General features: G+C 55.5%; 57 protein-coding genes (2 of these 57 running past the window's edge). 15 read left to right on the forward strand and 42 right to left on the reverse strand.

The genetic code is table 11. The annotated features are described in order from the left end of the window. The 12 genes from nuoL to J5069_RS08290 form a co-directional block, all read right to left on the reverse strand. Positions 1–810, reverse strand: partial view of an NADH-quinone oxidoreductase subunit L gene (nuoL, locus tag J5069_RS08235; RefSeq protein ID WP_264643354.1) — the start only. It extends 1,041 nt beyond the left edge of the window; the window shows 810 of its 1,851 coding nt (coding positions 1–810); the start codon lies at positions 808–810; its stop codon lies beyond the left edge, outside the window. Then, positions 807–1,109: an NADH-quinone oxidoreductase subunit NuoK gene (gene nuoK, locus J5069_RS08240; RefSeq protein WP_264643355.1), complete on the reverse strand. Its 303-nt coding sequence runs from the start codon at positions 1,107–1,109 to the stop codon at positions 807–809. Before nuoK ends, nuoL begins: the two co-directional genes overlap by 4 nt. Beyond that, entirely contained in the window at positions 1,106–1,651 is a 546-nt protein-coding gene (gene nuoJ, locus J5069_RS08245; protein WP_264643356.1) for an NADH-quinone oxidoreductase subunit J, read from the reverse strand. Before nuoJ ends, nuoK begins: the two co-directional genes overlap by 4 nt. Positions 1,652–1,661: 10 nt before the next feature. Then, a complete protein-coding gene (gene nuoI, locus J5069_RS08250; RefSeq protein WP_222157554.1) occupies positions 1,662–2,204 on the reverse strand; it encodes an NADH-quinone oxidoreductase subunit NuoI in 543 nt (180 codons plus the stop codon). 13 nt (positions 2,205–2,217) lie between these two features. Then, entirely contained in the window at positions 2,218–3,195 is a 978-nt protein-coding gene (gene nuoH, locus J5069_RS08255) for an NADH-quinone oxidoreductase subunit NuoH (protein WP_264643357.1), read from the reverse strand. Continuing rightward, positions 3,192–5,918: an NADH-quinone oxidoreductase subunit NuoG gene (gene nuoG, locus J5069_RS08260; RefSeq protein WP_264643358.1), complete on the reverse strand. Its 2,727-nt coding sequence runs from the start codon at positions 5,916–5,918 to the stop codon at positions 3,192–3,194. The genes nuoH and nuoG overlap by 4 nt, the downstream gene beginning before the upstream one ends. 117 nt (positions 5,919–6,035) lie before the next feature. Beyond that, positions 6,036–7,385 carry an NADH-quinone oxidoreductase subunit NuoF gene (nuoF, locus tag J5069_RS08265; RefSeq protein WP_264643359.1) on the reverse strand — a complete coding sequence of 450 codons (1,350 nt, stop codon included), beginning with the start codon at positions 7,383–7,385 and terminating at the stop codon, positions 6,036–6,038. Continuing rightward, positions 7,382–7,915, reverse strand: a complete 534-nt coding sequence (gene nuoE, locus J5069_RS08270) for an NADH-quinone oxidoreductase subunit NuoE (protein ID WP_222157558.1) — start codon at positions 7,913–7,915, stop codon at positions 7,382–7,384. Before nuoE ends, nuoF begins: the two co-directional genes overlap by 4 nt. 2 nt (positions 7,916–7,917) lie before the next feature. Then, complete coding sequence (gene nuoC / locus J5069_RS08275) at positions 7,918–9,717, reverse strand: NADH-quinone oxidoreductase subunit C/D (protein WP_264643360.1); 1,800 nt, start codon at positions 9,715–9,717, stop codon at positions 7,918–7,920. Between the two features lie 112 nt (positions 9,718–9,829). Further along, positions 9,830–10,504 (reverse strand): NuoB/complex I 20 kDa subunit family protein, encoded by a 675-nt coding sequence (locus J5069_RS08280; protein WP_222157560.1) that lies wholly within the window; start codon positions 10,502–10,504, stop codon positions 9,830–9,832. A 17-nt stretch (positions 10,505–10,521) separates the two neighbouring features. Continuing rightward, positions 10,522–10,965, reverse strand: a complete 444-nt coding sequence (locus tag J5069_RS08285) for an NADH-quinone oxidoreductase subunit A (RefSeq protein ID WP_222157561.1) — start codon at positions 10,963–10,965, stop codon at positions 10,522–10,524. 653 nt (positions 10,966–11,618) lie between these two features. Then, positions 11,619–12,578, reverse strand: coding sequence for a LysR family transcriptional regulator (locus J5069_RS08290; protein ID WP_264643361.1), 960 nt, complete (start codon positions 12,576–12,578; stop codon positions 11,619–11,621). 490 nt (positions 12,579–13,068) lie between these two features. On the opposite strand from J5069_RS08290, the gene J5069_RS08295 reads away from it, so the two are divergent. Both J5069_RS08295 and yfbR read left to right on the forward strand, forming a co-directional pair. Then, positions 13,069–14,283, forward strand: a complete 1,215-nt coding sequence (locus tag J5069_RS08295; protein ID WP_264643771.1) for a pyridoxal phosphate-dependent aminotransferase — start codon at positions 13,069–13,071, stop codon at positions 14,281–14,283. Between the two features lie 124 nt (positions 14,284–14,407). Beyond that, positions 14,408–15,007: a 5'-deoxynucleotidase gene (gene yfbR / locus J5069_RS08300; RefSeq protein ID WP_264643362.1), complete on the forward strand. Its 600-nt coding sequence runs from the start codon at positions 14,408–14,410 to the stop codon at positions 15,005–15,007. 332 nt (positions 15,008–15,339) lie between these two features. On the opposite strand, the gene J5069_RS08305 is transcribed toward yfbR, so the two are convergent. From J5069_RS08305 to yfbV, 4 genes are all read right to left on the reverse strand, one after another. Then, a complete protein-coding gene (locus tag J5069_RS08305) occupies positions 15,340–17,175 on the reverse strand; it encodes an SLC13 family permease (RefSeq protein ID WP_264643363.1) in 1,836 nt (611 codons plus the stop codon). Between the two features lie 290 nt (positions 17,176–17,465). Beyond that, entirely contained in the window at positions 17,466–18,125 is a 660-nt protein-coding gene (locus J5069_RS08310) for a sugar phosphatase (protein WP_264643364.1), read from the reverse strand. Positions 18,126–18,153: 28 nt separating this feature from the next. After that, a complete protein-coding gene (locus tag J5069_RS08315) occupies positions 18,154–18,648 on the reverse strand; it encodes a YfbU family protein (RefSeq protein ID WP_264643365.1) in 495 nt (164 codons plus the stop codon). A gap of 169 nt (positions 18,649–18,817) precedes the next feature. Next, complete coding sequence (yfbV, locus tag J5069_RS08320) at positions 18,818–19,273, reverse strand: terminus macrodomain insulation protein YfbV (protein ID WP_264643366.1); 456 nt, start codon at positions 19,271–19,273, stop codon at positions 18,818–18,820. Positions 19,274–19,821: 548 nt separating this feature from the next. On the opposite strand from yfbV, the gene ackA reads away from it, so the two are divergent. The 3 genes from ackA to J5069_RS08335 all read left to right on the forward strand — a co-directional run bounded on the left by ackA (position 19,822) and on the right by J5069_RS08335 (position 24,214). Further along, positions 19,822–21,024, forward strand: coding sequence for an acetate kinase (ackA, locus tag J5069_RS08325; RefSeq protein WP_264643367.1), 1,203 nt, complete (start codon positions 19,822–19,824; stop codon positions 21,022–21,024). Positions 21,025–21,117: 93 nt separating this feature from the next. Beyond that, positions 21,118–23,256, forward strand: coding sequence for a phosphate acetyltransferase (gene pta, locus J5069_RS08330; protein WP_264643368.1), 2,139 nt, complete (start codon positions 21,118–21,120; stop codon positions 23,254–23,256). A 133-nt stretch (positions 23,257–23,389) separates the two neighbouring features. After that, the gene (locus tag J5069_RS08335) at positions 23,390–24,214 is read left to right on the forward strand and encodes a hypothetical protein (RefSeq protein ID WP_264643369.1); all 825 of its coding nucleotides are present in this window, start codon (positions 23,390–23,392) and stop codon (positions 24,212–24,214) included. 52 nt (positions 24,215–24,266) lie between these two features. On the opposite strand, the gene yfcD is transcribed toward J5069_RS08335, so the two are convergent. Continuing rightward, the gene (gene yfcD, locus J5069_RS08340; protein ID WP_264643370.1) at positions 24,267–24,860 is read right to left on the reverse strand and encodes an NUDIX hydrolase YfcD; all 594 of its coding nucleotides are present in this window, start codon (positions 24,858–24,860) and stop codon (positions 24,267–24,269) included. Positions 24,861–24,945: 85 nt separating this feature from the next. Next, complete coding sequence (yfcE, locus tag J5069_RS08345) at positions 24,946–25,497, reverse strand: phosphodiesterase (RefSeq protein WP_264643772.1); 552 nt, start codon at positions 25,495–25,497, stop codon at positions 24,946–24,948. 309 nt (positions 25,498–25,806) lie between these two features. Between yfcE and J5069_RS08350 the strand changes: the two genes are divergently transcribed. Next, positions 25,807–25,962: a hypothetical protein gene (locus J5069_RS08350; protein ID WP_264643371.1), complete on the forward strand. Its 156-nt coding sequence runs from the start codon at positions 25,807–25,809 to the stop codon at positions 25,960–25,962. Between the two features lie 144 nt (positions 25,963–26,106). Next, on the forward strand, positions 26,107–27,009 hold the full coding sequence (locus J5069_RS08355) for a TIGR01777 family oxidoreductase (RefSeq protein WP_264643372.1): 903 nt from the start codon (positions 26,107–26,109) through the stop codon (positions 27,007–27,009). Positions 27,010–27,064: 55 nt separating this feature from the next. On the opposite strand, the gene hisP is transcribed toward J5069_RS08355, so the two are convergent. The 16 genes from hisP to J5069_RS08435 all read right to left on the reverse strand — a co-directional run bounded on the left by hisP (position 27,065) and on the right by J5069_RS08435 (position 41,397). Beyond that, positions 27,065–27,838, reverse strand: coding sequence for a histidine ABC transporter ATP-binding protein HisP (hisP, locus tag J5069_RS08360; protein WP_264643373.1), 774 nt, complete (start codon positions 27,836–27,838; stop codon positions 27,065–27,067). A 16-nt stretch (positions 27,839–27,854) separates the two neighbouring features. Further along, positions 27,855–28,571: an ABC transporter permease gene (locus J5069_RS08365; RefSeq protein WP_264643374.1), complete on the reverse strand. Its 717-nt coding sequence runs from the start codon at positions 28,569–28,571 to the stop codon at positions 27,855–27,857. Further along, the gene (locus J5069_RS08370) at positions 28,564–29,253 is read right to left on the reverse strand and encodes a histidine ABC transporter permease HisQ (RefSeq protein ID WP_264643375.1); all 690 of its coding nucleotides are present in this window, start codon (positions 29,251–29,253) and stop codon (positions 28,564–28,566) included. The genes J5069_RS08365 and J5069_RS08370 overlap by 8 nt, the downstream gene beginning before the upstream one ends. 66 nt (positions 29,254–29,319) lie before the next feature. Next, on the reverse strand, positions 29,320–30,099 hold the full coding sequence (locus tag J5069_RS08375) for a lysine/arginine/ornithine ABC transporter substrate-binding protein (protein ID WP_264643376.1): 780 nt from the start codon (positions 30,097–30,099) through the stop codon (positions 29,320–29,322). Positions 30,100–30,129: 30 nt separating this feature from the next. Beyond that, positions 30,130–30,402 (reverse strand): hypothetical protein, encoded by a 273-nt coding sequence (locus J5069_RS08380; protein ID WP_264643377.1) that lies wholly within the window; start codon positions 30,400–30,402, stop codon positions 30,130–30,132. Positions 30,403–30,527: 125 nt separating this feature from the next. After that, positions 30,528–31,097, reverse strand: coding sequence for a UbiX family flavin prenyltransferase (locus tag J5069_RS08385; protein ID WP_264643378.1), 570 nt, complete (start codon positions 31,095–31,097; stop codon positions 30,528–30,530). A 135-nt stretch (positions 31,098–31,232) separates the two neighbouring features. Beyond that, the gene (gene purF, locus J5069_RS08390; protein WP_264643379.1) at positions 31,233–32,750 is read right to left on the reverse strand and encodes an amidophosphoribosyltransferase; all 1,518 of its coding nucleotides are present in this window, start codon (positions 32,748–32,750) and stop codon (positions 31,233–31,235) included. A 21-nt stretch (positions 32,751–32,771) separates the two neighbouring features. Beyond that, a complete protein-coding gene (gene cvpA, locus J5069_RS08395) occupies positions 32,772–33,272 on the reverse strand; it encodes a colicin V production protein (protein WP_264643380.1) in 501 nt (166 codons plus the stop codon). A gap of 183 nt (positions 33,273–33,455) precedes the next feature. Then, complete coding sequence (gene dedD / locus J5069_RS08400; protein ID WP_264643381.1) at positions 33,456–34,226, reverse strand: cell division protein DedD; 771 nt, start codon at positions 34,224–34,226, stop codon at positions 33,456–33,458. Further along, a complete protein-coding gene (gene folC / locus J5069_RS08405) occupies positions 34,216–35,484 on the reverse strand; it encodes a bifunctional tetrahydrofolate synthase/dihydrofolate synthase (RefSeq protein WP_264643382.1) in 1,269 nt (422 codons plus the stop codon). Before folC ends, dedD begins: the two co-directional genes overlap by 11 nt. 88 nt (positions 35,485–35,572) lie before the next feature. Next, positions 35,573–36,490, reverse strand: a complete 918-nt coding sequence (gene accD, locus J5069_RS08410) for an acetyl-CoA carboxylase, carboxyltransferase subunit beta (protein ID WP_264643383.1) — start codon at positions 36,488–36,490, stop codon at positions 35,573–35,575. A gap of 213 nt (positions 36,491–36,703) precedes the next feature. Then, complete coding sequence (locus J5069_RS08415; protein WP_264643773.1) at positions 36,704–37,390, reverse strand: DedA family protein; 687 nt, start codon at positions 37,388–37,390, stop codon at positions 36,704–36,706. 78 nt (positions 37,391–37,468) lie between these two features. Beyond that, positions 37,469–38,290: a tRNA pseudouridine(38-40) synthase TruA gene (gene truA, locus J5069_RS08420; protein ID WP_264643384.1), complete on the reverse strand. Its 822-nt coding sequence runs from the start codon at positions 38,288–38,290 to the stop codon at positions 37,469–37,471. Continuing rightward, positions 38,290–39,300, reverse strand: coding sequence for an aspartate-semialdehyde dehydrogenase (locus J5069_RS08425; protein WP_264643774.1), 1,011 nt, complete (start codon positions 39,298–39,300; stop codon positions 38,290–38,292). Before J5069_RS08425 ends, truA begins: the two co-directional genes overlap by 1 nt. 102 nt (positions 39,301–39,402) lie before the next feature. Further along, positions 39,403–40,530: a 4-phosphoerythronate dehydrogenase PdxB gene (pdxB, locus tag J5069_RS08430; RefSeq protein WP_264643385.1), complete on the reverse strand. Its 1,128-nt coding sequence runs from the start codon at positions 40,528–40,530 to the stop codon at positions 39,403–39,405. Positions 40,531–40,620: 90 nt separating this feature from the next. After that, positions 40,621–41,397 (reverse strand): AraC family transcriptional regulator, encoded by a 777-nt coding sequence (locus J5069_RS08435; protein ID WP_264643386.1) that lies wholly within the window; start codon positions 41,395–41,397, stop codon positions 40,621–40,623. A gap of 96 nt (positions 41,398–41,493) precedes the next feature. On the opposite strand from J5069_RS08435, the gene J5069_RS08440 reads away from it, so the two are divergent. Together J5069_RS08440 and J5069_RS08445 are read left to right on the forward strand one after the other, a co-directional pair. Beyond that, positions 41,494–42,438, forward strand: a complete 945-nt coding sequence (locus J5069_RS08440) for a DMT family transporter (RefSeq protein ID WP_264643387.1) — start codon at positions 41,494–41,496, stop codon at positions 42,436–42,438. Positions 42,439–42,557: 119 nt separating this feature from the next. After that, positions 42,558–43,799 carry a flagella biosynthesis regulator Flk gene (locus J5069_RS08445; protein WP_264643388.1) on the forward strand — a complete coding sequence of 414 codons (1,242 nt, stop codon included), beginning with the start codon at positions 42,558–42,560 and terminating at the stop codon, positions 43,797–43,799. A gap of 164 nt (positions 43,800–43,963) precedes the next feature. Here J5069_RS08445 and fabB read toward each other — a convergent pair whose 3' ends face one another. After that, complete coding sequence (fabB, locus tag J5069_RS08450; protein WP_264643389.1) at positions 43,964–45,178, reverse strand: beta-ketoacyl-ACP synthase I; 1,215 nt, start codon at positions 45,176–45,178, stop codon at positions 43,964–43,966. A 162-nt stretch (positions 45,179–45,340) separates the two neighbouring features. Between fabB and mnmC the strand changes: the two genes are divergently transcribed. Continuing rightward, positions 45,341–47,359 carry a bifunctional tRNA (5-methylaminomethyl-2-thiouridine)(34)-methyltransferase MnmD/FAD-dependent 5-carboxymethylaminomethyl-2-thiouridine(34) oxidoreductase MnmC gene (mnmC, locus tag J5069_RS08455; RefSeq protein WP_264643390.1) on the forward strand — a complete coding sequence of 673 codons (2,019 nt, stop codon included), beginning with the start codon at positions 45,341–45,343 and terminating at the stop codon, positions 47,357–47,359. 53 nt (positions 47,360–47,412) lie between these two features. On the opposite strand, the gene J5069_RS08460 is transcribed toward mnmC, so the two are convergent. From J5069_RS08460 to prmB, 6 genes are all read right to left on the reverse strand, one after another. Continuing rightward, positions 47,413–47,694, reverse strand: a complete 282-nt coding sequence (locus J5069_RS08460; RefSeq protein ID WP_264643391.1) for a YfcL family protein — start codon at positions 47,692–47,694, stop codon at positions 47,413–47,415. Positions 47,695–47,725: 31 nt separating this feature from the next. Then, positions 47,726–48,289: an elongation factor P hydroxylase gene (locus tag J5069_RS08465; protein ID WP_264643392.1), complete on the reverse strand. Its 564-nt coding sequence runs from the start codon at positions 48,287–48,289 to the stop codon at positions 47,726–47,728. Continuing rightward, positions 48,286–49,089 carry a sulfite exporter TauE/SafE family protein gene (locus J5069_RS08470; protein ID WP_264643393.1) on the reverse strand — a complete coding sequence of 268 codons (804 nt, stop codon included), beginning with the start codon at positions 49,087–49,089 and terminating at the stop codon, positions 48,286–48,288. The genes J5069_RS08465 and J5069_RS08470 overlap by 4 nt, the downstream gene beginning before the upstream one ends. A 3-nt stretch (positions 49,090–49,092) precedes the next feature. Then, positions 49,093–49,920, reverse strand: a complete 828-nt coding sequence (mepA, locus tag J5069_RS08475) for a penicillin-insensitive murein endopeptidase (protein WP_264643394.1) — start codon at positions 49,918–49,920, stop codon at positions 49,093–49,095. 7 nt (positions 49,921–49,927) lie between these two features. Further along, positions 49,928–51,013 carry a chorismate synthase gene (aroC, locus tag J5069_RS08480; RefSeq protein ID WP_264643395.1) on the reverse strand — a complete coding sequence of 362 codons (1,086 nt, stop codon included), beginning with the start codon at positions 51,011–51,013 and terminating at the stop codon, positions 49,928–49,930. Between the two features lie 84 nt (positions 51,014–51,097). Next, entirely contained in the window at positions 51,098–52,030 is a 933-nt protein-coding gene (gene prmB / locus J5069_RS08485; protein ID WP_264643396.1) for a 50S ribosomal protein L3 N(5)-glutamine methyltransferase, read from the reverse strand. Positions 52,031–52,343: 313 nt separating this feature from the next. On the opposite strand from prmB, the gene smrB reads away from it, so the two are divergent. Continuing rightward, entirely contained in the window at positions 52,344–52,916 is a 573-nt protein-coding gene (smrB, locus tag J5069_RS08490) for an endonuclease SmrB (RefSeq protein ID WP_264643397.1), read from the forward strand. Between the two features lie 52 nt (positions 52,917–52,968). Here the strand turns inward: smrB and sixA are convergent, their stop codons facing one another. Next, a complete protein-coding gene (gene sixA / locus J5069_RS08495) occupies positions 52,969–53,451 on the reverse strand; it encodes a phosphohistidine phosphatase SixA (RefSeq protein ID WP_264643398.1) in 483 nt (160 codons plus the stop codon). Positions 53,452–54,362: 911 nt separating this feature from the next. Here sixA and J5069_RS08500 point away from each other — a divergent pair. From J5069_RS08500 to J5069_RS08515, 4 genes are all read left to right on the forward strand, one after another. Further along, positions 54,363–54,896: a spore coat U domain-containing protein gene (locus J5069_RS08500; RefSeq protein ID WP_264628116.1), complete on the forward strand. Its 534-nt coding sequence runs from the start codon at positions 54,363–54,365 to the stop codon at positions 54,894–54,896. 22 nt (positions 54,897–54,918) lie between these two features. Then, the gene (locus J5069_RS08505) at positions 54,919–55,488 is read left to right on the forward strand and encodes a spore coat U domain-containing protein (RefSeq protein WP_264643399.1); all 570 of its coding nucleotides are present in this window, start codon (positions 54,919–54,921) and stop codon (positions 55,486–55,488) included. Between the two features lie 87 nt (positions 55,489–55,575). Further along, positions 55,576–56,343 (forward strand): molecular chaperone, encoded by a 768-nt coding sequence (locus J5069_RS08510; protein ID WP_264643400.1) that lies wholly within the window; start codon positions 55,576–55,578, stop codon positions 56,341–56,343. Between the two features lie 74 nt (positions 56,344–56,417). After that, positions 56,418–56,947: the beginning of a fimbria/pilus outer membrane usher protein gene (locus tag J5069_RS08515; protein ID WP_264643401.1), read on the forward strand. 1,789 nt of this gene lie beyond the right edge of the window; only the first 530 of its 2,319 coding nucleotides appear in the window; the start codon lies at positions 56,418–56,420; the stop codon falls past the right edge of the window.

The following is a 56,947-nucleotide window of genomic DNA, read 5'->3' on the forward strand; positions in this document are numbered from 1 at the left end:
AATCAGGTAAACCCCCGCGGTCACCATGGTGGCCGCGTGAATCAGCGCAGAAACCGGTGTCGGGCCCGCCATCGCATCCGCCAGCCAGGTTTGCAGCGGCAACTGGGCAGATTTACCCACCGCGCCGCCCAGCAACATCAGCGTTGCCCAGGTAATCGCCGGAGACCCTTCTGCCAGTTTCTGCGGTGCCAACACCATCAGCTCGCGGAAATTGAGCGTGCCCAACTCTTTGAACAGGATAAACAGCGCAAAGGCCAGGAACACGTCACCGACGCGCGTCACCACGAAGGCTTTCATCGCCGCCGCACCGTTCTTCGGATTGGTGTAGTAGAAACCGATCAGCAGATAGCTGCACAGCCCTACCCCTTCCCAGCCGAGGTACATCAGCAGCAGGTTATCCGCCAACACCAGAATCACCATGCTGGCAATAAACAGGTTGGTGTAAGCGAAGAAACGGGAGTAGCCCTCTTCACCGCGCATATACCAGGAGGCAAACAGATGGATAAAGAAGCCAACGCCCGTCACCACCGACAACATGGTGAGAGACAGACCATCCAGCGCCAAGCGGAAGGCAATGTCAAAGTTGCCTACTGCCATCCAGGTCCACAGATGTTGATTGAAAAAGGTCACGCCGCCTTCATGGTGCTGCGCAAAGAAATCAATCGCGACCCAGCAGGTGGTCAATGCGGCCAACCCGATAGACCCCACGCCCACGGTAGCGGCGGTGTTTTCCGACCAGCGACCGCGTGAAAATGCCAACAGCAAAAAGCCGAGCAGCGGGAATAGTATGGTTAAGTAGAGTAAGTTCATCCGCGCATCTCACTGACAGTATCGATATTCAGGGTATGACGACGGCGATACATCTGGAGCAACAGCGCCAGACCGATACTGGCTTCCGCTGCCGCCAGCGTGATCGCCAGAACATACATCACCTGCCCATCCGCTTGCCCCCAATAGCTGCCGGCAACCACAAACGCCAGCGCGGCGGCATTGATCATTACTTCCAGACTAATCAGCATAAACAACAAGTTACGCCGAATAATCAGGCCCGTCAGGCCGAGAAAAAATAAAATGGCAGCCAAAGCTAACCCATGTTGTAACGGGATCATGCACGCTCCTCCGCCAGTTTCTTCTCGGTCTCTTCTTTAGCCTGGCTATCGACCATCTTGTCCTCACGTCCCACGTGGAACGCTACCACCAGCCCGGCCAGCAGCAGCATAGAGGCCAACTCCACCGCCAACACATAAGGTCCAAACAGCGTGATGCCAACGGCTTTGGCATCAATCATGTTCCCTGCAATTTCCGCGCTGCTGATACTGAAAATGGCGCGCACCACGACAAGCAGCAGAACCAAAGCCAGCAACGCCGGGCCAATCCACACGCTCGGTTTCAACCAGGCACTTTCCTGTTGGTCTACGCTATTCAAGTTCAGCATCATCACCACGAACACGAACAGCACCATGATGGCACCGGCATAAACGATGATTTCCACCGCACCGGCGAAATAGGCCCCCAGCGAGAAAAATACGCCGGAGATAGCCAGCAGTGAGACGATTAAATACAACAATGCATGTACGGGGTTAGTGTGGGTAATCACACGTATGGTCGCCAGAATGGCGATTAACCCCGATACATAAAACGCGAATTCCATGCTCGGCTCCTTAGGGCAACAGGCCTTTGACATCAATGGGTTTGGCTTCGTTTTCGGCGTCGCCCTTCTCTTTCCCATCGATAGCCATGCCCGCCATCCGGTAGAAGTTGTATTCCGGGTATTTACCGGGCCCAGAGATCAACAGATCTTGTTTCTCGTACACCAGATCCTGGCGCTTGTACTCGCCCATTTCAAAATCCGGCGTCAGCTGAATCGCGGTGGTCGGGCACGCTTCTTCGCAGAACCCGCAGAAAATGCAGCGCGAGAAGTTAATGCGGAAAAACTCGGGATACCAACGGCCATCCTTCATTTCCGCTTTCTGCAACGAGATACAGCCGACCGGACAGGCCACGGCGCACAGGTTACAAGCCACACAGCGCTCCTCACCATCCGGATCGCGCGTCAGCACAATACGGCCACGGTAGCGTGGTGGTGGGTTAACCGGCTCTTCCGGATACATTTTGGTTTCACGCTTTTTAAAGGCGTTGGACCCGACCATACAGATACTGCGTACCTGGGTACCGAAACCAACCACAATGTCTTTTATCTTCATGGTTCAGTTCCCTTTAGTGTGCGTTGTACAAAATCACGGCCGCCGTCGCCAGCAGATTGAGCAGCGTTAACGGCAAACAGACGGTCCACCCGAAGGTCATCACCTGGTCATAGCGCGGACGCGGCAACGAAGCACGGATCAGGATGAACATCATCATGAAGAAACCGGTTTTCAGCGCAAACCAGACGAAAGGCGGTAACAGCGGGCCATGCCAGCCACCGAAGAACAGCGTTACCATCAGCGCCGATACGGTCACGATACCGATATATTCACCGACGAAGAACAGACCGAACTTCATACCGGAATATTCGATGTGGTAACCATCCGCCAGTTCCTGTTCCGCTTCCGGTTGGTCGAAAGGATGACGGTGACACACCGCCACACCGGCGATGGCAAAGGTCAGAAAGCCGAAGAACTGCGGGATCACGTTCCACAAATGCGCCTGAGATTCGACGATATCGCGCATGTTGAACGAGCCCGCCTGTGCCACCACGCCCATCAGCGACAAACCGAGAAACACTTCGTAGCTCAGCGTTTGTGCGGATGCACGCACCGCCCCCAGCAGGGAGTATTTGTTACCGCTCGCCCAACCGGCGAACAGCACGGCGTATACCGCCAGCCCCGCCATCATCAGGAAGAACAGCAGGCCGATGTTTAAATCGGCCACGCCCCAGGTCGGGGTGACCGGCACGATGGCAAAAGAGAGCAGCAGCGAGGTAAAGGCAATTACCGGTGCCAACGTGAAAATCACGCGGTCGGTAAAGCGCGGCACCCAGTCCTCTTTGAAGAACATCTTGATCATGTCCGCGACCAGCTGCAACGAGCCGCCCCAGCCCACACGGTTGGGTCCGTAACGCCCCTGGAACAGCCCAAGAAGACGACGTTCGCCCATACTCATGAATGCGCCGCAGGTGACCACCACCAGCAGGATCACCACGGCTTTGCCGACGGCGATCAAGGTATCCATAACCTCCGGTGTTAACCAGCTCATTGTGCAGCCTCCCGCAGACTTTCAATGGTTGCCCCTGCCAGCGACGGCGCAATACCTGGGAACCCTAACGGCAATCCGACCTGTCCCTGACGCAGAGCGTCGCTCAGGCGCAGCGGCAGACGCAGGGTCTGCCCCTGACAGCGCAGCTCAAGTAGCGCGCCTGCGTTAACGCCCAGCAGCGCCGCATCAGCAAGACTGACCATCACGTAAGCTTCATCCATACGTTGTTGAATAACCGTAGAGCGCTGTGTCATCTCTTCACTGCCGAACAGGTGGTAGTAAGGTGCGACGCGCCATTGCCCCGGCTGTGCGTTAAACGCTGCCGGAATGGCGTCGAAGTAACCTAGCTTGCCTTCGCCCGCTTCGATCAAACGCACACCCGGATCGCCGTGGCGCAGATGACCGCCCACTTCGTCCTGGAATTTGTTCCACGCCTGCGGGGAGTTCCAACCGGGAGACCAGGCAAACGGAATCTGCTGGCGCGCGGCCGTCGGGCTGTTGTTCCCTTCCATCGAGAAGGCGAACATGGTGTCTTTGTCTTGTGGCTGACGTGGTTCATGCACGCTGATGTTGGCGCGCATGGACGTACGACCACTGGAGCGGTTTGGCGAACGCGCCAGTTTCTGCCCGTTGATGCGGAAATTGGCATCCGGCGCAGCGTCTTTGACGCCTGCCAACTGCGGCAACGCGGCCACACAGGCATCGATAACGTGGTCCAGTTGCGTCCAATCGATCTTACGGCTCTGGTAGGTGGTCGCCAGCGAATGCAACCAGCGCCAGCTTTCCAGCATCACCACGCTGTTATCGTAGTAGGCCGGATCGTACACCTGGAAGAAGCGCTGAGCGCGGCCTTCCTGATTGACCAGCGTACCGTCACTTTCAGCAAAGCTGGCAGCCGGGAGGATCAACGACGCGTTGTCCATGATCGCGGTGCGCTGATGATCCAGCACGATCAGGTTGGTGGCTTTAGCCAGCGCCGCATCCACACGTGCCTGCGGAGCGTGGCGATAAAGATCGTTTTCCAGCACCACCACGCTATCGGCGGCACCGCTCTCCAACTGCGCCAGCGCATCGTCCAACGAACCGCCGCCGATCATTGACAGGCCAATGCTGTTCGCGGCGGAGGCAACAAAAGTCACACCGACATCAGAACCGCGTTGTTTGAGCGCTTTCGCCACGTTGGCGGCCGCTTCGATAATCGCTTCGCTGCCAGAATGGGTGCCGGAGATAATCAGCGGCTTTTTCGCCCCTGCCAGCGCCTGCACGATAACATCGATTTTCGGTGCCAGCGAGGCATCCAAATCGGTGACTGCCGGGGCATTTTCATCCAATGCATGGGCAATGGCGAAGCCAAGGCGTGCCTGATCCTCTACCGGTGCACGGTAGTTCCAGGCCGCAATGTCATCCAGACGGGTTTTATCCACCGACGTCATAAACAGCGGGTGCTTGGCGTGCTGGCCGATGTTGAGAATGGCCGCAATCTGCCAGTCGGCCACTTTTTGCGCCGCTGCCATTTCACGTGCTTTACCCTTCACCGCCTGACGTACTGCCAGCGCGATGCGCGCGCCGGTTTGGGTCAAATCTTCACCCAGCACCAACACGGCGTCATAGCTTTCGATATCACGCAGCATCGGCGTACGTACACCGCTGTCGCGCAACACGTTGAGGATCAGTTGTAGACGCGCCTGCTCAGCGTGGGCAATACCGGTGTAGAAGCTTTCCGCCCCCACCAGCTCACGCAGCGCAAAGTTGCTTTCCACGCTGGCGCGCGGAGAACCGATGCCGATGACGCGTTTTGACTGACGCAGCACATCCGCCGCCCCTTGCAGCGCCTGTTCGGCGTTGAGGGCAATCCAGTCATCGCCACGACGCTGCATCGGCTGACGCGGACGATCTTTCGCGTTGACATAGCCGTAGCCAAAGCGGCCGCGGTCACACAGGAAATAGTGATTCACACTGCCGTTATAACGGTTTTCGATACGACGCAGCTCGCCGTAACGCTCGCCCGGACTGGTGTTACATCCGACGCTGCACTGCTGGCAAACGCTGGGCGCAAACTGCATATCCCATTTGCGGTTGTAGCGCGCAGAGTGGGTTTTATCGGTGAACACCCCGGTCGGACACACTTCGACCAGGTTGCCGGAAAACTCGCTTTCCAACACGCCATCTTCAGGACGGCCAAAGTAGACGTTGTCATGGGCACCATACACGCCCAGATCGGTGCCACCGGCATAGTCCTTGTAGTAACGCACACAGCGATAGCAGGCGATGCAGCGGTTCATCTCATGCGAGATAAACGGCCCCAAATCCTGATTGCGGTGAGTACGTTTGGTAAAGCGATAGCGACGGAAGTTGTGTCCCGTCATCACCGTCATATCCTGCAAATGACAGTTGCCACCCTCTTCGCAGACCGGGCAGTCGTGCGGGTGGTTGGTCATCAGGAATTCGACGATGGTTTTACGGAACAGTTTGGCTTCCTCATCGTCGATGGCGATAAATGCGCCATCGGTTGCGGGGGTCATACAGGACATGACCAGACGGCCACGCGTGTCCTCCGCATTCTGGTACTGCTTCACCGCGCAGAGGCGGCAGGAACCGACGCTACCCAGCGCGGGATGCCAGCAAAAGTAAGGAATATCAAGCCCCAGCGTCAGACAAGCCTCTAGCAGGTTGTCCGAGCCGTTCACCTCATACTCTTTGCCGTCTACATGAATCGTAGCCATAGTCAGCATGCTTCCATAATGGCCCGTGTTGCCACAGGCGCTAATCAAAAATTCTGTAATAAGAGCAGGCTATCCGCCAGCGGAGACGTGCTTCGTCTCCTGTTATTGTCGGCTTGATTACCAACGCTCTTTCAGCAGGTTCGGCTGAATACCGCCAATCGCTTTGGTATTTCCCAGATATTGCGGCGCAATGCCCGCTTCAAATTCGTCACGGAAATACTTGATAGCACTTTGCAGCGGCTCAACGGCACCTGGTGCATGGGCGCAGAAGGTGTTGCCCGGCCCGAGGAAGCGGCACAGCTGTTCCAGCGTTTCGATATCGCCGGGTTGCCCTTCGCCTCGCTCCAGCGCACGCAGGATCTTCACGCTCCACGGTAAACCGTCGCGGCACGGCGTACACCAGCCACAGGATTCACGGGCAAAGAACTCTTCCAGATTGCGGGTCAGCCCCACCATATTGATCTCGTGATCCACCGCCATTGCCAGCGCGGTGCCGAGACGGCTGCCTGCCTTGGCGATATGCTCGAAATCCATCGGCAGATCGAGGTGAGCCTCGGTGAGAAAATCGGTACCTGCACCGCCCGGCTGCCAGGCTTTAAATTTAAGCCCATCGCGCATGCCGCCCGCGTAGTCTTCCAAAATCTCGCGCGCCGTGGTGCCAAACGGCAGTTCCCACAGACCGGGATTTTTCACACGGCCAGAGAACCCCATCAGCTTGGTGCCAGCATCTTTACTCTTACCAGCAGACAATCCCTGATACCATTCGGCGCCGTGCGCGATGATCGCAGGCACGTTACACAGGGTTTCCACGTTGTTCACGCAGGTCGGCTTGCCCCATGCACCGGCGGAAGCCGGGAACGGCGGCTTGGAGCGCGGATTCGCGCGACGGCCTTCCAGCGAGTTGATCAGCGCGGTCTCTTCACCACAGATATAGCGTCCGGCACCGGTGTGCACGAACAGCTCGAAATCGAATCCACTGCCGAGAATATTTTTACCGAGCAGGCCCGCCTGTTTGGCTTCTTCGATAGCGCGACGCAGGTTAACCGCAGCTTCCACGTATTCGCCACGCAGGAAGATATAGCCGCGATACGCCTTGAGCGCGAACGCGCTGATCAGCATACCTTCCACCAGCAGGTGCGGCAGTTCTTCCATCAGCAAGCGGTCTTTGTAGGTGCCCGGCTCCATCTCATCCGCGTTACACAGCAGATAGCGGATGTTCATGCTTTCGTCTTTCGGCATCAGGCTCCATTTCAGACCGGTGGAGAAGCCTGCACCGCCGCGCCCTTTCAGGCCGGCGTCTTTTACCAGACTGACCACTTCGTCCTGCGCCATGCCGCTGAGCGCTTTCTGCGCCGCCGCGTAGCCATTCTTGGCGCGGTATTCGTCGAGCCATACCGGCTGCTTGTCATCGCGCAGACGCCAGGTCAGCGGATGCTGTTCGGGCGTCAAAATCCTGTTCATACTCATTGATACGGCTCCAATAGCGAATCGATATCGTCAGGCTTGACATGACTGTGCGTATCCTCATCGATCATCATCGACGGGCCTTTGTCACAGTTGCCCAGGCAGCAGGTCGGCAACAGGGTAAAACGGCCATCAAAGGTGGTTTGACCGGGCTTGATCTTCAGTTTTCGTTCCAGCGCCGCCTGCACACCCTGAAAACCGTTGATATAGCACACCACGCTGTCGCAATAGCGAATCACGTGCCGTCCGACCGGTTGACGGAAAATCTGGCTGTAAAACGTCGCCACGCCTTCCACATCGCTGGCCGGAATTCCCAGAATGTCGGCAATGGCATGGATAGCGCCATCCGGCACCCAGCCACGATGCTTCTGGACAATTTTCAACGCTTCGATGGACGCCGCGCGCGCATCTTCGTAGTGATGTTTCTCATGCTCGATGGCATCGCGCTCAGCGTCGCTCAATACAAAAACAGACTCGTTCGGCGCGGCATCGGCTGCGGCGTTAATAGGTTGTTGAGTGTCTTGATCATGCATAATTAGCGATCCACATCTGACATAACGAAATCAATACTCCCGAGGTACACGATCAGGTCAGACACCAGACAACCGCGAATCACGGAAGGGATCTGCTGCAAGTGTGCGTAGCTCGGGGTGCGAATACGGGTACGGTAGCTCATGGTGCCGCCGTCGCTGGTCAGGTAATAACTGTTGATGCCTTTTGTCGCCTCGACCATCTGGAACGACTCGTTTTGCGGCATCACCGGCCCCCAGGAAACCTGGAGGAAGTGGTTGATCAGCGTTTCGATGTGCTGCAACGTGCGCTCTTTCGGTGGCGGCGTGGTCAGCGGATGATCGGCTTTGAACGGGCCTTCCGGCATGTTGTTCAGGCACTGCTCCAGAATCCGCAGGCTCTGACGCAGCTCTTCCACTTTCAGCATCACACGGGCATAGCAGTCACTGATGCCGTCGCCGACCGGGACTTCAAAGTCGAAGTTTTCATAGCCGGAGTACGGACGCCATTTACGCACGTCAAACGCCACGCCGGTAGCGCGCAACCCCGCCCCGGTGACGCCCCACTCCAGCGCTTCCTTGGCGTTGTACGCCGCCACGCCTTGCGTACGTCCTTTCAGGATAGTGTTTTTCAGCGCCGCCGTTACATAGGTATCCAGACGCTTGGGCATCCAGTCCAGGAACTCACGCAGCAGACGTTCCCAGCCGCGCGGCAGGTCGTGTGCTACGCCGCCGATACGGAACCAGGCCGGGTGCATACGGAAACCGGTGATGGCTTCCACCAAATCATAAATTTTCTGGCGATCGGTAAAGGCAAAAAAGACCGGCGTCATGGCACCGACGTCTTGAATAAAGGTACTGATGTAGAGCAGGTGGCTGTTTATTCTGAACAGCTCTGAGAGCATGACGCGGATAACGTTCACACGTTCCGGCACCACGATCCCTGCCAGTTTCTCGACGGCCAACACGTAGGGCATTTCATTGACGCAGCCGCCCAGGTATTCGATACGGTCGGTATACGGGATATAGCTGTGCCAGGACTGGCGCTCGCCCATCTTCTCCGCGCCGCGGTGGTGATAGCCAACATCAGGAATACAATCGACAACCTCTTCACCGTCCAGTTGCAGGATGATGCGGAACGCCCCGTGTGATGAGGGGTGGTTCGGTCCGAGGTTAAGGAACATGAAATCTTCGTTTTCCGTCCCGCGCTTCATGCCCCAGTCTTCAGGCTTGAAGGTCAGGGATTCCATCTCCAGATCTTCTTTCTGCTTGGTCAGCACAAAGGGATCGAATTCGGTGGCGCGCGCCGGGTAGTCTTTGCGCAGCGGGTGCCCTTCCCACGTCTGCGGCATCATGATGCGCGTCAGGTGCGGGTGCCCGTCAAACGTAATACCGAACATGTCCCACACTTCACGCTCATACCAGTTGGCGTTGGGGAACAGTTTCACCATGGTCGGCAGGCGCAGGTCATTTTCAGACAATGGCACCTTGATCATGATGTCGCGATTACGTTCAATAGAGATGAAGTGATAGAAGACGGAGTAGTCTGCGGCAGGCAAGCCGTCACGGTGAGTGCGCAGGCGCTCATCAACCCCGTGCAGATCGAACAGCATCACATAGGGTTTGGGCAGTTTTTTCAGGAACGTGACAACGTCCAGTAATTGCTCACGCTTTACCCATACAACCGGCATCCCGGTACGGGTTGCCTGCACGGTAAAGGCTTCGGGTCCAAAACGGTTACACAGCTCGCCAACGACGGGATCATCCCGGTGATCGCGGGTAGCCCAGGCCGGCTGCGCGAGGTCGTGCGTCGTTAAATCTGTCATAAATATGTCACCACGGTAATTTTGCCATTCTGTTAATGGTGCGGCTGCCGTTTATTATCTTGCTACTCTGTGAGAGTAGTATTACGCAGCCAATCTGCTTGCCATTAACAGATTAAATCTCGTCGGGCGAACGCAGGTTCGTCACCGCAATACGCTCTTCGCGTTTGCGTTCGCGCTCGGATTGCATGTTGGCGCGATACACGCCCTGCTCTCCCACCACCCATGACAGAGGGCGGCGCTCTTGACCAATAGACTCTTTGAGCAGCAACAGCGCTTGCATGTACGCTTCAGGACGCGGCGGGCAGCCCGGGATATACACATCCACCGGCAGGAATTTATCGACGCCCTGCACCACTGAGTAGATGTCGTACATGCCGCCGGAGTTGGCGCACGCCCCCATGGAAATCACCCATTTCGGCTCCAGCATCTGTTCATACAGGCGCTGAATCACCGGGGCCATTTTGGTGAAACAGGTTCCGGCCACTACCATGAAGTCAGCCTGACGCGGCGAAGCACGTAATACTTCAGAACCAAAGCGCGCCACGTCATGCACGGCGGTGAACGAGGTCACCATTTCCACATAGCAACAGGAAAGACCGAAGTTGTAGGGCCACAGTGAATTCTTGCGCCCCCAGTTGACCGTGTCATGTAAGGCATGCTCCAGGTTTCCCATGAAGACACTGCGGTGAACATGCTGTTCCAGAGGATCGGTAACGATCTCCTGGCGTTGCAGGGGATAACGGTCATTCTCACCGTCCGGCTCTATGCGGGTGAGCGTATAGTCCATCTTAAAGTGCCTCGCTGTTACTGCGGATGAGTGTTGGTAGTGTTAACCGGAAAGTCAGACTTGATAACCTGCCGTTTTGAACGCGTCGGCGTCCAGTCGAGCGCGCCGATTCGGACCAGGTAGACCAACCCCGCCAACAACACCAAAATGAAAATGGCAGCTTCGATGAAGCCCAGCCAGCCGCTTTCCCGAATGGAAACGGCCCAGGCATAGAGATACAGGGCTTCAACGTCGAAAATAACGAAAAACATGGCAACCAGATAGAACTTGGCGGACAGGCGCATGCGCGCAGAGCCAACCGAGTCAATCCCGGATTCATAGGGAACGTTCTTTGCCCTTGCCCTGGCTCTCCCGCCTAGCAGGAACCCGCCCAGCAGCATGAAACCGCACAGGCCGACGGCAATGATAACGAATAGCGCAAATGCCCAGTGATGGGCGAGGATTTCAGTCGTTGTTGACATACTCTTGCTTACTCATCAAAAGTGACGTTGAACACCTGCTCTACTGGCAGTTAATGCGTCACATCGATTAAAAGGAAGGATAATCACCCTGCAAACAGTGCGGAAAACATCTCCGTTAAGCGCTTTTGCAGTGGTTGCGTCCTTTATTTTGTAACCTTTTTTCAACCTTACTAAAAATAACAGTACAGAACTTAACATGCACGCTGTTTTGTTAACATTTCACTTTTCACACTTTAGCTAAATCGAGTCAGTCTGGCTCTGGCGGGTGCAATTGTTAACAACCTGCTAGCTAAAGGATAGGTGATAATGCACAAGCACTATACCATTTTCGTGCGGAAAACCCGGTCCCCCTTAGCGTTAATAGGGTTATTTTTTGATCCAACACACATTTTTGTCAATTTAGTTAGTAAAAAAACCCAATTGTCAGCGGCAATGTTAACAGCTGAAAGTTTGCAACATTCATTTGAAAAATAAGAAACAGCTTTTCATAAAATACAAAACCTTAGAAAGCGCGAGGAGTAACGATAAGAGGAACGCGAGTGAATGGGAATAATCACGAAGTGGGATAATCATAAGGGAGTAAAAAACGGGCATAGCCATGACGGCGTCCTGCTACTACGCCATACCCGTATGAACGCGTGCCACGTTCTGAATTACATAAACAGGGCGTTTTTCAGCGCCGCATCCCCCTCGCTTGCGCTGCTATCATCGCTGGCTGAGGCTCCAGAGAGCAGCGTACCGCGATAGTAGTGGCCGGACTCTACCACATTGAAAATGGCATCGGCCAAGGTGTTGCTTTCTTGCAGGCGTTTGCACAAAAAATATTGCGTATCGGGAAGTACCGGCAATCCATCTGCCGTACCCAATACTCTCAATTCCGGGTTCATCATCTCAACAGTTCGCACCGTCACCCCTAACCCGGCCTTCACCGCAGCACGCACGGCCGGAAGCGTTGACGCGACATAGGCAATACGCCAGGGGATCCCCGCCTCATTGAGCAAGGTGATCGCCAATGTGCGGAAATTGCTGGGTTCATCCAGCAACACCAGCGACACGGGTTCGTCCTGGCGAAAGCGATAATCCGCCGCGCAATACCACATGGTCGGCGAGGTGCGCAGCAAAATTTGCTCAGCGCTATCGCTCGACATGGTAGTGATGGCCAAATCAATCGCTTTTTTTTCCAGCATACTGTGCAGTTCTGGACTAGGCTTTACGCTAACGTCAATGGTCAGTTTGGGAAACAGCGTGGTCACGCGATGCAGAAGCGTAGGCAAAATGTTATCTGCCGTATCTTCACATGCGCCGATCGCCAGTGTGCCGAGCATGTCGCTGTACATCAGCGAGGTGCAGGCTTCATCGTTAAATTGCAGGATCTTGCGGGCATAACCCAGAAACTGCACGCCGTGTTCTGTCAGCAATTTGTTACGACCGTGGCGGGCAAACAGCTCTTTCCCTACCAGTTGTTCCAGTCGTTGCATCTGTTGGCTCACCGCAGATTGCGTGCGGCAAACCGCCACGGCGGCGGCGGCGAAAGTGTTCAAATCCGCTACCGCTACAAACGTTCTGAGTAGATCGAGATCAAGATTGAGTACCGATCGATTTGCATTGGCCATACGATTTTCACTTATCTATTTTAGTATTTAACAAACATTCCTGGTGTTTTATTACATGTATCGCTAATAACAATACATGTTGAGACAGTATCGCAGTCGTTCGATTAGGGCAAAAAAATACTCACGTTTCGTTACCATTATCGCCTTTTCACCCAGCAGCTAACGCCCCCACCAAATAGTGTCGGGATCATTCTCCCCTCGGAAAAAAAACAACCGCTCCGTCTTTATACTGGAAATTATATTTTCACGCTCCGAATAAATAGCCTGACGAAAAGAAAGGCGCACAGGATGCTTTATCTCCCTTTTTTCAAAAAGGGATTAGCGCAATGCGAAGGGGATATAAATGCACAATAACAGTGCAGCCGCCCGCAGCATTGCACTAAAATCGACGATCATTCTTCAAAAGGGGTAAACACAGGAGTACATTAGGCAGGTTATGCTATTTCATCGCGAAATACGCTTTTCCTGAAAAAGGTTCGCTCTATCTATGATGTCTCCCATTGAGAAGTCTAAAAAGCTGGATAATGTTTGCTATGACATTCGCGGCCCGGTGCTAAAAGAAGCCAAGCGTCTCGAAGAGGAAGGAAATAAAGTACTCAAACTGAACATCGGCAATCCTGCGCCATTTGGTTTCGATGCACCGGATGAAATTCTGGTCGATGTCATTCGTAATTTACCTACCGCGCAGGGTTATTGCGATTCTAAAGGACTTTATTCCGCGCGTAAGGCCATTGTGCAGCATTATCAGGCGCGCGGAATGCGTGAAATGACGCTGGAAGATGTCTATATCGGCAACGGCGTCTCCGAGCTGATCGTGCAATCTATGCAAGCTTTGCTTAACACCGGCGACGAGATGTTGGTTCCTGCACCGGATTATCCGCTGTGGACCGCCGCAGTCTCGCTATCCAGCGGGCATGCGGTGCACTATCTGTGTGATGAAGAAGCCGGATGGTTCCCCGATCTGGACGACATTCGCAGCAAGATCACGCCCCGCACGCGCGGCATCGTGATCATCAACCCCAACAACCCTACCGGTGCCGTCTACAGCAAAGAACTGCTGATGGAGATCGTGGAAATTGCACGCCAGCACAGCCTGATTATTTTTGCTGACGAGATCTACGACAAAATCCTGTACGACGAGGCGCAGCACCACTCCATCGCCGCGCTGGCACCGGATCTGCTGACGGTGACCTTTAACGGTTTATCTAAAACCTACCGTGTGGCCGGATTTCGTCAGGGCTGGATGGCACTTAACGGTCCGAAAAAGCACGCCAAAGGCTATATCGAAGGCTTGGAAATGCTGGCGTCAATGCGTCTGTGTGCCAACGTGCCGATGCAACACGCTATTCAGACCGCGCTGGGCGGGTATCAGAGCATCAGCGAGTTCATCCACCCCGGTGGACGCTTGTATGAGCAGCGTCTGCGCGCCTGGGAACTGATCAACCAGATCCCCGGTGTCTCTTGTGTCAAACCGCAGGGGGCGCTCTACATGTTCCCGCGTATCGACGCCAAGCGTTTCAATATCCACGACGACCAAAAAATGGTGTTGGATCTGCTGCTGCAAGAAAAAGTGCTGTTGGTGCAAGGCACCGCGTTTAACTGGCCGCATCCGGACCACGTGCGTATCGTCACGCTGCCGCGCGTAGATGAACTGGATTCCGCTATCCACAAGCTGGGCCGTTTCCTGTCGCACTACCATCAGTAACCCCTTGCTTGCATCACGCCAGCGCGTCATGTTTCATGACGCGCTGGCGGCTTTCCCCCGGTTTACATCCTTCCCGAGAGCGGCCACAATAACCCACTATGGTGCTGCCGTCTGAGAGAACACGATGAATCAGAGTCACTTTTTCGCCCACTTATCCCGCTTGAAACTGATTAGCCGCTGGCCGCTGATGCGCAACGTGCGCACCGAAAACGTGTCTGAGCACAGCCTTCAGGTGGCGTTTGTTGCTCACGCGCTGGCGGTGATCAAAAACCGAAAATTCAACGGCAACCTGAATGCAGAACGCATTGGGATGCTGGCGATGTATCATGATGCCAGCGAGGTGTTGACCGGGGACATGCCGACCCCTATCAAATATTTCAATGCGCAGATCGCCCATGAGTATAAGAAGATTGAAAAACTGGCGCAGCGCAGCCTGATTGCCATGTTGCCGCCCGAATTACAGCAGGATTATCGCCAACTGATTGACGACAGTTGCTGTAGCGAAGAAGAGCACGCCATCGTCAAACAGGCGGATGCCCTGTGCGCCTACCTGAAATGTCTTGAAGAGCTTTCAGCCGGTAACAGCGAGTTCGCCCTTGCCAAAACCCGACTGGAAAAGACGCTGCAACAGCGCCAAAGTCCGGAGATGGACTACTTTATGGAAATATTTATTCCGAGTTTTAGCCTGTCGCTGGATGAGATTAGTCAGGGTTCCACCCTGTAAGTTATTATCAGCGTGCAACGCTGGCGTTGATATCGGTATTTCTGTTCGTGCTGTTAAGGTTTCGTGCGCGAAAGCTCGCGTGATTCTCTGTACACCAAGGTGCACGCGCCCGACATGGGGCGGCTCAATCGCCGTCGCCCCATGGCCCCTGGCTTTTCGCAAGAAATTGTGCCGCTACGCGGTTCCCTCGGCACCCGTGTCCGCTATTCGGGCCATCAGCGACGCGCTCCCGGCGCGGCGCTGCCTTTCGCCGCATCCATGCGGCTCACCCGGCGGCCCCGCCCACCTCGGCACAATTTTTTATGCGAATCAAAAAAACCTAAAACCCATAATTAAAAACCATAGAGCCACGGCACCATAATGACACTGACAACCATTACCAGCACGGTGAATGGCACACCCACTTTCACGAAATCGCCAAAACGGTAGCCGCCCGGGCCGAGCACCAGCGTATTCACCGGCGACGAAACCGGTGTCATGAAGGCCGCAGAGGCGGCAATAGCCACAATCATTGCGAAGGGATACGGCGACACCCCCATCTGCTTGGCGGCGGCAATGGCTATCGGTGCCATCAGCACAGCGGTGGCGGTGTTGGAAATAAACAACCCAATAGTTGCACACAAGACAAACAAGCACACCAGCATCACCTGCGGCCCTGCCCCGCCCGCGATGTCCATCAGGCCATTCACAATCAGCGTCACACCACCGGTCTGCTGGAGTGCCAGCGCAAACGGCATCATCCCGACGATCAAAATCAGGCTCGGCCAGTGGATTGCGCGGTAAGCACTCTCCATGTCGATGCAGCGAAATTTGCCCATCAGCAAGCAGGCAATCAACGCGGCAATCGCATTGGGGATCTCGTCGGTCAGCATCATGGCGACCATCAGCGCCAGACAGAACAGCGCGTGCGGAGCCTGGCTCACCGCGGGCGCAACGTCATCCACTTCGGCGGGCAAGTTCAACACCAGCATTACATGCTTTTGCGATTGCAGTTGGCGGATCATGCGCCAGTCGCCAATCACCAGCAGGATATCGCCCAGTTGCAGCGGTTCGTCTGCCAGCAACCCATCCATCGCCTCACCATTGCGGCGGATACCGACCACGGAAAGCCCGTAACGACTACGGAAACCTACGTCATAAAGCGTCTTGCCAATCAGTTCGGAATCAGGAATCAGCGACACTTCCGCCATGCCTACATCGCGCGCCTGTTCGGAAAAGTATTCACCGCGCAGCACCATCGGTTCCAATCGCTGCGAGGTACAAAACTCACGCAAATCGATCTCAGAGGCTGACATATCAATCAGCAATACATCGTTTAAACGCAGTTCGGTGTTGCCCGCCACGCTGACCATCACGCGACGGAACTTACGCCAGCGCTCAATCCCCACCACGTTGGCACCGTAGCGTTGGCGCAGCCGCAAATCGTCAAGGCGGTGGCCGATAAAAGGAGAACCGGGCAGTATCGCCAAACGACGCGCCCTGCCCGTCAGTTTATAATCGCGGATCAAGTCGCGGAACGTCTTGCGCTTCCAGCCCTCTTTGTTCGCTGCTTGCGGGTCGATACCGCTTAACCAGAATCGAGCCACCAGCATGTAAGCGATGCCCAGCAGCAGCACCACCATGCCAATCGGCGTGACGCTGAAAAAGCCGAAACCGTGGTTACCATCACGCATCAGCTCACTGCTTACCACCATGTTGGGCGGCGTTGCCACCAGCGTCATCATCCCGCTGATCAGACCGGCAAAACTGAGCGGCATCATCAGTCGCCCCGGCGAGGTTTTCATTTTGGCCGAAACGCTGAGCACCACTGGAATAAAGATCGCCACCACCCCGGTGGAACTCATGAACGCGCCCAGCGCCGCCACGGTCAACATCAGCAGCACCAGCATTTTGATCTCGCTGCTGCCCGCGACGCGGATCAGCCACTCCCCGACCTGATAAGCCACACCGGTTCTGACCAGCCCTTCGCCAATCACGAACAGCGCGGCAATAAGAATCACGTTGGGGTCGCTGAAGCCGACTAACGCATCCGACAGCGTTAAGGTACCGCTCAACACAAAGGCGATGATAACCAGCAGCGCCACCACATCCATGCGTAGCTTATTGGTGCTAAACAATAAGATAGCGATCAACAGCAGGGATAACACCCAGAGCAGTTCGCGGTTCAAAAGATCCTCCCGAAAAAAACGCGTAAACCAGCGGCAACACGGTCACTCACAACCGTCAGACGGTAACAGCCTAAAAAAGCACGCTTAACCCAAGTCTGTTCTGGTAGTCTGCCATAAAAAAACCCCGCCAAGGCGAGGTTTTGATCATATTTAGTTACGCTTTTATACCCTAAATAATTCGAGTTGCAGGAAGGCGGCAAGGGAGCGAATCCCGATGAGCTTACATAAGTAAGTGATTCGGGTGAGCGAGTGCCGCCAACGCACATGCAACTTGAAGTATGACGGGTATATCAATCGGTTAGCTTATGCACTCGTACCCCGTTCAACGTGGGTGTCAGGGTCAGTTGCGTCAGCGATGTCAGAACCATATCAACATCCTCTAACGCCAGGGTATCCGCCGGTGCGTTAACGGCAATCACCTGACAGCCTGCGGCTAACCCGGATTCCAACCCGGCTGGCGCATCTTCTACCACCATGCATTCATGCGGTTCCAGGCCCAGGCTTGAGGCACCCAGCAGGTAAGCATCCGGCTGCGGCTTACCGCGAGCCACCTGCTCGGCGGTGATAAACACCTGCGGCTGCGGCAATTGCCCGGCGCGATGGCGCGCATGGGCGATAGGCACGGTGCCTGATGTCACGATTGCCCAGGGAATGCCAAGCGCGTCAAGCTGCTCAAGGAGTTGGCTTGCGCCCGGCATCGCCTGCACGCCCTGCGTGTCCGACGCTTCGGTGCGCTCCAACTCATCAAATTCACGCTGGATCTCCGCTTCGCTTTTACCCTGTAAAAAGTGGCGCAGCGAGGTGATCGCCTGTTTGCCATGGATAAAATCGAGCACCTCCTGGGGTTCAATCTCATGGGCAACCGCCCAATTAACCCAGGCACGCTCCACGGCCGGTAACGAATCCACCAGCGTACCATCCAAATCAAACAGAAAACCTTTACACTCCACAACCACCTCTTTGTTTTATTTCACCGGTTCAGGCATTGATAATTTGCGCAATCTCTACGGCGCTCAAATGATACTGGCGCGGACAGGACATCCACACCGCCAGCATACGATTATATTTTTCCCACATTTTGGTCTGTGCGTTGAAACCGTGGGTACCGGAGTCAAAATGCGGGTAGCGCCCTTCCACATGCACCATAAAACGCACAAAGCCGAGGTAGCGCGCTTCGGTCGCGGCATCAAAGCCCAAAAAGGTCAGGCGGCGCTGATCCAGATCTTTGCGATCTTTCAGGTTATCCCAGGAAACCTGCAAGGCATGGTGCATTTCCATGATATTGATGATGGTGCGGCACACTTCTTCACTGAGTTCGCCAAATTCCCGATCCAACTCACGCATTTGCAGCCCATAGCCGCGCTCGACGATGGTTTGCAGCCGACGATAGCGTTCTGCATTGTCCGGATCCATCATCGTCATCATTTTGTATTGATTCGAAAGGATCAATCTCTGGGCATTGGTCATTTCCATCGTGCTCTCCTGAACCTCTATAGTACCGGCCTGACGCCGCTGACTCGTTTAACCTGATACCAGAATCGCATACCCCAAAGTGGGAAGATAGCGCTAGCCTCCGGTTTTTTGATTTAAAACAGAGGGGAAGGACAAAATAATGCTATTCACACGCAAAGGGTGAAAAGGGTCACAGATCATCTAAAAAGGTTTTATCCAGCTGTTTAAAAGCACGTTTCAGCACGTCGGCCAGCATCTGATAGGTAGGTTTACCTTCGATCGGCGCCAGCGCCAGCCCAGCCTGTTGCAGTTTAAGGCGGAGATCGTGAAACCATTCGGAGAGCGTTGGCGGTAACGGTGATACCGAACGGCGACCCAGCCACCACAGCCCCTGTAACGGCAGACTACAGGCAAACAACGCGGTAGCAACCGCCGGCCCCAGTTGGCCGCCCAGCGCAATCTGCCAGGTTAAGGTGAAGACGGCCAACGGCGGCATAAAGCGAATACCGAACTGCGTCGCGCGCACCACGCGGTTTTCAGGGAAAACAGGCGCCAGACGTTTATCCAGCGGCCAGGTTTTCATATAATGCTGCCCGTAATGGAGTACACGCCATCCCCCGCGTTTATCAGTAGGTTGAGATTTCATGGCGACTCCTTTGTTACCGTTTCAGTTATTACCATTTTCAATTGCATCATCAAAATAACAGATAAAAAATAAAATCCTAAAACAAGCCAGCAACTCTATTTGATAAACTTAAAATATATTTTGTGTTTGCCTTACGCTATCGGTATCCTACCTCGGCGTAGGCCGCCATCTATACTAAAGTAGTCATGTCACTGAGCCAATGTGGTCATGCTGCATGCCAGAATAACGATCCTTTCACCATCGTGCTTGATGATGAATGCCGTTTTCAACTGTATTAACTACAGCATAGGCAAAAAACAGGGGGCCATTGGTGCGGGCGCGACATTTATCGCCTTATTTTTCGCCACATGCTTTTCAGGGCCGATATGTCATCTTCGCACGCCGTGCATCCAGTATGCTATGCGGATAGGCCATATCGGCGCTTTTTCATGGTCATGTCAGGGAAATCACACCGTGCCATGACGTTAGTCATAAATGTCAGCGGCTGTTTAGGCTACGCTACGCGCTGTTTGACATTTGTTCACCATGTATAACAAGTAGGTACTTCCATGTCGAGTAAGTTAGTACTGGTTCTTAACTGCGGTAGTTCATCCCTGAAGTTCGCTATCATCGATGCTGTTAACGGGGAAGAGTACCTGTCAGGTCTGGCCGAGTGTTTCCACCTTCCTGAAGCCCGTCTCAAATGGAAAATGGATGGTGCCAAGCAGGAAGCTGCGCTGGGCGCAGGCGCTGCACACAGCGAAGCGTTGAACTTCATCGTTAACACCATTCTGGCACAGAAACCTGAACTCTCCGCACAACTGGTTGCTATCGGTCACCGTATCGTACACGGCGGCGAGAAGTTCACCCAGTCTGCCGTGATCAACGACGACGTGCTGCAAGGCATCAAAGATTCCGTGCCGTTCGCACCGTTGCACAACCCGGCTCACCTGATTGGTATCGACGAAGCGCTGAAATCATTCCCGGCGCTGGCAGACAAAAACGTTGCCGTATTCGACACTGCATTCCACCAGACCATGCCGGAAGAATCCTACCTGTATGCGCTGCCGTACAAACTGTACTCCGAGCATCACGTTCGCCGCTATGGCGCACACGGCACCAGCCATTTCTATGTGACCCAACAGGCCGCAGAAGCGCTGAACAAGCCGGTTGACGAAGTTAACCTGATCACTTGCCACCTGGGCAACGGCGGTTCCGTAACCGCAGTGCGTAACGGTAAGTGTGTTGATACCTCCATGGGTCTGACCCCGTTGGAAGGTTTGGTCATGGGTACCCGCAGCGGTGACATCGACCCGGCCATCATCTTCCACCTGCACGATTCCCTGGGCATGAGCGTTGAAGCTATCAACAAGCTGCTGACCAAAGAATCTGGCCTGCTGGGCCTGACTGAAGTCACCAGCGACTGCCGCTATGTTGAAGACAACTACACCACCAAGGCGGATGCCAAACGTGCCATGGACGTGTATTGCCACCGTCTGGCCAAATACATCGGTGCCTACAGTGCGCTGATGGAAGGCCGTCTGGACGCTGTTATCTTCACCGGCGGTATCGGTGAAAACGCGGCCATGGTGCGTGAACTGACGCTGAACAAGCTGGGCCTGCTGGGCTTTGAAGTCGACCACGAACGCAACCTGGCTGCCCGCTTCGGCAACGGCGGCAACATCAGCAAAGAGGGCTGCCGCCCTGCGCTGGTGATCCCGACCAACGAAGAGTTGGTTATCGCGCAAGACGCCCTGCGTCTCACCGCGTAAGACAAGTAATCCCACACCGTCAGCCAAGGCTGACGGTGTCGTTTCTGACTAAGCTGTTTTTGACTCAGCGAGCAACCGTAAAGAGGTTTAGCCGTGTCCCGTACAATCATGTTGATCCCCACTGGCACCAGCGTTGGTCTGACAAGCGTCAGCCTGGGTGTCATTCGTTCCATGGAACAAAAAGGCGTGCGCCTGAGCGTGTTCAAACCGATCGCGCAGCCGCGTTCAGGCGATAATACGCCGGACCAGACCACCACCATCATCCGTGCCAACTCAGCCATCACTGCGGCTGAACCGCTGAAAATGAGCCACGTTGAAGCGCTGCTCAGCACCAACCAGCAAGACGTGCTGATGGAAGAGATCATCGCCAACTACCACGAAAACACCAAAGATGCAGAAGTGGTGCTGGTAGAAGGTCTGGTGCCGACGCGCAAACATCAGTTTGCCAACGCGCTGAACTATGAAATCGCCAAAACCCTGAACGCCGAAATCGTGTTCGTTATCGCACTGGGCAACGACTCTCCGGACCAGTTGAAAGAGCGTATTGAACTGGCACGCAGCAGCTTTGGCGGCAGCAAGAACAAAAACATCACCGGCGTTATCATCAATAAACTGAATGCCCCGGTGGATGAGCAAGGTCGTACCCGTCCTGATTTGTCTGAAATCTTTGACGATTCCAGCAAAGCAGACGTGCCGAACGTCGATCCGAAACAGCTGTTTGCCAACAGCCCGTTGCCCGTGCTGGGCTGCGTGCCGTGGAGCTTCGATCTGATCGCCACCCGCGCTATCGACATGGCAAAACACCTGAATGCCCGCATCATCAACGAAGGCGAAATTCAGACCCGTCGCGTGAAAACCGTAACCTTCTGTGCGCGTAGCATTCCGCACATGCTGGAACATTTCCGTCCGGGCTCTCTGCTGGTGACCTCTGCGGATCGTCCTGACGTGCTGGTGTCCGCGTGCCTGGCCGCCATGAACGGCGTAGAAATCGGTGCCGTGCTGCTGACCGGCGGTTATGAAATCGATGCCAGCATCGCCAAACTGTGCGAACGCGCCTTCCAGACTGGCCTGCCGGTATTTATGGTAGACACCAACACCTGGCAGACCTCGCTCAGCCTGCAAAGCTTCAGCCTGGAAGTCCCGGCTGACGACAGCGAACGCGTTGAGAAAGTCCAAGACTACGTGGCCCGTCACATCGACAGCCAGTGGATCGAATCCCTGAGCGCCGCGTCTGAGCGTTCTCGTCGTCTGTCTCCGCCGGCATTCCGCTATCAGTTGACCGAACTGGCACGCCAGGCGGGCAAACGCGTTGTGCTGCCAGAAGGCGACGAACCGCGTACCGTGAAAGCCGCTTCTATCTGTGCCGAACGTGGTATTGCACACTGCGTGCTGCTGGGTAATCCGGAAGAGATCCAACGCGTTGCTGCTGCGCAGGGTGTAGAACTGGGCAAAGGCATTGAGATTGTCGATCCGGAAGCGGTTCGCGAACGCTATGTTCCGCGTCTGGTTGAGCTGCGTAAGAGCAAAGGCATGACCGAAGTGGTTGCGCGTGAGCAACTGGAAGACAACGTGGTGCTGGGCACCCTGATGTTGGAACAAGGCGAAGTTGACGGTCTGGTTTCCGGTGCCGTTCACACTACCGCTAACACCATCCGTCCGCCGTTGCAGCTGATCAAAACCTCTCCGGGCAGTTCACTGGTCTCTTCCGTGTTCTTTATGCTGCTGCCGGAACAAGTGTTTGTCTACGGTGACTGCGCCATCAACCCGGATCCGACCGCAGAACAGTTGGCCGAAATCGCGATTCAGTCCGCCGATTCCGCCGCCGCGTTTGGTATCGATCCGCGCGTTGCCATGATCTCCTACTCCACCGGTAACTCCGGCGCGGGCAGCGACGTGGAAAAAGTGCGTGAAGCCACCCGTCTGGCACAGGAAAAACGCCCGGACCTGGTCATCGATGGTCCGTTGCAATACGACGCCGCAGTAATGGCCGACGTTGCAAAATCCAAAGCGCCGAATTCACCGGTTGCGGGTCAAGCTACCGTGTTCATCTTCCCGGATCTGAACACCGGTAACACCACGTACAAAGCGGTACAGCGTTCTGCTGACCTGATCTCCATCGGGCCGATGCTGCAAGGCATGCGCAAACCGGTGAACGATCTGTCCCGTGGCGCACTGGTAGACGATATCGTTTACACCGTGGCCCTGACCGCCATTCAGGCTACCCAACAGTAATCTCGGGTTTCTGAATTATTCAAAGGCCGCGCTTTCGCGGCCTTTTGCTTTTGTGTCATAGTAAGTCGTTAAAAAATACCCTTATTTGCCAAAACACAGCTATCGATTAAAACAACAAGCAAGGACACACAGCATGAATCTGGTTCACTATCTCGGCAAGCAGACGCTGGGGGTTTTAGCCTGCTACCAGCAGGGCAAGGTGGTGATGCACATTTGCGGCGTCTACCCACGCGCCAACAATGCCCTGCGGGTTTTCTTCCCCAAAGGCCACGCGCTGGCCGTCGGCGATTTCGCCACGCTGCATCTTGATAATCGCACCGGCGTGGATCAGTTTGATGCCAACATTTCCGTTTACCGTGCCTCTTACAAAGGGCGCGTGGCGGAGGTGGATGAAGATTGGGTACTGCTGGAGCCACGTGAGTGCCAGGTGATGTATGGGTTAAGCTGCGTGCTGGACATTCGCGCGCCGGACTATCACTATCCTCAGGATACGCGCGAAGAACGTCCGGTACCGTTTACGCCACTGAATGCGCTGCCAGAGACGGAACACCATGATTTTACCAACAAGGTAGGCGTGCTGGTCACCATGGCAGAAGAACAGCCCCACACCACGGTTCTGGCGTTTCTCTCTTCGGTGGATAATGATGTGTTTCTTATCACCTTCCCTGAAACGTTCAAATCCCGGCAGCTCAAGCGCAATCCGCACTGTTTCTTTGCGATGGATGAGCGCTCACACTACACCTTTGAACGCGCCATTGAGTGGAACTACACCTTGATTGAGGGCGATGCCCATCTGATCCCGTCACACAATCCGCTGTTCGAGCAGGTGCGCGAGGCGTTTATTCACAAAAATCCGTGGGAGATGGCCTTCTTCCTGCGTGAGGATCTGGAGATGTACCACATCAAGAGCCGTCAACTGGTGTGTCCCGGCTCGCGACAGGCTGTCGCTAGTGCATAATCGTGCGCGCTGCGGGCCACCACTGGCAGCCCGCAGCACAAGAGCAACCCGATTACTCTTCAGCGTCGTCCGATGCGGCGACCGCGCTATCCGATTTAACAGGATCACGCGTGATGGGTTTGCCGTAGCTTTGCTCGTTGTAACGGCTCATCCACAGCGACAGGGCTTTGAGAGAATCCGGCGTGAACTCATCGCAACGCGCCGTAACCTCTTGCGGTGTCATCCAGCACACCTCAGCCACTTCTTCTTCCTGCAAGGCGAACGGACCGTGGGTAACGCAGCTGAATAACGCCCCCCACACCCGACAATTGTCACCGTCAAAATAAAACAGGCCATGATCGGCGAAAGGCACACCGGCAATGCCCAGCTCTTCTTCCGCCTCACGACGAGCAGATTCCAGCATCTGTTCACCGGTCTGCACTACGCCCCCGGCGGTCGCATCCAACCAACCGGGGTAGAAATCTTTTGTTTCGGTACGGCGTTGAACCAGTATTTTTCCCATGCCGTCATGAACAACGATATAGGTGGCGCGGTGACGTAAACGTTGAGCGCGCATTTGCTGGCGGCTGGCCTGGGCGATAACGTCATTGTTCTCGTCAACAATATCCACCCACTCGGTGCCTGCCGCTTGACTTTGCTCCACCATCCTCTGAACCCTTCAGTATTGGCGCGTTGCGACGCGCGTCTGTTTTAAACGTACTAAGCGTTAGTCGTGCAAGATCGTTGATAACTTAGTGACTAATAGTCACCTGTGCAATAGGCTCGCCACCCATTAAGGGTAAAACCGCAAGCGTGCCCTGTGTCAACATCCCGTAACTGGGCACATTCCCCCCCTTTGGCAAGCTGACGGAGCCAGGGTTAAAACAGTAGATTTCCCCCTGACGCTCAGCCACAGGAAGGTGGGTATGCCCATACACCAGCACATCGCCCGCCTGCAACGGCGGAAGATGCTGAGGATGATAGAGATGACCGTGCGTCAGGAAAAGACGCTGCTGTGGCAACAGCACCTGCTGCCACGGTGCCGTCATCGGAAAGTCGAGCAGCATCTGATCCACTTCGCTGTCACAGTTACCGCGCACCGCCACAATGTGACGGGCAAACGCATTCAATCGGCTCGCCACATCAGCCGGCTGATAAGCCTCCGGCAGCGGATTACGCGGACCGTGATTGAGGAAATCCCCCAACAGAATCAGCCACTCGGCACCGCTGCGAGTAAAAATATCGAGAACCCGCTCCGTCGCCGTTAGCGAGCCGTGAATATCTGAGGCAAACATCAACTTCATGGTGATCCCCGAAAAAAAAACACTACGCGATGCGGCAAAGTGTAACAAAATTACCGTACGCATCTCTTGTCCTTTTTTCATTTAGCAGGTGGGTGTCGCACGATTACACACATCAATGTGCTGAGGATAGAGGACCAAGGCCGTCGCTCAACCAGCGGTAAGCACCGCATAAAAAAAACGTACTGAACACTCCCTGTTCAGTACGATCCTGAGTTACAGAATCCGTGTCACAGACACGCGGATAATAGCAAATTGAACAATCTCGCCCTTCTGCCCGATGCAGCGCGCAGGGGAAAGCGAATCACTATCATGCTGCAAAGCGCATACCAACGCCGAAAAAGCGTACCGGCGTTGAATTACGCGGGCAACATGAGCCGCTTTGCGCTTCAGGCTGCGCTGTTTTGCAGCATTTCGCCCCATAATGCAGCAGGGTTTGCCAATCCCAAGGGCAGCGTGGCGTACTGAAATGCAGCGTTTTTTTACCAGATAGTCGCGGTATCTCGCTCAGAATCACCTATTATCATTAGCATTCATGATAAAAATACGGATAGGTCCCGCGTTACATCCTTAAAGCGCCATCTGAACCGATAGGGAATAAGTGAGGCAACGATGCAACTACTGATTACGGGCGGTACCGGCCTGATCGGCCGTCTCCTGATTGCTCGATTACTGTCTTTATCTCACCATGTCACGGTACTCACCCGCGATACAGCGCGTGCCCGTCAGGTACTCGGCGAACGCGTAGAGTATTGGTCAACGCTGCAAAATCGCACCTCGCTGGATGACATCGACGCCGTGATCAATCTGGCAGGCGAGCCGATTGCCGATAAACGCTGGACGCCGCAACAAAAGCAGAAACTGAGTGAGAGCCGCTGGCACATTACCGAGCAGTTGGCCACGCTGATTAAAGCCAGCGCCTCGCCGCCCTCGGTATTCATTTCTGGCTCTGCGGTCGGCTATTACGGCAATCAAGGTGCCGAGCTGATCACCGAAGAAGAATCGCCCACGCCTGAGTTTACCCATCAACTCTGTGCGCGCTGGGAGGAATTGGCGCTGAGTGCGGAGAGCGATCGCACGCGCGTGTGCTTGTTGCGTACCGGTATCGTGCTGGCAGAAAACGGCGGCGCGCTGGCAAAAATGCTGCCGCCTTTCCGCCTCGGACTCGGTGGCCCACTCGGATCCGGCAAACAGTACATGCCGTGGATTCACATCGACGATATGGTCAATGCCATTCTTTACCTGCTGGATAACCCGATTCTGCGCGGACCGTTCAACATGACCGCGCCCTATCCGGTGCGCAACGAGCAGTTCTGCGCCATGCTGGCCCACGTGCTGGATCGTCCCTGTTTTATGCGAGTGCCCGCGTTTGCGCTCAAATTGCTGATGGGGGAAGCCGCCACGCTGGTATTGGGTGGACAGCGCGCTATTCCGCACCGGCTGGAGGCGGCTGGCTTTGGCTTTCGCTATTTCGAGCTGGAAGAAGCACTCAAGGATGTGACCGGGAAAAAATAGCGTAAGGGCGCATCGCCGAACGTCGGGAAATGCGCCCTGTTGCTGACAGTAGCGGCTACTTCAACGCGCCAGAGAGAAATTGCTGCAAACGGGGGCTGGTCGGGTTGCCAAATACGCGATCCGGCGGGCCTTCTTCTTCGATCACACCCTGATGCAAAAAGATCACATGGCTCGATACGTGACGAGCAAATTCCATTTCATGGGTGACAACCACCATGGTTTTGCCCTCTTCCGCCAGTTGCTGCATGATACGCAGCACTTCGCCTACCAGTTCAGGATCCAGCGCCGACGTGGGTTCGTCAAACAGCAATACTTCCGGCTCCATCGCCAGCGCACGGGCAATGGAGACACGCTGCTGCTGCCCACCGGAGAGATTGGCCGGATATTTGTTCTGCGCGTCGCCGGTAATCCCCACTTTATCGAGATAACGCACCGCACGCTCACGGGCTTCCGCTTTGCTCAATCCCAGCACCTGTACCGGCGCTTCCATGACGTTTTCCAGTGCCGTCATAAAGCTCCACAGGTTGAAATGCTGAAATACCATGGTCAACCGCGTGCGTAGCAGTTGCAGTTGCTTCTTATCAAACACTTTCAGTTGCCCGTCGGTGTCACGCACCATGCGAATCTCTTCATCGTTGACGAAAATCGCCCCCTCGCACGGTTTTTCCAGAAAGTTGATGCAGCGCAGCAACGTACTTTTCCCCGATCCGGATGAGCCGATAATCGAAATCACATCGCCCGCTTTCGCCTGAAGAGAAACGCCCTTCAGCACTTCGTGTTCCCCGTAACGCTTGTGCAGTTCCGTCACCATCAGTTTATGGTCTGACATGCTGTTTTTCCTGATGTTAATGAGATGAACGGGTATGAATATGCCGCAGCCAGCGCCGTTCCGCGTGTTTAAACAGGCCGATCAGCACAAAAGAGATTGCCAGATAGATCACCGCAGCAATGCCAAAAGCATAAAACGGTTGATAGGTGGAAGCGTTAATATCTCGGGCAATTTTCAAGATGTCCGGCACCGTCACGGTAAACGCCAGCGCCGTGGAGTGGAGCATCAAAATCACCTCGTTGCTGTACGCAGGCAGTGCAATACGTAACGCGCCGGGCAAAATAATGCAGCGATACTGTTTAAACCGGGAAAAACCGTAGGCTCTGGCCGCTTCAATTTCGCCATAAGGCACCGAGCGGATCGCGCCGGCAAAAATCTCTGTGGTATAGGCGCAGGTGTTCAGCGCCAGTGCCAGCACCGCACAGTTCAGCCCGCTGCGGAAAAACGCATTCAGCATGTCGGTGCCGCGCACGATCTCCAGGCTGTAAACGCCGGAGTAAAACACCAGCAACTGCACGTAGAGCGGTGTGCCGCGAAACACATAGGTAAAGACCCACACAGGAAAACTGAAACGCCGCCGTGGAGATACGCGGGCAATCGCCAGCGGGATCGCCAGCAGGCCGCCCATCACCACCGACGAAATCAGCAGCCACAGCGTCATCGCCAGACCGGTGAGACGATACCCATCACTCCATAACAAAGGTTGCCAGTACTGTTGCAGGATCTCACTCATAATTCACCTTCTTCACGCCCTGCGAGTAATGGCGTTCCAGCCACCACAGCACCCCGTTGGAGACCGTGGTAAAAATCAGATACATCACCCCGGCGACAATGGCGAAATAAAACGGTTCATGCGCCCCTTTGCCCGCCAACTGGGTCACTTTGACAATGTCATTCAGCCCCAACAGCGACACCAGCGCCGTTGCCTTGAGGATCACCTGCCAGTTGTTGCCGATACCGGGCAAGGCAAAGCGCATCATGGAAGGAAACATGATGCGACGAAACACCTTCAGTGGCGTAAAACCGTAAGCCACGGCCGCTTCAATCTGCCCAGGCGGCACAGCCAGATAGGCACCGCGAAAGGTTTCAGTGAAATAGGCACCGTAGATAAATCCGAGCGTGATAATCCCCGCCGAGAGCGGATCGATATCGATTTGTGCGATACCTATCGTTTCCGTCACGCTGTTGAGCGCAATTTGCAGGCCATAAAAAATCAATAACATTAACACCAGATCCGGCACGCCACGGATCAGGGTAGTGTACGCGGAGAAAAAACCGGACAGCAGGCGATTGGCAGAGAGTTTAGCTCCCGCACCAATCAGCCCAATGACCAACGCCAACAGCAACGAGCACACCGCTAATTGCAGCGTCATGCGCGCTCCGTCAAGAATCAGGTCGGTATAGCCGTAGAGCATCGCGTGTTTCCGTCTAAAAATGCACACTCTGCCTGCATAATGCAGGCAGATCCCGGCAACACGCCATTAGCCGCCGTATACGTCAAAATCGAAGTATTTCTTCGCGAAAGTGTCGTAGGTGCCGTCTTTGCGAATCTCTTCAAACGCTTTATCCAACGCGGCTTTCAGCGCTTTATCGTCTTTGCGCAGCCCCATGCCGGTGCCTACGCCGAAGAATTTATCATCCTTCACCGCCGGACCCGCGAAGACATAATCTTTACCCGCCGGTAATTTCAGGAAGCCTTCGCTGCCCGCCACTTCATCCTGGAACGCGGCATCGATACGGCCTGCGGTCAAATCGGCGTAGATCAAATCCTGGTTCTGGTAAGCCACCACATCAATGCCTTTGGGCTGCCAGTTGGCGTTGGCAAAAGCTTCCTGAGTCGATGCCTGCAACACGCCGACACGTTTACCGCGCAGCGACTCCAGCGTCGGTTGGATGTTCGCCCCTTTCTTCTCAATCAGACGCGCGTTAGCAGCGTAGAGTTTTTCCGTGAAAGCAATCTCCTGCTGGCGCTTCTCGGTGATGGAGAGCGAGGAGATGATGGCGTCTATTTTTTTCGCTTTCAGTGAAGGGATCAGCGCGTCGAAGTCACTTTCCACAAAGGTACATTCAGCCTTGATGCGCTTGCACAGCTCTTTAGCCAAATCAATATCAAACCCCACCAGTTCACCGCTGGCATTCTTGGACTCAAAGGGTGCATACGTCGGATCGGTGCCGATTTTGAGATTCTTGGGAACATCGGCCAGCGCGCTTCCCGCAGCAATAACTAAGGCCAACGGCAGAATTCTGAATAATTTTTTCATTTCGCAACCCTTATCTTGATGGAATGATGATCAAAAAGAATGAATATCACTAAGCGTAAAGGGGCGGTCAGACGCCTGCGCGCTCTTGCGCGAGAGGGATGCCAGCGCCGCCAGTCTCATCAGCAGAAACCCTGCAAAATCCACGCCATAATCGCAGCAAAATACGGATAAATCCGAAATCTGCCGCAGGCGCGTAGTGATAGGGGCACCCTGACGAGGATGATGATACGAGGGTTGTTCGGAAAAGAGACGGCGCGCTTTCCCGGCAACATATTGGTGCAAATCAATCAACGCTTGCACCATAACAACGCACCACCGCTTAAGCGTAGTGCAAACCTTGCGCCGACAGGCAAGAAAGCGCGAGAAAAGACGAGGGGAATTGCACCTGATTGGTGTGTATTTGCATCACTCTGCCAGATTGGACGGCGTTAACTGCCTTGCCAACGGGTAAACAACGCCTCGGGCAACGCAATATCAAACTGATCGAGCACGCGGTTGACCGTTTGGTCCACCACGTCTTGCAAGGTTTGCGGGCGGTGATAAAACGCGGGAACGGGCGGCATGATCACCGCCCCCATTTCTGCGGCCGCTGTCATCAGGCGCAGATGGCCGAGGTGCAACGGGGTTTCACGCACGCACAACACCAATGGGCGGCGCTCTTTTAATATCACGTCTGCGGCACGAATCAATAAGTTATCGCTGTAGCTGTGCACAATGCCCGAGAGGGTTTTGATGGAACAGGGGAGAATCACCATTCCCGCCGTGCGAAACGAGCCGGACGACAGCGAGGCCGCGATGTCACGACTGTCATGCACCACATCAGCCAATGCCTGCACATCGCGCACGCTGTAATCACTCTCCAGCGTCAGCGTTTGTCGGGCGGCTGGGCTCATGATCAAATGGGTTTCCACATCGTCCAACGACTGTAACACCTGCAACAGGCGCACGCCATAAATCGCGCCGCTGGCACCGGAAAGTCCAATGATGAGTCGTTTCATGCCAAACCTCGAAATGCTGCTGTGCAAAAAGGATAACGGGCTGACTTTGCCTTATCCCCGCCCAATAAGCAACAAAGGGAGGCGCTTACGCACCTCCCTTTTCACTGTCATTGCCGATCGGCTGCCAGGATGACATCAACCTTCGTTATGCAGTTCCAGATCTTCGACTTCGTTCTGACCACGCAACGCTTTCGCATCGTCATTACGCAACCCTTCCAGATAATCGAGATAACCCTGATCGACATCTTTGGTCACGTAAATACCGTTAAATACCGAGCATTCAAACTGCACGATATCCGGGTTTTCTTCCCGTGCGGCGGCGATCAGATCGTCCAGATCCTGGAAAATCAGGGCGTCGGCACCGATAATCTTACGAATCTCTTCCACTTCGCGGCCGTGGGCAATCAGCTCATTGGCGCTCGGCATATCAATGCCGTACACGTTGGGGAAACGAATTTCCGGCGCGGCAGAGGCCAGATAAACGCGACGTGCACCGGCTTCACGCGCCATTTCGACAATTTGCTCCGAGGTGGTGCCACGTACGATGGAGTCATCCACCAGCAGCACGTTTTTGTCGCGGAACTCGGCGCGGTTGGCGTTCAGTTTGCGACGCACCGAGTTTTTACGCTGTTCCTGGCCCGGCATGATAAAGGTACGGCCCACATAGCGGTTTTTCACAAACCCCTGGCGGTACGGTTTATCGATAATGCGCGCAATCTCCAAGGCGATATCACAGGAGGTTTCCGGAATCGGGATCACTACATCGATATCCAGATCTTCCCACACGCGGGCAATCTTCTCGCCCAGCTTTTGGCCCATGCGCACACGGGCGCTGTAGACCGAAATTTTATCGATAAAGGAGTCCGGACGAGCGAAATAGACATACTCGAACAGGCACGGGTTGCTTTTCGGGTTCTCGGCGCACTGACGGGTAAACAGTTGCCCTTTCTCGGTGATGTAAACCGCCTCTCCCGGCGCTACGTCACGCAAGAACTCAAAGCCAAGGGTATCGAGCGCCACGCTTTCCGAGGCCACCATATACTCGATGCGGCCATCGGCCAGTTCGCGCTTGCCGATCACCAATGGACGGATACCGTTGGGATCGCGGAAAGCGAATAAACCGTGCCCGATGATCATCCCGACGCACGCATAGGCACCGCGAATCATCTTGTGGGTAGCAGCAACGGCAGCAAACACGTTGTCAGCATCCAGCGGATAGTGTTGGAAACGATCCAACTCGCAGGCAAAGATATTGAGCAGGATTTCAGAATCAGAGGTGGTGTTAACGTGGCGACGCCCTTGCTCAAACAGCTGTTTGCGCAGTTCATGGGCGTTGGTCAGGTTACCGTTGTGCGCCAGCGTGATGCCAAACGGGGAATTGACATAAAACGGCTGGGCCTCCGATGCGCTGGAGCTGCCTGCGGTAGGATAACGTACATGCCCCACGCCCATATTGCCTTGCAGGCGCTGCATGTGACGCGCCTCGAATACGTCCTTCACCAGGCCGTTCGCCTTACGCAGGCGGAAGCAGTTCATGGGATCGATGGTGACGATGCCTGCGGCATCTTGTCCACGGTGCTGTAACACCGTTAACGCGTCATAAATCGACTGGTTTACCGGTGTAAAACCGGCGATACCGACAATACCGCACATGTTGTCTTTTCCTCATCAGCGCTACCGCAGCTCTATGTGCTGCGGCAAGAAACTTGACGTGCTTTGCAGGTAGTCGAAAAACCACCTGATGATATAGCTAAACTGCGGGATGAACTGAGACCGTTTCCAGTCGTCGCTTTGTGAAAAACCGGTAAAGGTATCCAAAAAGAACAGCAGCGCAGAGACAATCAACACGCCGCGCAGCGCACCAAAGCAAATGCCCAGTACCCTGTCGGTGCCTGAAAGCCCGGTTCGTTCAACCAGTGAACCAATCACATAGTTGACGATCGCTCCCACAATCAATGTCGCAATAAACAGAATGGCGATGGCAACCCCGTTGCGCACCAGCTCGTCTTCAAAACGCGTGAAATAGACCGACAGGTATGGGTAATAATGGCTGGCGACAAAGAATGCACTGCCCCAGGTGATCAGCGAAAGCGCCTCACGAACAAAGCCCCGGATCAAACTGACCAGCGCAGAGAAACCAATAATGCCAATGATGACGTAATCAACCCAAACCATGAATTCTCTCACTCACGAACGATGCCAACACAATCTCTCTCGCACCAACAGCGATTACCGCCGGTTCAACAGAGCATAGCGCCGCTCATCATCCTGTTCGCGGCGCATTCTAACAGAAAAAGAAAACGTTTGCGTAGCCTATTTCCCAACGATTTCACCGATAGGTGAATTTGCTGGCAACCCTTAACGTGCGCTGTAGTTCCTGACCTGCCCGCTCAATCCACTCAGTTGTTGCAGCTCGCCGAGGGCGGACTGTAATTTCTGTTTTGACGCATCCGGTCCGACGTAAATGCGGGTTATCTCTCCCGCGACCGGCGTCGATGGCACCGTATAAGCGCGGTATCCCGACAGGCGCAGCTTGGCCACAATCTCATTCACTTTATCGGCATTTTTCAGCGCGCCCAGTTGCACCACGTAGGCTTGCCCTGCTGGTGCGGCTTCCGGCTTCACTTCCGGTTGCGCGGCGGGCTGCTGCGCGGGTTGTGGCGCAGGCGTTGCCGGCTTGCTTTCCGGTTTCGGCTCAGGCTTCACTTCCGGTTTAGTTTCCGGCTTCGCCTTGGGTTTGGTTTCCGGTTTCACTTCCGCTTTAGGGGTGACCGGACGCGCCGCCACGGCGGGCGGGGCAATTTCTATCGGTGCGGAAGACGACGGTGGCGTACTGCTCGGCGGTGCCTGCATGGCGCCGTCATCCTCTGGCGCGATCACACCGCCCTGAGCCGGTTGTCCTTGCATCGCCTGCTGCGCACCCTCCGGCGGCTGGCTGGGCAACGACTGGTTCAATGAAGGCAATGATTCTGCCTCCGTGCTGTCGCCCGGCTTTGGCACCAGAGGAATCGCGGCAAATTCATCTTCGTAATGTTTCTTTTTGCCATCCAGCAGAGCAGGCAGCACAATAACGCCCAACGCTACCAGAATAATGGTGCCGACCAGACGGTTTTGAAACTTACTTGCCATTCGACCCCCTCTCCTCCCGCGCTTCCATGACATGCGCTACCGTATGAAAAGATCCGCACACCACCACGGTATCCTGCGTATCTGCATCTTGCATCGCCTGATGCCAGGCGGTCGCGACATCGTCAAACGACCGGCTGGATTCAAGGTGTGCCGCTATCAATTCAGCGCCTGCACCGCGCGGCCCCTCCAGTGGGGCGCAATACCATTCATCCACCACCGGCTTGAGCTGCGCCAGGGTGCCGGGAATATCTTTATCAGCCAGCATACCGATCACCGCACGCACTTTGCCCGTTTTTGGCAGTTGCGCCAAACGCCCGGCCAGATAGGCTGCGGCATGAGGATTATGCGCCACATCCAGAATCAGTGTTGGCTGTTCGCTCACCGTTTGGAACCGGCCCGGTAACGCCGCACGGCGCAGCCCCTGTTCAATAGCAGCCAGAGGGACGTTAATCGGTCCCTGATGCAGCGCGGCCAGCGCCGTGGCGGCGTTGGGCAGCGGCACGTTCGGCAGAGGTAGCGTCATGCGCGCTCCGTCAGCCGCTTGCCAATACCAGCCGTCGCCTTCCAGCGCGAAGTGCCAATCGCGACCGCGCTTGCACAACAAGGCCCCGGTCTCTTCGGCCACGGCGGCAATAGAGGCGGGCATATCCGGCTCCCCCACCACGGCGGGAGTATTACCACGGAAGATACCGGCTTTTTCGCGACCGATGCTTTCGCGATCGTGCCCTAACCAGTCAGTATGATCGAGCGCAATACTGGTCACCACCGCCACGTCGGCATCGACGATATTGGTGGCATCCAGACGCCCGCCCAACCCCACTTCCAGAATCACCACATCCAGATTTGCCTGCCTGAACAGGTGCAGTGCCGCAAGGGTGCCAAATTCAAAATAGGTCAACGAGACATCGCCACGTCCTGCTTCAATCTCGGCAAAAGCCTGAGCGTGGGCCGCTTCCGGCAATTCCTGGCCTTGAATGCGCACCCGCTCGGTATAGCGCAGCAGATGGGGCGAACTGTAGACGCCGACACGCAACCCCGCCGCCATCAAAATGGCTTCCAGCGTGCAGCAGGTGGTGCCCTTTCCGTTGGTGCCCGCGACGGTAAACACCGTTGGGGCCGGACGCAGCAGATGAAGACGATCGGCAACCTGTTTAACGCGCGTCAATCCCATGTCAATGGCAGTGGCGTGCAGGTGCTCCAGATAATGAAGCCACGCGGCCAAAGGCGACGTGGCTTGGGGAATGAGAAGATTTTCCATGAGTCCCGTTCACTGGCTTACGGTTCATTGATACAGGGTGCACAGAACGGCCTAAGCGCAATCCTGTCACACCCTGTTCATGTGTCACTTATTGCGCATCATCCTGCGGTTCAGTGGTCACTTCCGGCGGACGAACTTCAGCGGTGTCCACCGGCTCAGGGTGGTTGGTCAAGCGAGACAGCATGCTGGCTAACTTGAAGCGCATTTCCGGGCGGCGCACGATCATGTCAATCGCCCCTTTCTCCAGCAGGAATTCACTGCGTTGGAAACCCGGCGGCAATTTTTCACGCACCGTCTGTTCGATAACGCGCGGGCCAGCAAAACCGATCAGCGCTTTAGGTTCGGCAATGTTCAAATCGCCGAGCATCGCCAGACTGGCGGAAACGCCACCCATGGTCGGGTCGGTCAACACCGAGATATAGGGCAGACCGCGCTCGCGCATTTTTGCCAACGCCGCGCTGGTTTTCGCCATTTGCATCAGCGACATCAGCGCTTCCTGCATACGCGCACCGCCGCTGGCGGAGAAACACACCAACGGACAGCCATCTTCCAGCGACTGCTCCACCGCACGCACAAAACGCGCGCCGACCACAGAGGCCATGGAACCGCCCATAAAGGCAAATTCAAAGGAGGCGGCGACCACTGGCATGCCGTACAGCGTGCCTTTCATCACCACCAGCGCGTCTTTTTCGTCAGACTGCTTCTGTGCGGCAACCAGACGATCTTTGTATTTCTTCGAGTCTTTGAACTTCAGCGCATCCTTGGGCTCCAGCTCACTACCCAGCTCAACCACGCTGTCCTTATCCAGAAACGCATTTAAACGCGCACGGGCGGAAAGCCGCATGTGGTGGTCACACTTGGGACACACCTCAAGGTTACGCTCTAATTCAGCGCGGTAAAGCACCTGACCACAACTGTCACATTTGGTCCATACCCCTTCAGGAATATTGGCCTTGCGGGTCGGTGTAATGTTGCTCTTGTTAAGAATTCGTTCAATCCAGCTCATTGATAACCTTTCTGCTTGAACCTGGCCGTAGCCAGTCCGCTCTGCCCCGTCACAACGCCCGTTTGCCGTAGCCTGAACCGGTGTTTACACCCGTGTTTCAAGGCGCTGGCAACACAGGTCGTCATCGGGGACAGACCATAAATGCCGCTCATTAAACCATAACACTCCGGGACTGTGGATAGAAAACTGGTCAAACCGGAGCGATTACCGCGTTTATTCTTGTGAACGCGACGCGCTATTCGCACGGGCCGCCGCTCGTCTATGCCGCCAGATTTCAATGATCCCCGGCAAGATAGAGATGAAAATAATCGCGACAATCAATAACTTCAAGTTTTCTTGCACAATCGGCAGGTCGCCAAACAGGTAACCTGCGTAGGTAAACAGTAATACCCACAGCAATGCCCCTACCACATTATAGAGAGCAAAGTGGCGGTAGCGCATGTGTCCCATACCGGCGACAAACGGCGCGAATGTTCTCACAATCGGTACGAAGCGCGCCAGAATAATCGTTTTGCCGCCGTGACGGGCATAAAACTGATGCGTTTTATCCAGATAACTGCGGCGGAAAATTTTCGAATTGGGATTACTGAACAGTTTTTCCCCGAACAAACGTCCGATGGTGTAGTTGACCGCATCCCCCAGTATGGCCGCCGCAATCATCAGCGCCACCATGGTGTGCACATTCAGATCGTTGCTGGGCAGCGCCGCCAGCGCACCGGCGACAAACAGCAGGGAATCCCCCGGCAGAAACGGCGTCACTACCAGGCCAGTTTCACAAAACAGGATCAAAAACAGAATGGCATAAATCCAGACACCGTATTGCGCAACCAGTTCCGCAAGGTGAACGTCAATATGCAGAATAAAATCGATGATAAAGCGTATAAACGCGACAAGTTCCATCATGTGCATGTTTCACGGCGCAATGCCGTGACAATCCTCGAGTGTTTAGCGTGGCGCGGCACAGCCGCCCGCCACGGGTCAATCTTCCAGAAACAGAGGGCCCATTGGCGCAACCGGCAGTTCGAAACGCGCCGGATAATCTACCGCCACCAGATACAGACCGTCGGCGCGCGCCGTGGCAGCCGCCAGCGTGCGATCTTTGGCCGCCAGCAGTTCAGCAATCCAGGATTCAGGCTGATTGCCGCATCCCACTTCCATCAGGCTGCCAACGATATTGCGCACCATGTGATGTACGAACGCATTGGCTTTAATATCTACCACGATGTAAGCGCCATGACGCGTAACCTTTAAATGATTTACATTGCGCCACGGCGTGCGCGACTGGCATTGCACGGCGCGAAACGAGGTGAAGTCGTTCTCACCCAGCAGGCTTTGTCCGGCGCGTTCCATGCGCGCCGCATCCAGCGGGAAGTGGAACTGCGTTACGCCACGCGCCAGTACCGCCGGGCGCAGGCGATGATTATAGATAATGTAGCGATAGCGACGCGCCGTGGCGCTGAAACGCGCATGAAAATCGTCATCGACAGTTTTCACCCAGCGCACGGCGATATCCCGGGGTAAATGGGCATTGACGCCCATGGTCCAGGCCGCATCTTTGCGCTGAGCCTGAGTGGTGAAGTGCACCACCTGCCCGGTAGCGTGCACGCCAGCATCGGTTCTGCCCGCACAAAACACGGTAATCGGCGCATCGGCCACTTTACTCAGCGCCTGTTCCAGATGCCCTTGCACGCTCTCTACTTCAGCCTGACGCTGCCAGCCATAATAGCGACTACCGTCATACTCAATGCCCAGCGCCACCTTGATACCAGCAGGCTGCAGCGGCAAATCTCTGTCTGACATTACCCCAGATACTCCTGCACCAGCCGTTCTGCCGTTTCCACCGCCATCAATGCGCCGCCAAAGCGCACGTTGTCCGCCACTGACCAGAATTGCAGCAGTTCGGGAACGCCGTAATCATTGCGCAGGCAACCAATTTTCAGTTGAACGTTGTCAGAGGCATCTTCCACCTGCGTCGGGTAGTCATCCTCATCGCTGAGTTGAACCTCTTCAGTGCGCGCCAGTTCATCCCGGGCCTCCTCCGCAGACAGCGGCCGTAATGCTTCAAGATGCACAACCTGCGCATGGCCGTAAAACACCGGAGCCTGTAAGCAGTTGACGGAAATAGGCAGCCCTTCGTCCTGTAACACCTTGCGCACCTGATCCACCAACCGACGCTCTTGCGCCACGCTGCCTTGCGCATCCGCCAGAAGCGGCAGCACATTAAACGCCAGCTGTTTGGCAAAAAAGCCCGGTTCCGGTGGAATGCCGTTCAGCAAACGGGCACTTTGTCCGGCCAAATCGTCTACCGCCGCTTTGCCGAGTGCGGACACGGAGAGCAGATTGGTGACGTGAAGGCGTGACAGCCCGGCTTGATCGATCAGCGGTTTGATAGCCAGCAGCAGTTGACTCACCAGACTGTCTGCCACCGCCACGATATTGCGATTGCGGTAATCGGCCAGCACATGGGTGTTGACCCCCGGCACCACCAACGGGACATCCGGCTCCAGCGCGAACAGACCGCTGCTGTCAATCACCAGGCAGCCTGCGTTACCGGCATCTTCCGCATAGCGGGCGCTCGCTTCGCTACCGGCGACAAAGAAAGCCAATTGTGCCTGGGACCAATCAAAATCGGCCACATCCTCGACCTGCCAGGATTTGCCGTTGACCCTTACGGATTCCCCCACGCTGCGTTCGCTGGCGAGCGGATAAAGCGTGCCGATAGGAAACTCGCGCTCTTGCAACAACTCCAGCAGCGCCGTTCCCACCGCACCCGTTGCGCCCAATAGCGCAATATTCCAGCCGTCAGACATGTGGTGTTCTCCCATTCGTCAATACCTCTTGCTCGAGCGGTGTATCACCGCCCGAATACCCTACGCGAAAAACGTCGTATTTCATGACACCCTCTCACCGAACTACGGCAAGACGGCAGTGAAACCCAATGCATTCAGACAGGCCACACTGGCCTCATCAGAACAAGTGACACGCAGCGAAGACCATTCGCGGCGCTCCTGATAGTGTTTACGCAGACGATCAAATCCGCCAGGCTGGCCAGCAGACTGGCGCAACAGTGCATCATCACGACGCACATCATACACCAGATGAACCAGACGCTTAAGCAACGCTTGCTCGATAGGAGCCGTTAGGTGAACATCCGTGATATCCGGGGCAGGCAACAGCGATGACAGCGGCACCTGCTGAGGTTTACCGATAAACTGGCACAACGCCTCAAACACCTGCGTGGTACCGCGCGCCTTGCCTTCCAGCGTGTAACCGGCAATATGCGCCGTACCCACGTCAGCGCGCGCCAGCAAATCCAGCGAAAGCCCCGGTTCTGGCTCCCACACGTCCAACACCACGCGCAGATCCTTTCCCTGCTGCAACGCTCGCAGCAGGGCAGTATTATCGACCACCGGCCCGCGACACGCGTTGATCAGAATACGTCCGGCGGGCAAGGCAGCGAGCACCGCCTCATCAATCAGGTGCCAGGTATTATCTGGGCCACCCTTGGTCAGTGGCGTATGCAGCGTGACAATATCAGCGTCACGCAGTAACGCCTCCAGCGGCAAAAAGGGGCCAACATCGCCCCTGCGCGCCCGGGGTGGATCGCACAGTAACGTCTTCACCCCCCAGGCATTGAGGCGCGCCTGCAAACGCCGTCCGACGTTGCCGACACCGACAATGCCGACGGTTTTGTCGCGCAACTGAAAGCCGTCTCGCTCCGCCAGCATCAATAGCGCAGAAAAAACGTATTCCACCACCGCGATGGCATTGCAGCCTGGCGCGGCGGAAAATCCGACGCCCTGCTCACTCAGCCAGGCTTCATCCACATGATCGGTACCCGCCGTGGCGCTGCCGACAAAGGTCACTCCCGTATCCGCTAACAGGGCGGCGTTGACCGGCGTGACGGAGCGCACCATCAGGGCCTGTGCCTGTGCCAGCGCCTCAACCGGCAACGGTCTTCCCGGCACAGCCACCACCTCACCCACGCGGCTGAACAGCTCGCGTGCATACGGCATATTCTCATCAACCACAATTTTCATGTACGACCCCGGTCAGGCTACGCTTGCAAGAAAAACAGGGGCACTATTTTGCCACCGAATGGTCAAGAATCCCAACGCTATCCCCATCGCTTAGGGCCTGGCGCGATACCCTTCCGGCGTAGCCCCACTTTGCTGACGAAACATGGCGATAAAGGCCGATGAAGAACTGTAGCCGACCTCCAGCGCCACTGACTGCACGCTCATGCCCTGACGCAACAATGCCAGCGCTTGCAGGTAGCGTAGCCGCTGTCGCCATTCGCTAAATGACATACCGAGCAATGCCTGACAGCGCCGCGACAGCGTGCGTTCCGTGCTGTAAACCTCGGCGGCCCATTGCGCCAACGTTCGGTTATCCGCCGGACATTGTTCCAGCGCATGCAGCACCGGAGCCAGCAGGCGATCGTCAGTACCCGGCAAATAGTTGCGTTGGCGCGGTGCCACCGTCATTTGATCGCACAGTACGTGGCACAAGCGCAGGTCAGGCTTATCGTGTGGGATCAGCACGTCGCGCGCGAACAAATCATCCTGAATCGCCTTAAACAGCGGGCCAACCTCGAGCAGGCATGGCGTTTCGGGAAGTTCTGCATACCAGCGCGCATCGAAATTGATGGTGCGGATCGTGGCCTGACGTTGGTTATAGCAGGCGTGCTCGACCCCCTGCGGCAACCAGATAGCAAAATGGGTCGGTGCCCAAAACCGCTCCTGTGCGAGACGCAGCACCACAACGCCAGAAACCACATACAGCAATTGTCCCCACTCATGACGATGAGGCAGGTATTCCGTATCCGCGCTGACCGCCTCGGTACGCAAAAACACCCCGTGCGGCGGTATGCCTTCAGGACGGTAATAAGATCGTTGCCGGGTCATGTTGTCTGTCTTGCCGTTAAGGATGTCTTGTTTTCACTATATAGAACGAACCCGCCTGACGTAAACTGGCACACCACGTTAATGAGAATTGTTATCATGCAAGCGCTATTCCCCCTTATCGCCGTCCTGTTTTGGTCATTTAACGTGATCGTTAATAAACTTTCCGTGGGTGCCATCGATCCGGCAGCCATGTCATTCTACCGCTGGCTGTTGGCTCTGCTGGTACTGACGCCCTTTATGCTGCCTCAGCTGCGACGCCACGCGGGCACCATCAGGCTACACTGGGGAAAATTATTGTTTCTGGGGTTTCTCGGCATGGTGCTCTACCAGAGCATGGCCTACTATGCCGCGCACAGCATCAGCGCGCTGATGATGGGTATTCTGGTTTCGTTGATCCCCTTGCTCACGGTATTGATCAGCATTCCACTGCTTGGCGTAGTGCCCACAGTCAGCTTACTGTGCGGCAGCCTGCTCTCCTTTTTCGGCATCAGTTGGCTTATCAGCGGTGGACATCCGGCACTGATTCTGGCGCAGGGCATCGGGCGCGGCGAAGTAATGATGTTTATTGCCGCGTTAGCCTATGCCTTGTATGGCGTATTAACCAAACGCTGGTCGATTGCTCTACCCACCTGGGTATCGCTCTACGTGCAAATTGCCTTTGGCGTCGTGCTGTTGCTGCCTAATTTGCTGTTGGCTGAAAGCATCGCCTTGAATGCGCAAAATATACCGCTGGTGCTGTTCGCCGGTATTTTTGCCTCGATCCTCGCCCCGTGGATGTGGATCGTCGGGGTAATGCGTATCGGGGCCAACAATGCCAGCATTTTCATCAATCTGACGCCGGTGTTTACCGCACTGATCGCCGTGACGTTGCTGCATGAAACGCTGCACAGCTATCACATCGTGGGCGGGGTCATGGTATTACTCGGGGTTGTCATGGCGCAGCGTATGCGCACTCCGCGCGCTCAGCACAACGCGATTTGTACACCGGATACCGATACGCCACCCGAGCAACTGCATGACGCGGAAGCAAACCGCAAATAAGAAGGTATTTTCCCCTATGATCTGACTATTCTCGCACCAGACACCTTGCTATGATTTCTGTTGCCTATTCAGGGCTCCCGGGGAATGCAGGGTGCCTTTCACGCAGTGAGGAGTCCATCATGCAGCCTGTCAGCAGTCCGGGAACCCCAACGCCGGGAGATCGCCCACCCGCGTCGCCGACGTCGGCCATTGCCTCTTCTTCTTCCAATGCGGCGGCGGCGAATTCCCCACTGAGCTTTACCCAACGCGCGACGCTGGACACGCTGGTGGTCAAGTTACAGGCGCTGATGTCGCTCAGTAACAATGCCATCTGGACCACGCTGCGTCAGGACATCGGCCTGGCCCCGAACCAGACGCTGCTCGGACAGCATTTTACCGCCGCTGAGCAGTCATTGCAGAACCAGCTGGTACTGGCTCAGACGCAGCAAAGCAGCGCCCGCCATCCGTTGTTGCAGCGCCTGACCGATCTGCTGCCGCAGGGAAATAACAGCCAGCGCGTCACTCAGTTTTTACGCCAGGAATTTGGTCATACCGAACTTAAAGCGCTGACGCAGCCTCAGTTACAACGGGTGCTGACCTTCTTGCAAACACCGGCGGATGCGGCACCGCTAAATTCCGCTTCCGGCAAGGCACCCGCGCTGGCCACAACGCTGGTGCAAAATGCGCTCACCAATGTTGCCACCAATGCAGCGACCACCGCCCTGCTGCAACGTCCGTTATCCAGCGTCGAACAGAACAGCCTGAATCAGATGGTGGTGCGGTTATCCGCGCTGCTGGGGGAGCCAACAGAAAAAATCTGGACGTCATTGACGGCAATGCAACACCAGCCGCCGGGCACGCCGATCCCCGCCCGCCATCTGCCGCTTCTGATGCAATATTTGCAGACGCAAACTGACCTGCACCATCTGCTGACTACCGGCAATGCACGCGGCGATACACCCGCGACCGCCGCTTCGACCCTGGCATCGACGACAACCGCGGCAACCGCTGCCGGCACTTCGGCACAGCCGCCAATGACCGCGACCCAGTCCACCTTGCACACGCTGTTGCAACCCGCATTGGAAGCCAATGAACGGCAACTGTTGCTGGACTACAGCCAAAACCGTTTCAATGCCGGGGTTCAGACACCGCTCACCCAACCACAACTCAACGAGCTGGTGACTTTTTTGTTCGCCCACCGCATGCAGCGCGCTTCCGATGGGGAACTGACGATACAAAGCCTGTTCCCGCATCCGCAGCCGATTGTCAATCCGCTGGTTGCCACCTTGCCACCTGCCCTCCAGGCCGTGTTCAACAAACCGCTGTTTTGGCCCATTGTCAGCGTTTGCGTGGTGATATTCTTACTGTGGGTGCTGTTTTAACCAATAAAAAAACCGGGGCACAAGGCCCCGGAGAGGTTGCTGATAAACAGCCCTACTCTCATGGTCATTCCCGCGAAAGCGGGAATCTCTTGCAGGCAAACGTGTTTCTTCTGGCAGAGATCCCCGGCTTTCGCCGAGGATGACGAGAGTTTAGGGTATAGCGATTACGCTAACTTACGCATCACCAACGTGGCATTGGTGCCGCCGAAGCCAAAACCGTTAGACATCACCGTGGTCAGCTTACGCTCGGTCGCTTCCGTCACGATGTTCATGTCCTGCGCCAATTCATCCAGCGTATCAACGTTAATGCTCGGCGCGATAAAACCGTGCTCCAACATCAGCAGGGAGTAGATCGCTTCCTGTACGCCCGCCGCGCCGAGAGAGTGCCCGGTCATCGCTTTGGTTGCAGAGATAGGCGGTACCGCCTCGCCAAATACCTGACGAATCGCCCACAGCTCTTTCACGTCACCCACCGGCGTAGACGTACCGTGGGTATTGATATAATCGATAGGCGTATCCACATCCTGCATCGCAAGCTTCATGCAGCGCACTGCGCCTTCACCCGACGGAGCAACCATGTCGGCACCGTCAGAGGTGGCACCGTAGCCGACCACTTCGGCGTAAATGTGTGCACCACGCGCCAGCGCATGTTCCAGCTCTTCCACCACCACCATACCGCCGCCGCCGGCGATAACAAAACCGTCGCGATCGGCATCATAGGTGCGGGACGCTTTTTCTGGCGTTTCATTGTATTTGGTAGACAGCGCGCCCATGGCATCAAATTCACAGGCCAGTTCCCAGCAGAGCTCTTCACCACCGCCAGCAAACACGATGTCCTGTTTACCCAGTTGGATCTGCTCTACCGCATTCCCGATACAGTGCGCAGAGGTAGCACAGGCAGAGCTGATGGAGTAGTTCACGCCTTGAATTTTAAAGGGCGTGGCAAGACAGGCGGACACCGCAGAGCCCATCGCTTTAGTGACCACGTACGGGCCAACCGCTTTCAGGCCACGCGCGCTACGCATCGCATCCGCGCCGAACACTTGAGAACGTGCTGAACCGCCGGAACCGGCAATCAAACCGACGCGCGGGTTGTTTTGGTAAACCTCAGGTGCCAGCTTGGCATCGTCAATGGCTTGTTCCATCGACAGAAAAGCATAGACAGAGGCATCGCTCATGAAACGCACGACCTTACGTTCAATGAGGCCGGTAGTATCCAGCTTCACATTGCCCCAGACGTGACTACGCATACCGGAATCTTTCAGCTCTTGTGAGAACGTAATACCCGAGCGACCTTCCCGCAACGATGCCAGGACTTCCTGCTGGTTATTACCAATGCTTGAGACGATCCCCAGGCCAGTAATCACTGCACGTTTCATTCAATACCTCTTTCCGCATAAATGTATTTTGGGATTTCGTCACGCACTTTAGCGTACAGATGTAAGCTGAACAAGTCCGATCACCCAACCTTTTACAAAATTTGCGCCCTGAGCACCTGCTGAGTAAAATCACGCTATCGCTTTAAAAATGAGTCAATTATCGTGAAAGACCATGCTATTCAGCACGGTACGCTCTCCTGGAACGAACAGGGTACACCTGTTTCGCAACAGTTTGATGACGTTTACTTCTCAAATCAGGATGGGCTGGAAGAAACCCGCTACGTTTTTTTGCAAGGTAACCACTTCCCGGCGCGCTTTGTTGAACACCCCCGCCCACAGTGCATCATCGCGGAAACCGGCTTCGGCACTGGCCTGAACTTTTTAACGCTGTGGCAAGCATTCGCTGATTTTCGCGCGCAGCATCCGCACGCGGCACTGCGTCGCCTGCACTTTATCAGCTTTGAAAAATTCCCATTGCGCGTGGCCGATTTGCAACAGGCGCACGCCCACTGGCCGACGCTTGCCCCTTACGCCGAAGCATTGCGACAGGCTTGGCCGTCGGCGCTGCCGGGCTGCCATCGCCTGATTCTGGCTGACGGTGCCATCACCCTCGACCTGTGGTTTGGTGATATCAACGACTTGCTGCCAACGCTGGACGATTCCCTGACGCATCAGGTTGACGCCTGGTTTCTCGATGGCTTTGCCCCGTCCAAAAACCCGGACATGTGGACCGAGAACTTGTTTCACGCCATGGCACGCCTGTGCCGGGCCCAGGGCACCTTTGCGACCTTTACCGCCGCAGGGTTTGTGCGTCGGGGGCTACAGCAAGCCTGCTTTGACGTGGAAAAAATCAAGGGCTACGGACAAAAACGCGAAATGCTGCGCGGCGTGCTGCCGCACGCCATTCCGATCTCAGCGACAGCCCCCTGGTATTCGCGCCCGGCAGCGAGTACCACAGAGGATATCGCGATTATTGGCGGCGGCATTGCCAGCGTGCTGACAGCGCTGGCGCTGTTACGACGCGGCGCACGGGTGACGCTCTACTGTGAAGATGAGGCTCCGGCGTCAGGCGCTTCCGGTAACCGTCAGGGAGCCCTCTACCCGTTACTCAACGACAAACACGATGCGCTTTCCCGTTTTTTCGCCACCGCGTTTGGTTTTGCCCGCCGCCAGTACGACACGCTGTGGCAAGCCGGTATCCCCTTCGAGCATGACTGGTGCGGTGTAAATCAGATTGCCTACGATGAAAAAAGCGCGCGTAAAATCACGCAAATCTTGCACGGTCACTGGCCAGCAGAGGTGGTTACGCCGCTCAGCGCCGATGAGATGGACGCAACGGCCGGATTAGCGATAGGTTTTCCCGGTGCGAGCTATATCGAGGGTGGCTGGCTGTGCCCGGCAGAGCTAACAACCCATGCGCTGAAACACGCACAATCGCTCGGGCTGGTGGTGCATTTTGCTACTGGCGTCTCTGCGCTGGAAAAAACCGCATCCGGCTGGCAACTTCGATTGGCAAACGGGCAGCAAAAGACCCATCCCGTGGTGGTGCTGGCTAACGGACAGCGGCTCAGCGACTGGTCGCAAACTCAACAGCTCCCCAGCTATGCGGTGCGCGGTCAGGTGAGCCATATTCCCACTACCCCGACACTGCAACGCTTGCAACGCGTACTGTGCTATGACGGCTATCTGACCCCAGTCAGCCCTCACCATCAGCAGCACTGTATCGGTGCCAGCTACCAGCGAGGCGTGGTTACCACCACGTTTAGTGCCGACGAGCAGCAGGAAAACCACCAGCGCCTGGTGGCCTGCTTGCCCGAGGCAAGCTGGGTGAATGACATTGATGTCAGCGACAACGCAGCGCGTCAGGGCGTGCGCTGCGCCACCCGCGATCATCTGCCGCTGCTCGGCGCTGCGCCGGATTACGCGCAGACGCTAGATCAATACGCGTCACTTGACGTGCAGCGGCACACGCCGGAGCGTGTGGCGGTAGCTCCGGTTCATCAGGATCTGTTCGTTATCGGTGCGCTGGGATCGCGTGGATTGTGCTCTGCCCCGTTGTCCGCCGAAATCCTGGCCGGGCAGTTGTACGGCGAGCCGTTACCGCTCGATGCAGAAACCCTTGCCGCGTTGAATCCGAATCGTTTTTGGGTGAGAAAGCTGCTGAAAGGCAGAGCGGTGTAACGAAGATAGCCGCCACTGACGATGGGATAGACAGTGGCGGAACAGAGAATCGATCAGTTAATCTGCGAAGCGCGCTGAAATAAATCGTCCCACATGCCATTGACCAATATCTGATCCGGCGGCGAAAGCTCACCGTTTTTAATCGCTTGCTGCACGCTGTCGCACACGCGCTGATAGAGCGCCTGAACCGTGGTTTCGCCCTGTTCTTCGGCCTCTGCCACCGCCAGCGTCAAATGACCGCGCAGGTAGCCACCGGCAAAAAGTTCATCATCGCTGGCATGCTCTACCATATCATCAATCAGAGCGAGAATACGCCCTTCACATTCTGCGATCATCTAACATCCTCACTATTAACGTTTATCCGCATCAGTTGAGATCGGCGGGATACGGAAACTGCTCCGCCGTCAACGGCGGCGTATTGTAAAACGATTGTAATGCGCGAATAAAGCGCAATGGCCGCGCCGGGATACCCTGCTCGAGATAGGCCATCACTTGCGCATGCACGGTGCGCTGAAACGCGATGCGATCGGGTTCGATATCCCCTTCCAGATTGTCGCAACTGACATTAAACGGAAAGCCCGATGCCACGCAAAACAGCCAGTCAAACGCCTGTGGCTTGATTTCTACCTGCTCGAACTGTCCCTGCGTTGTCGCATCGCGGCCATCCGGGCAGTACCAATAGCCAAAATCCACCAGCTTACGTCGCGCTTCACCGGCAATGCACCAGTGTGAAATCTCATGGAATGCGCTGGCATAAAACCCGTGCGCGAACACGATACGATGATAGGGAAACTGGTCATCGGCGGGCAGATAGATAGGCTCATCATCCCCTTTCACCAGTTGGGTGTTAAAGTCCTGCTCAAAGCACTGCGCGAACAAGGTGATGAGATCGCGGTAATCGTGCGCGGTGCTTACGCTTGAGGTGGTCATGACCAGAGATGTCCTATCCATTGGGCAATATCGCTGCCGTGATTGTCATAAATCAGCTTCACGCTCATACAGGCCGACACCACCACCAGCATCGGACGGATCAACGTTTGTCCTTTGTTAAGCACCATGCGAGCCCCGAGACGCGCGCCCAACACCTGCCCGACCAGCATCACCAGACCAACGCCCCAGACCACCTGACCGCCCAGGATAAAGAACAGCAACCCGCCAAAATTGGAGGTGAAATTGAGCACCTTGGCATGCGCCGTGGCTTTAGGCAGGCTAAAACCGCTGAGCGTGACAAACGCCAACGCATAGAAAGAACCGGCACCGGGGCCAAAAAAACCATCATAGAACCCGATGCACCCGCCCGCTAAAAAGGCAAAAGGAAGGCCTGACAATCGTTTCTGGCGGTCTTCTTCACCAATTTTCGGCATCAACAGGAAATAGAGTCCGATACCGATCACCAGAACGGGCAGGATCTGGCGCAAAAAATCCGCGTGGATCTGCTGAATCAGCCAGGCACCGAACGTTGAACCGACAAACGTCAACGCAATGGGCAGCTTTTGTTCACTTAACTTCACCGCGCGCTGACGGACAAAATAGAGGCTGGCAGAAAAAGAGCCACCGACCGCTTGCAGTTTATTGGTGGCCAGCGCTTGTGCCGGGCTCAGCCCCGCCGAGAGCAGAATGGGGATACTGAGTAACCCGCCCCCGCCCGCGATAGAATCGATAAAACCGGCAAGCGCGGCAAAAGCAAACAACACCCCGAGCATTTCAGGGCTGACTAAAAACCATTCCATGACTTAGTTCACCAACAGATGTTTATCGAGTAATGCCTGACACGAGGCCGGTAACGGAGGTGGCGTTTTCACTGGCGCTTCAGGGCTCGGCTGACGTGGCGTGAACCAGCTGCTCAACTCCGCACCGCAACCATCACCAGCGGGTGGCGCTTCCTGATCCTGACATTCCAGACTGTCTGCCGGACAGCGTAACCGCACGTGCATATGCGCCCGGTGCGCAAACCAGGGACGCACTTTACGCAGCCAGTCGCGATCCTGTCCCGCTTCCTGGCACAGTTGCTTCTTGATGGCCGGGTTAACGAAGATGCGGGTAACCTCAGTGTCCTGCGCCGCCAGTTTGATCAACGCCGTTACCTGCGGTTGCCACTGGCGCGGATTAATCTGGCGACCATTGGCCGCCACCAGATCGATAGGCTGCGGTTTCAGAAGTTGCTGCGCCGTCCAGCGTTGCAGCGGCATCTGTAACCAGATATCCGCATCCAGCCCGGACTGATGGCTGGCATGGCCGCTGCTGAACCGACCGCCTGCTGGCATCCCCATATCACCCACTAGCACAAGCCCGCCAGTCTGCTTTTTCACCTTGGCGCTCAGTCGCGTGATAAACGCCAGCAAATCCGGATGACCGAAATAGCGGCGTTGATCGACACGCATCACTTGATAATTGACGGATTCTAACGGCAGCGGCTGCGCACCGACAATGCAGCCGTTAGAGAACGCACCAATAGCCTGTGCCGCACCGGACACCGGATGTGCGATCTCTTGCCACGGGGTTTTTGCCCATACGCCGGTGCTCAACAGCACGGCAATGGCCCCCACCCACCCTTTTTTCATGTTTTATTTACCAACGAGGAACCTGACTCACGACGTCACCACACTGGGCGCGCTGACGCAACAGATGATCCATCAATACAATCGCCATCATGGCCTCCGCAATCGGCACTGCACGGATACCCACACAGGGATCGTGACGTCCACGGGTGATCATTTCCGTTGCTTCACCCTGGCGGTTGATGGTTTTCCCCGGCACCGTGATGCTCGAGGTGGGTTTCAGCGCCAGATGCGCGACAATCGCCTGTCCGCTGCTGATGCCGCCCAGTACACCGCCCGCATGGTTACTCTGGAACCCTTGCGGGGTAATTTCGTCGCGGTTTTCGCTGCCGCGTTTGGTGACAACCGCAAATCCATCGCCAATTTCCACACCTTTTACGGCGTTGATGCTCATCAATGCATGGGCCAGATCGGCATCCAAACGGTCGAACACCGGCTCACCCAAACCAGCCGGTACCGATTCGGCGACAACGCTGACCTTGGCACCGATGGAGTCCCCCTCTTTTTTCAGGGCACGCATCAGTTCATCCAGTGCATCGATCTTGTCGGCATCGGGGCAGAAAAACGGGTTTTGTTCAACGATATCCCAGTCTTTCAGTTCGCAGTTGACATCGCCCATCTGCGCCAGAAAACCACGCACCTGAATGCCGTGGGTCATTTGCAGGTATTTTTTGGCAATGGCCCCGGCGGCCACGCGCATGGCGGTTTCACGGGCCGAAGAACGACCGCCGCCGCGATAGTCACGCACGCCGTATTTTTGTTCGTAGGTATAATCGGCATGACCGGGACGGAACACGTCCTTGATCGCACTGTAATCCTGAGAGCGCTGATCGGTATTTTCGATGATCAGGCCAATGCTGGTGCCCGTGGTGACCCCTTCAAACACACCGGACAAAATACGCACCTGATCCGGCTCGCGGCGCTGCGTGGTATAACGCGAGGTGCCGGGGCGACGGCGATCCAAATCGTGTTGCAGATCCGCTTCGGTCAGCGGAATGCCCGGCGGTACGCCATCAACGATACATCCCAACGCAATACCGTGGGATTCGCCGAACGTGGTGACGCGGAAGAACTGGCCAATACTGTTGCCTGCCATCACGGCTCCTTTCTGTGTAACATCGCTATTCTGTACAGCATTATGATTTATGTTGCCGGGATGAGCCCGGCATAACCAGTCTGTTTATTGCCGATACGCCGCGAAATGGTCGTGGCAATCCACCAGTTGATCTTTTGTCAGCATAAAGACGCCATCACCACCGTGCTCGAATTCCAGCCAGGTAAACGGAATATCCGGATACTGATCCATCAAATGCACCATGCTGTTGCCCACTTCGCAAATCAGCACGCCCTGCTCATTAAGGTAATCGGGCGCACAGGCCAAAATACGGCGCACCAGATCCAGCCCGTCATGACCAGCCGCAAGACCCAGTTCCGGCTCGCGACGAAACTCCTGTGGCAAATCCGCCATGTCTTCCGCATCCACATAAGGCGGATTGGTGACAATCAGGTCATACGCGAGCGGTGGCAGCGCGCGGAACAGGTCGGAGCGAATCGGCGTGACCTGCTGTTCCAGGCCGTGTTGCTGGATATTCTGCTCGGCGACCGCCAACGCATCGCTGGAGAGATCGACGGCATCCACTTCTGCGTCGGGGAAGGCGTGCGCACACGCAATGGCGATGCAGCCGCTGCCGGTACAGAGATCGAGAATATGCTGCGGCTCATCGGCGATCAGTCCCGCGAACTGCTGTGAAATCAGCTCACCGATTGGCGAACGCGGCACCAGCACGCGCTCATCGACAAAAAACTCCAACCCGCAAAACCACGCCTTGTTGGTCAGGTAAGCCACGGGCAGACGTTCATTAACGCGGCGAATCACGCGCTCAACCACACGCTGGCGTTCCGATAACGTCAGACGCGAGCCAAACATATCCGCAGGGAAATCAAGGGGTAAATACAGGGTTGGCAGCACCAGTTGCAGCGCTTCATCCCACGGGTTATCGGTGCCATGTCCATAATAGAGCTCGGCTGCGTTAAAACGGCTTACCGCCCAGCGCAGCATATCTTGCAAGGTATGCAGGTCGTTGACCGCCTCGTCGACGAAAATTTTATCCAAGTTAGTCCTCCACAGACCCCACCCGTCAGGAAATGCCGCTTAGTTTGCCATGAAGCCAACTACAAATCAGCAGATATCACCCACCCGCGCAGGAAATCCTGTGCGTTGCCTATCAATCGATTCGGCCTCTCGGTTGTTGGGCAATTTCGGGTTTGTTATTAAAAAGGTAGCGCAGGCACTATTACAGGTTACACTGGGACCCATGAAATTTATGGCAAATGCCGTATGAAGTGATGCCCTAACGCCAGGCCGCCCCATCGGGAAGCAGATACGCCGACGTAATAAGGACCAAGAGATACAACGGGGTGACCGAATGAGTAAAAAACACGCGTTGAATGATGGCGACGCACAGCTATTCCGCGCCTCCGTGGCCGGCACCAAGACGCTGCGCCAGGATACCTATGTGCACCGTCCTCAGCGCCATCATGTCGAAGGGAAGCTGCCGCCGCGCAAGGCGTTGCAGGAACAAGTGGATGCCAGCTTTTATTTTTCTGACGAATTTCAGCCCCAGTTGGACAGCGACGGCCCGATGCGTTACGTGCGCCCCGGCAGCAGTCATTACGAGCTGAAAAAACTGCGGCGCGGCGACTATTCCCCGGACCTGTTTCTCGATCTGCACGGATTGACCCAGTTGCAAGCCAAGCAAGAGCTAGGCGCCCTGCTCGCGGCCTGTCGCCGTGAACACGTGTACTGCGCCTGTGTGATGCACGGCCACGGCAAGCATATTCTCAAACAGCAAACGCCACTCTGGCTGGCGCAACATCCAGATGTACTGGCTTTCCATCAGGCGCCCAAAGAGTTTGGCGGTGACGCCGCGCTGTTGGTGTTGGTGGAACTGGATGCGGTGTACGGTCAGATAAAAGCGGGCACCGAGCCGCCGCGCTAACGCGCCCGGCTTGCGCGCTATCGCCTGACATTGGCGACGGCGCAAGCGTGGCTCAGGATTTGAGCGCCAACTGTGACGGGCTGGTTTGCCAATCGAACACACCAGCGCCCGACTGCGCATCCAGCGTGACGCAGGCCACCGCCGAGGTGGCAAACATCGGTGCGCCGGTTTGCGGGCTGAGCTCCGCCACCAGATACCCCACCAAGGGCAGGTGCGAGACGATCAACACCGATTCGATCCCCTCACCGGCCAATGCCAGCAGATAATCACTGACAAATGCGGCATTGCCTCCCGGGGTCAGTTCCGGCACGCATTCTTCTTCATCAGGCAGGGAAAGGATACCACGCAAGGTGGACAGGGTTTGCTGGGCGCGGAGATAAGGACTCACCAAAACACGCGTAATGGCCACACTCTGATCATGTAACCATAAAGCCATCTGACGCGATTCTTCAACACCGCGCGCACTGAGCGGGCGAAGCGCATCGCTGGCTGCGTCAGGTACTGCATCACCATGACGCATAATCAACACTTGCATATAACACCGTTATAGTAAAAAACTTCGTTCTATTATGCTGTTAGCGCATATTTCCCGATAAACACCCTTCCATGCGTACAGGGTCTGGGCAGGGAGAATACGTGTCATTTTGTTGCAAATTTAACCGAAGCACGAAACGCTTTTTTACCTTAGATAGGAAGCTGGAGTCAACCGATTTGCATAGGCCGCTGAGGCATAGGCATACCTCGCTTCATCACCAGAACACGCAGTGTGGTAAGATTACATACATGAATCATCAGGTTAAGTGACGACCTTGTCTCAATCACCTAGGGCAGCAGAGCAAAAAAAAGCGAAAAACAACATTTTTGCCACCACGACAGCGTAAAAAATCAGAGTAAAAAACCATTAAAACCTACCAGGTAAAAATTTAAAACTAACAGCGCACATAATTTGGCTTTTTCATTCCTTTTTCCTTTTTATCAAATTCCTCACATTGTTAAACAAGGGGGGGGCATCTATCTTTATGAAGAGCGGTTTATGTAAGTTGTTATTAAATTTATTTAAAAGCTCACCATAATCTATTATTCCGTGCTGCTGGCAATGACAGCGAAAGCACCGATTGCACCTTTATTTTCATTGTTTATACCCTAAATAATTCGCGTTGCAGGAAGGCAGCAAGTGAGGAACTTACTCAAGTCAGTGATTCGGGTAAGTGAACACCGCCAACGCATCGGCAACGTGAAGTGTGACGGGTTTATATTGCCCACCAGAGAAAGCGATGCCTTAAAAAAGGGGTGAAGGTTTATATCCTGCACGCTTTGTCCGTTTTCCCTGCGCCAGTGTGTCGCGGTGAGAATGAAAAAATCTGCGCGCTGCCACGCTTTCCTATTTTAAAACGTCATTACGTTTAACGGAATTTCGGTGTGCGGTGCTTGTATGAAGGAAGGGCAATGAATAAGCAAAAAGCAGCGCTCGCCGCACTCTCCTCTTTATTTCTGTTTATGCCAACCACGTTTGTTGAAAGCGCCACCATTACGGGCAATATCGCCGTTTCCCTGACGGTAAACTCGACATGTCTGGTTAACAACGTGAGCAGTGGCACATTCGGAACACTGGCGTTTGGTCAGGTCGCGGATTTAAACACCAACGTGGACGCAGAGGTGGGCACGACGGGCCTTTCGGTGCTGTGTTCGTCAGGCACCGCCGCCGTGCTCACTATCGGTGCTGGCGCAAATGACGCCAGTGCCGTACGCCGTCTCACCAACGGTGCAGGCACCCCGACACTGATCTCCTATCGCCTTTACAGCAACAGTGCGCGCTCCACGGAAATTGCTATCGGTGGTACCCTTAACGTTCCCGCGGGCACCGGTGTAGCACAAGCAGTGCCCATCTATGGCCGAATCCTTGCGTCCGAGCAAACGCTCAAATACCCCCCTGCGGGCAACTATACAGACACCATTACAGCGACGCTTACCTGGAACTGATAAACAGGAGGACCCTATTGCCATGAAGGCTTGCACCGGGAAAACCACGGGCATCAGCGCAGGGCGTTTTTTCCGCGACCTCCTGCCGTCGCTGGCCGTGCTGCTGAGTCTTGCCAATCCGGTGTTGGCGGTAACGGTCAATGGGTCCTTTGACGTGACGGCCACCTTGCAAAATGGCTGCCTGTTTGGCGTTAACAGCAGCAGCTCAAGCAATATGGGTACCCTCAGTTTCGGCTCACAAAGTGCCACTGCCACGAATGTGGATGTGGTCAGCAGTGCAGGCAGTGGCTCAATCGTCGTCACCTGCACGCCCGGTGCATCCGTTTCCATTGCGCTCGATTACGGCGCAAACGGCGGCAGCAGTGCACAGCGCTACCTGAAAAACAGCGCAGGAACTCGCACGCTGCCCTATCAACTCTACCGTGATGCCGCGCGTTCTCAGGTATGGGGTACTGGCACACTGGCGCTCACCGTGTCCTCTTTTCCCAGCACGACACAAACCTATACGGTATATGCACGCTATTTTGGCGCAACACCGCTGCCTGCGGCCGGGCAATATACCGACAGTGTCACCATCAATGTGACGTATTAACCGCAAGGTGTGGCGCGAGCGGCGGTCATTGAGATACGCGTAGCAGTGTCAGTCATTACGGCGTTATTAAAATAATAAGGCGTTGGCATGAAATTAACGAAAAGCAGTGTGGGTCGATTTTTATCTGTAGCGGTACTGTTTGTCTGTTCAGGCGCATTTGCTGCCAGTTCGTTGCTGGTGTGGCCGATTTACCAAATTATCGAGGCACATAACAGCAGCTCAGCGCTATGGCTGGAAAACAAGGGTAATAACACCGTGGGTTTGCAAATTCGCATTATGACTTGGCGTCAGATGCAGTATGAAGATCGCTACGCCGATCAAACCGAAGTGATACCCACTCCGCCCTTTATTAAACTGGAACCGGGTCAGCGCAGTATGATCAGGTTGATGCGTGTTGCCCCACCATCAGTCACTCAGGAACGCGCTTTTCGCATCGTGATTGATGAAATAGCCACGCCTTATCTGCCGCAAACCAGTAACGCCCCCTCTGGCGTTCAATTCCAGATGCGTTATCTGTTGCCCTTGTTTCTCCGGGGCTCGGGCCACGATAAGCCGAATGCGGCGGCGGCTCCCTTGCAACTGCACTGGCGCATTGCCCCGGTCGATGGAAAGCCCTACCTCTATGTACGTAATGAGGGCCAAACGCATGCCCGCCTGAATAATGTGTTTTGGTCCACCTCACCGCAAGGAAAAGGACCTCGTACCAGCATCAGTGAGGGCTTTTTAGGGTATGTTCTGCCGGGTCAGGAGATGCGCTGGCCGCTTCCGGCATCAGCGGCAGCACCCGGTGCAAATGCCATTCTGTATACCCATTTGGCGGATACCCCTGACCCTGTCGTTATCACGCGCGGCTAAACCTGATGTCAGGAAGGTTGAAGCATTCATCACAGCGTGTTTGCCCAAGCGCATTCCTGTTTGCAGGGGGCATTATGCTGTGCGCATCAACCGTGTTTGCCGCCGAGGAGTTCGGCGACTTGCCGCCCCCGCCTACGGCTCCCCCTGCTCAGCAACACGCCCTTTATTACCTGACGCTGGCGGTCAACGGATACAGCGATAATCTGGTCGTCCCCGTTAGCGTTAATGGCGATCGCTACGCTGCGGACGCCAGCGAGCTCGCCCGCAGACATATAAAACTGCCTGCCAATGCAGCAGGTCAAATAGACATCAATTCGTTGCCTGATGTAACGGTATTCTATGACAGCCGGGTGCAACAGCTCCAACTGACAATACCCACGGATTGGCTGCCACAGCAGCAAATCAGCGCAGGCGACAGCGGCGGCATTCAGCGACTGTCTGCGCGCAGCAGCACCGGCCTGCTGTTTAATTACAACCTGTTTTATACTTCACCGCCCCAGCAGGGCGACACGATGAACGCGCTGATGGAACAGCGCCTTTTCAGCGACTACGGCACCTTGTCCAACTCGGGGCTGTGGGTAATAAAAAGCCCCTACACCGACAA

It is taken from the genome of Candidatus Symbiopectobacterium sp. NZEC127, from assembly GCF_025962675.1.
Classification (GTDB): Bacteria; Pseudomonadota; Gammaproteobacteria; order Enterobacterales; family Enterobacteriaceae; genus Symbiopectobacterium.

What these genes read in the sequence shown, in the direction of transcription:
- nuoK (WP_264643355.1), bottom strand. Translation starts at nt 1,109, where the DNA reads ATGATCCCGTTACAACATGGGTTAGCTTTGGCTGCCATTTTATTTTTT.
- nuoJ (WP_264643356.1), bottom strand. Translation starts at nt 1,651, where the DNA reads ATGGAATTCGCGTTTTATGTATCGGGGTTAATCGCCATTCTGGCGACC.
- nuoI (WP_222157554.1), bottom strand. Translation starts at nt 2,204, where the DNA reads ATGAAGATAAAAGACATTGTGGTTGGTTTCGGTACCCAGGTACGCAGT.
- nuoH (WP_264643357.1), bottom strand. Translation starts at nt 3,195, where the DNA reads ATGAGCTGGTTAACACCGGAGGTTATGGATACCTTGATCGCCGTCGGC.
- nuoG (WP_264643358.1), bottom strand. Translation starts at nt 5,918, where the DNA reads ATGGCTACGATTCATGTAGACGGCAAAGAGTATGAGGTGAACGGCTCG.
- nuoF (WP_264643359.1), bottom strand. Translation starts at nt 7,385, where the DNA reads ATGAGTATGAACAGGATTTTGACGCCCGAACAGCATCCGCTGACCTGG.
- nuoE (WP_222157558.1), bottom strand. Translation starts at nt 7,915, where the DNA reads ATGCATGATCAAGACACTCAACAACCTATTAACGCCGCAGCCGATGCC.
- nuoC (WP_264643360.1), bottom strand. Translation starts at nt 9,717, where the DNA reads ATGACAGATTTAACGACGCACGACCTCGCGCAGCCGGCCTGGGCTACC.
- J5069_RS08280 (WP_222157560.1), bottom strand. Translation starts at nt 10,504, where the DNA reads ATGGACTATACGCTCACCCGCATAGAGCCGGACGGTGAGAATGACCGT.
- J5069_RS08285 (WP_222157561.1), bottom strand. Translation starts at nt 10,965, where the DNA reads ATGTCAACAACGACTGAAATCCTCGCCCATCACTGGGCATTTGCGCTA.
- J5069_RS08290 (WP_264643361.1), bottom strand. Translation starts at nt 12,578, where the DNA reads ATGGCCAATGCAAATCGATCGGTACTCAATCTTGATCTCGATCTACTC.
- J5069_RS08295 (WP_264643771.1), top strand. Translation starts at nt 13,069, where the DNA reads ATGTCTCCCATTGAGAAGTCTAAAAAGCTGGATAATGTTTGCTATGAC.
- yfbR (WP_264643362.1), top strand. Translation starts at nt 14,408, where the DNA reads ATGAATCAGAGTCACTTTTTCGCCCACTTATCCCGCTTGAAACTGATT.
- J5069_RS08315 (WP_264643365.1), bottom strand. Translation starts at nt 18,648, where the DNA reads ATGGAAATGACCAATGCCCAGAGATTGATCCTTTCGAATCAATACAAA.
- yfbV (WP_264643366.1), bottom strand. Translation starts at nt 19,273, where the DNA reads ATGAAATCTCAACCTACTGATAAACGCGGGGGATGGCGTGTACTCCAT.
- ackA (WP_264643367.1), top strand. Translation starts at nt 19,822, where the DNA reads ATGTCGAGTAAGTTAGTACTGGTTCTTAACTGCGGTAGTTCATCCCTG.
- J5069_RS08335 (WP_264643369.1), top strand. Translation starts at nt 23,390, where the DNA reads ATGAATCTGGTTCACTATCTCGGCAAGCAGACGCTGGGGGTTTTAGCC.
- yfcD (WP_264643370.1), bottom strand. Translation starts at nt 24,860, where the DNA reads ATGGTGGAGCAAAGTCAAGCGGCAGGCACCGAGTGGGTGGATATTGTT.
- yfcE (WP_264643772.1), bottom strand. Translation starts at nt 25,497, where the DNA reads ATGAAGTTGATGTTTGCCTCAGATATTCACGGCTCGCTAACGGCGACG.
- J5069_RS08350 (WP_264643371.1), top strand. Translation starts at nt 25,807, where the DNA reads ATGCTGCAAAGCGCATACCAACGCCGAAAAAGCGTACCGGCGTTGAAT.
- J5069_RS08355 (WP_264643372.1), top strand. Translation starts at nt 26,107, where the DNA reads ATGCAACTACTGATTACGGGCGGTACCGGCCTGATCGGCCGTCTCCTG.
- hisP (WP_264643373.1), bottom strand. Translation starts at nt 27,838, where the DNA reads ATGTCAGACCATAAACTGATGGTGACGGAACTGCACAAGCGTTACGGG.
- J5069_RS08365 (WP_264643374.1), bottom strand. Translation starts at nt 28,571, where the DNA reads ATGAGTGAGATCCTGCAACAGTACTGGCAACCTTTGTTATGGAGTGAT.
- J5069_RS08370 (WP_264643375.1), bottom strand. Translation starts at nt 29,253, where the DNA reads ATGCTCTACGGCTATACCGACCTGATTCTTGACGGAGCGCGCATGACG.
- J5069_RS08375 (WP_264643376.1), bottom strand. Translation starts at nt 30,099, where the DNA reads ATGAAAAAATTATTCAGAATTCTGCCGTTGGCCTTAGTTATTGCTGCG.
- J5069_RS08380 (WP_264643377.1), bottom strand. Translation starts at nt 30,402, where the DNA reads ATGGTGCAAGCGTTGATTGATTTGCACCAATATGTTGCCGGGAAAGCG.
- J5069_RS08385 (WP_264643378.1), bottom strand. Translation starts at nt 31,097, where the DNA reads ATGAAACGACTCATCATTGGACTTTCCGGTGCCAGCGGCGCGATTTAT.
- purF (WP_264643379.1), bottom strand. Translation starts at nt 32,750, where the DNA reads ATGTGCGGTATTGTCGGTATCGCCGGTTTTACACCGGTAAACCAGTCG.
- cvpA (WP_264643380.1), bottom strand. Translation starts at nt 33,272, where the DNA reads ATGGTTTGGGTTGATTACGTCATCATTGGCATTATTGGTTTCTCTGCG.
- dedD (WP_264643381.1), bottom strand. Translation starts at nt 34,226, where the DNA reads ATGGCAAGTAAGTTTCAAAACCGTCTGGTCGGCACCATTATTCTGGTA.
- folC (WP_264643382.1), bottom strand. Translation starts at nt 35,484, where the DNA reads ATGGAAAATCTTCTCATTCCCCAAGCCACGTCGCCTTTGGCCGCGTGG.
- accD (WP_264643383.1), bottom strand. Translation starts at nt 36,490, where the DNA reads ATGAGCTGGATTGAACGAATTCTTAACAAGAGCAACATTACACCGACC.
- J5069_RS08415 (WP_264643773.1), bottom strand. Translation starts at nt 37,390, where the DNA reads ATGGAACTTGTCGCGTTTATACGCTTTATCATCGATTTTATTCTGCAT.
- truA (WP_264643384.1), bottom strand. Translation starts at nt 38,290, where the DNA reads ATGTCAGACAGAGATTTGCCGCTGCAGCCTGCTGGTATCAAGGTGGCG.
- J5069_RS08425 (WP_264643774.1), bottom strand. Translation starts at nt 39,300, where the DNA reads ATGTCTGACGGCTGGAATATTGCGCTATTGGGCGCAACGGGTGCGGTG.
- pdxB (WP_264643385.1), bottom strand. Translation starts at nt 40,530, where the DNA reads ATGAAAATTGTGGTTGATGAGAATATGCCGTATGCACGCGAGCTGTTC.
- J5069_RS08435 (WP_264643386.1), bottom strand. Translation starts at nt 41,397, where the DNA reads ATGACCCGGCAACGATCTTATTACCGTCCTGAAGGCATACCGCCGCAC.
- J5069_RS08440 (WP_264643387.1), top strand. Translation starts at nt 41,494, where the DNA reads ATGCAAGCGCTATTCCCCCTTATCGCCGTCCTGTTTTGGTCATTTAAC.
- J5069_RS08445 (WP_264643388.1), top strand. Translation starts at nt 42,558, where the DNA reads ATGCAGCCTGTCAGCAGTCCGGGAACCCCAACGCCGGGAGATCGCCCA.
- fabB (WP_264643389.1), bottom strand. Translation starts at nt 45,178, where the DNA reads ATGAAACGTGCAGTGATTACTGGCCTGGGGATCGTCTCAAGCATTGGT.
- J5069_RS08460 (WP_264643391.1), bottom strand. Translation starts at nt 47,694, where the DNA reads ATGATCGCAGAATGTGAAGGGCGTATTCTCGCTCTGATTGATGATATG.
- J5069_RS08465 (WP_264643392.1), bottom strand. Translation starts at nt 48,289, where the DNA reads ATGACCACCTCAAGCGTAAGCACCGCGCACGATTACCGCGATCTCATC.
- J5069_RS08470 (WP_264643393.1), bottom strand. Translation starts at nt 49,089, where the DNA reads ATGGAATGGTTTTTAGTCAGCCCTGAAATGCTCGGGGTGTTGTTTGCT.
- mepA (WP_264643394.1), bottom strand. Translation starts at nt 49,920, where the DNA reads ATGAAAAAAGGGTGGGTGGGGGCCATTGCCGTGCTGTTGAGCACCGGC.
- aroC (WP_264643395.1), bottom strand. Translation starts at nt 51,013, where the DNA reads ATGGCAGGCAACAGTATTGGCCAGTTCTTCCGCGTCACCACGTTCGGC.
- smrB (WP_264643397.1), top strand. Translation starts at nt 52,344, where the DNA reads ATGAGTAAAAAACACGCGTTGAATGATGGCGACGCACAGCTATTCCGC.
- sixA (WP_264643398.1), bottom strand. Translation starts at nt 53,451, where the DNA reads ATGCAAGTGTTGATTATGCGTCATGGTGATGCAGTACCTGACGCAGCC.
- J5069_RS08500 (WP_264628116.1), top strand. Translation starts at nt 54,363, where the DNA reads ATGAATAAGCAAAAAGCAGCGCTCGCCGCACTCTCCTCTTTATTTCTG.
- J5069_RS08505 (WP_264643399.1), top strand. Translation starts at nt 54,919, where the DNA reads ATGAAGGCTTGCACCGGGAAAACCACGGGCATCAGCGCAGGGCGTTTT.
- J5069_RS08510 (WP_264643400.1), top strand. Translation starts at nt 55,576, where the DNA reads ATGAAATTAACGAAAAGCAGTGTGGGTCGATTTTTATCTGTAGCGGTA.